Genomic DNA, 57,671 nt, shown 5'->3' with positions numbered 1-57,671 from the left:
CCGCGCACCGGCGCGCTCTGGCAGACGCTCACGGCCCAGGCCCGCACCGCCGCCGCCCCCGTCAAGATCTGGCTCGACGGCAAGGCCAAGGTCTCCCTCGACGTCAGCGTCCCGCACATCGGCGCGCCCGCCGCCTGGGCGGCCGGCCACACCGGCCAGGACGTGCCCGTCGCCGTGCTCGACACCGGCTACGACCCCGCCCACCCGGACCTGAAGGGCCAGGTCGTCAAGACGGAGAACTTCACCGCCGAGCCCGACACGACCGACCTGAACGGCCACGGCACCCACGTCGCCTCCACGATCGCCGGCACCGGCGCCGCGTCCGGCGGGACGCGCAAGGGCGTCGCCCCCGGCGCCAAGCTCATGATCGGCAAGGTCTGCGGCCAGGACGGCTACTGCGCCGACTCCGCCATCGTCGAGGGCATGACCTGGGCGGCGCAGAACGGCGCCCGCGTCGCCAACCTCAGCCTCGGCGGCCCCGACGCCCCCGGCGTCGACCCGCTGGAGCAGGCCGTCAACACCCTCACGGCCAAGTACGGCACGCTGTTCGTGATCGCGTCGGGCAACGACGGGCCCCAGGCGCTCGGCTCGCCGAGCAGCGCCGACGCCGCGCTGTCCGTCGGCGCCTCCTACCGCGACGCCGACACGGTCGCCCAGTTCAGCAGCACCGGCCCGCGCCCCGGCGACGCGGCGGTCAAGCCCGACCTCATCGCCCCCGGCGTCGGCATCGTCGCCGCCAGGGCGGGCGCCCCGGAGGGAGCCTCGGGCGACGAGCTGTACGCGGAGATGAGCGGCACGTCCATGGCCACGCCGCACGTGGCGGGCGCGGCGGCCGTCGTGGCCGGCCTGCACCCCGACTGGACGGCCGCCCGCATCAAGGCGGCGCTCATGGCCGCCACCGCCCCCGGCGAGGAGCTGGGCGCCTACATCCAGGGCTCCGGCCGGGTGGACGTCGCCCGCGCCGTCGGCCAGCGCATCACCACCGAGCCCGCCTCCCTCACCATGGGGGACGTCGAGCTGCCCGACACCGCGCCCAAGGAGCGCACGCTCACCTACCGCAACGACGGCGACGCCGCCGTCCGGCTGGAGCTGAGCGTCGTCGCCAAGGACGGGCATGGTGAGAGCGCCGCCCCGTTCACCCTCGGCGCCGGCGCGGTGGAGGTGCCCGCGCACGGCACCGCCGACGTCAAGGTGACCGCGAAGCCCGGCGCGACCGGCCTGTTCAGCGGCACGGTCATCGCCAAGGGCGGCGACGTCACCGTACGGACCGGCATCGGCATGCGGGTCGAGCCGGAGAAGAAGGCGCTCGGCCTGCGCTTCACCGGCAGCGACGGGCGGCCCGCGCAGACCGCGTTCGCCGGCGTGATCGACATCGAGGCGGGCGAGCAGACCAACTACGACATCTCCGGCGGCAGCCTCGACCTGCGGCTGCTCAAGGGCCGCCGCTACACCGTCGTCACCCTGCTGGCCGACCACGACGGCACCATCGTGATGGCGGCAGAGCCGGAGTTCACCCTCGACGGCGACCGCACGGTCACCGCCGACGCCCGCCGCGCCAAGCCGGTGAACGTGCGTACGGAGGAGCCGACCGCGCGCCTGGCGATCGGCATGCTGGGCCTGCTCCAGCTCGTCGAGGGCGCGCAGCCGCTCGGCGTGGACGTGGACCTGGCCGGCCGGTGGGGCGCCGATCGCGTCGAAGGCGTCAAGGCCATCCCGACGACCCGCACGGCCAGCAAGAAGTTCGCCTACTACCGCTGGACCCAGTGGGCCAGGCCGCAGGCCGACGGCAGCTACCACGCCAGCCCGTACTTCTACCACCTGATGAAGGCCGAGCCGCGCATCCCCGCCGACCCCGGCTACCGCCCGCGCCGCCGCGACCTGGCCGAGGTCACCTCCACCTACGCCGCCCAGCGGGACGGCAAGACCGGCGAGCACATGGCGCTGCCCGTCCTGTACGGGACGGAGCTGGCCTGGATGCCGTACGTCCACGTGGCGCACGTGCCGCTGCCGTTCACGAGGACCGAGTACTACACGCCCGGCGACACCGGCTGGTACCCGTCCTTCGCCCAGTACAAGCTGCCGCCGGACGGGTTCGACGACCTCGACCAGTTCTTCTTCGGCCGCACCACCGTCTACCGGGCCGGCCAGAAGAGCACCGAGCGCTGGAACGGCGCCGTCCTCGGGGCCGCGCTCGACCCCGGCGGCGACCACAACTGGCGCGAGGAGAACATGATGCAGTTCGCGACCTCGCTGTTCGACGACGGCAGGCCCGACCGCTACTCCGTCGGCTCCTACACCGCCCCGCGGGCCGCGCTGTACCGCGACGGCAAGGAGGTCCACAGCACCTCCGACTACCTGCCGGGCTGGATCGACGTGCCCGCCGACCGGAAGGAGAGCGAGTACCGCCTCACCATGACGGCCGGGCGCGACCCGGCCATGACGGCGCTGTCCACCCGGGTCAGCGCGGAGTGGCGGTTCCGGTCGAAGACGCCGGCGGCGGGGGAGCGGCAGGTGCTGCCGCTGCTGGCCGTCAAGATCGACCCTGAGCTGGACGCGCGCAACCAGGCGGCGTGCAGCGCCAGGCCGGCTCGCCCGACCTGCCGCTGCGCACGCTCACCGTCGACATCTCCTACGACGACGGCCGCACCTGGCTGCCCACGCTGGTGCACCCGTCGGGCAAGGACACCTGGGCCGCCGAGACCTGGCACCCGTCCGGGGCGCGTGGCAGGTTCGCCTCGCTGCGGGTCAAGGCCGCCGACGCCGGGGGCAACGCCTTCACCGAGACCGTCACGCGGGCGTACCTGATCAAGTGATCCCGCCGGAAGGCCCCACGGGACGGCGGGGCCTTCCGCGTCCGGTCAGGTGGCGCGTTCGAGCACGACGACCGGGATCTCCCGGTCGGTCTTCTTCTGGTACTCGTCGTAGTCCGGCCACGTGCGGGCCATGACCCGCCACATCTCGGGCTTCTCCTCCGGCGTGGCCGTGCGGGCGCGGGCCTTGAACCTGTCGCCCTTCACCTGCACCTCCACTTCCGGGCTGGCCTGGAGGTTCTTGAACCAGCCCGGATGGTCGGGGTCGCCGCCCTTGGACGCCACCACGAGGTAGTCGTCGCCGAACCGCTGGTAGATGAGCGGGGTGGTGAAGGGCCGGCCGGACTTCCGCCCCTTGGTGGTCAGCAGGAGGACGGTGGTGTTGTTCCAGTCGTGTCCCTCCGCGCCGTCGGTCTCCCGGTAGCGCCGGACATGTTCTTCGCCGTAGAGCATGCAGGCGCACTACCCATCCCGGCCGTGACCTCACCGTTACTCGACGCGCTCTGGACGAGAAGTTAACGTGGTTGGCACGCGCATGTCTGTAAGCGCTTTCACCCGGCGGCGGGTGTAAGCGCTTACAGGAGGAGATGAGCACCATGGACGTGACCATCTACGAAGTGGCCAGGCGGGCGGGCGTGTCGATCGCCACCGTGTCCAGGACGCTGCGCGGCACCGGCCCCGTCGCCGCCAAGACGCGGGAGAAGGTGCTCAAGGCCGTCGAGGAGCTCAACTTCACGCCCAGCCGCCTCGGCGTCAGCCTCGCCGAGGGCCGCCACGCCGCCAACGGCGTCGTCTTCCCCGACCTGGCCGGCCCGTACTACGCCGAGGTGCTGCTCGGCTACGAGGAGGTCGCCTCCGAGCTGGGCCGCTCGGTGATCATCCTGTCCACGAAGGGCCGCACCCGGGTCGGCGACCTCATCAAGGACCTGGCCGGCCGGGTCGACGGCATGCTGATCTTCGGCCACACCGTGCCGGAGCCGCTGGTCGCCGAGCTCGTCCGGCTCGGCGTGCGGCTGGTGTTCGTCTCCCGCGACCCGCTGCCCGGCGCCGACACGCTGCGCAGCGAGAACACCGCCTCGGCCCGCGCCCTGGCCGCCCACCTCGCCGATCACGGCTACGAGCGCTTCGCCTTCCTCGGCGCCCCGCTGACCAGCCACGACGACGTGGACGAGCGCTGGCGCGGCGTGCGGTCCGTGCTCGGCGGCGCCATCGAGGCCGTCGACACCGGCCACTACACCGTGGAGTGCGGCCACGAGGCCGCCACGAAGCTGCTCAAGGGCCGCGACCGGCCCCGGGCGATCGTCTGCTCCGACGACGAGGTGGCGCTGGGGGCGCTGCTCGCCGCCGAGGAGCTCGGCCTCGACGTGCCCGGCGACGTGGCCGTGACCGGCTGGGACGACATCATGGCCGCCCGCCACGCCCGCCCGGCGCTGACCACCGTCCGGCAGCCCATGCGCGAGCTCGGCGCCCGCGCCGCCCGCGCGCTCGACGAGCTGATCACCGGTGTCCGCGACACCCCGAGCCACCACACCCTGGCCACCGCGCCGGTCATCCGCGCGAGCTGCGGCCACCACCCCCAGGAGGTAAGGACATGACCACCACCACCCGGCGCGCCGCCGCGGGCGCGCTGGCGATCGCGATGCTGGCCGCCGGCTGCGGGCGCGGCACCGGCACGGCGCAGGAACGGGCACGGGACGTCACGACCGCCAACGCCACCGGGGAGGTCACGGTCTGGGCGATGGGCGAGGAGGGCAAGGCGCTCGGCGCGTTCGTCAAGGGCTTCGAGAGCGCCCACCCGGGCGTCAAGGTCACCGTGACGGCCATCGGCTGGGACGTCGCCCACGACAAGATCACCTCAGCCATCGCGGGCGGCGCCACCCCCGACGTGAGCATGATCGGCTCCACCTGGTCGGGCGAGCTGGCCAAGACCGGCGCCCTGGAGCCCACGCCCGGCAACCTGGTCGACAAGGCGGCGTTCTTCCCCGGCGCCTGGCAGACCGTGGACATCAACGGCACCGCGTACGGCGTGCCCTGGTACGTCGAGACCCGCGTCCTGTACTACCGCACCGACCAGGCACGGCGGGCCGGCGTGAAACCGCCGCGCACGTGGGAGGAGTTCACCGCGTTCGTCCGCGCGCTCAAGGACAAGGGCGGCGCCCGCCGCGGCTTCAACCAGAGCTACCAGCTCGGCGCCTCCTGGCAGGAGGTGCTGCCGCTGATCTGGCAGGCCGGCGGCGAGATCGTCAAGGACGGGAAGTACACCTTCGACACCCCCGAGGCGGTCACCGCGCTCAAGCAGTACGCGTCGCTGTTCCAGCAGAAGCTGGCCCCCACCGACACCCCCGCGAACGCCTTCCCGCAGACGTTCATCAAGGGCGAGGTCGGCGCCTTCTACTCCGGCCCGTGGATGATCGGCGTGCTCAACGACGACGGCGGCCCCGGCTTCGCCGGCAAGTTCGGCGTCGCCCCCTACCCCAAGGGCCCGGTCTCGGCGACGAGCTTCGTCGGCGGCGCGGACCTGGCGGTCTTCAAGAAGGCCAGGAACCGCGACGCCGCCTGGGCGCTCATCAAGTGGCTGAGCGAGCCGAAGGTGCAGGCCCAGTGGTACACCACGGTCAAGGCGCTGCCGGCCGTGCAGGCCGCCTGGCAGGAGCCGGAGCTGAAGGCCGACGAGCAGCTCGCGGTCTTCGGCGAGCAGCTCAAGGACGCCAGGACACCGCCGCCGTTCCCCACCTGGGAGCAGGTGGCCAGGGTGCTGGAGGCGGAGCTGGAGAAGCTGGCGCGCGGCCGCTCCACCCCCGAGCGGACCGCCAAGGCGATCCAGGTGCAGGCCGACACCATCGGCACCGGCCTGTAGCGCGCCATGGCCGTGCTGACGAGACAGGCGCCGCCCGCGCCCGCGCCCGTCAAGGTCAGGGGCGTCCTGCGCCGGTCGGGCCTCGGCTGGGTCTTCATCGCGCCGTTCGTGGTGCTGTTCGCGGTGTTCTACCTCGGGCCGCTGCTGGTCGGCATCGGCATGAGCTTCACCGACCTGCGCAGCACCGACGTGGCCGACCCGCTCGCCGTGGACGTGGTCGGCGTCGAGAACTACCTGCGCCTCATGAACGACGGCGCCATGCGCAGGGCCGCGCTCAACACCGTCGTGTTCGTGCTCACGGCGCTGCCGCTGACCATCGGGCTCGGCCTGGCCGCCGCCGTGCTGCTCAACTCCGGCATCGCCCGCCTGCCCGCCGCGTTCTTCCGGCTCGGCTACTACCTGCCGAACGTCACCAGCATCATCGGCGTCGCCGTGGCCTGGAAGTTCCTGCTGGAGCCCGAGGCCGGGCTGGTCAACCGGCTGCTCGGCCTGGTGGGCGTCGAGGGCCCCAACTGGCTGGACGACGAGGCCACCGCGCTGCCCTCGATCATCGTGATGACGGCCTGGCGCAGCTTCGGCTTCGACATGGTCGTGCTGCTGGCCGCGCTCCAGAGCATCCCGAAGGAGCTGTACGAGGCCGCGGCGGTGGACGGCGCCGGCCGCTGGGCCCGCTTCCACGCCGTCACTCTGCCCTCGCTGCGGCCCGTCCTGCTGTTCTGCACCGTCTACAGCTCGGTCGGCTTCATGCAGTTCCTGGAGGAGCCGCTGGTCATGACGAGGGGCGGGCCGCTGAACGCCACCCTGTCGGCCTCGCTGGCCATCTTCGGCCAGTTCGGCGTCGGCAACTACGGCTACGCCGGGGCCGCCTCGACCGTGCTGTTCACGGTGATCGTGGCGCTGGCCGTCCTGCAGCTCAGGCTGGGGAGGAGACGATGACCAGAACCACCCGCCGCCAGCGCCTCGTCGTCCACCTCGGCCTGTCGCTGGGCCTGGTGCTGGTCGCCGGGCCGTTCCTGTGGACGGCGCTCAGCTCGCTCAAGCCGGAGCGGGAGATCCGGCGCGACCCGCCGACGTTCTGGCCCGAGACGTGGACGCTCGGCAACTTCGCCGAGCTGTTCGGCCGGGTGGACCTCGGCACCGCGTTCGCCAACAGCATGATCATCGCGCTCGTGCTGGTCGCCACCAACCTGCTGTTCTGCTCCATGACCGGATACGCCTTCGCCAAGCTCTCCTTCCGCGGCAAGAACCTCGCCTTCGGCCTCGTGCTCGTGCAGCTCGCCATCCCCGCGATCGTCGTGATGATGCCGCAGTTCGTGCTGATCGCCCGGCTCGGGATGGTCAACACGTTCATCGGGATCATCCTGCCGACCCTGGTGACGCCGCTCGGCGTGTTCATGATGCGGCAGTTCATCGCCGACCTGCCGGACGAGCTGATCGACGCGGCCCGCGTGGACGGCGCCAGGGAGTTCCGCGTCTTCTTCACCATCATCCTGCCGCTGTGCGGGCCCGCGCTGGCCACGCTCGGGCTCATCACGTTCCTCGGCTCGTGGAACAACTTCCTCTGGCCGGCCGTCGTCGCCCAGAGCGAGGACATGTACACCCTGCCCGTCGCGCTCAACATCCTCAACGGCAACGAGGGCACCCACTACAACCTGCTGGTCGCCGGGTCGGTCGTGGTCATCGCGCCGATCCTGTTCCTGTTCGTCTTCCTGCAGCGCTTCTTCATCCAGGGCATCGCCACCACCGGCCTCAAGTAGAGGAGCACCCATGCGCGTCCTGTCCTGCCTGCTCGTGCTCTCCCTGACCACTCCCATGAACGCGGACGACACCTTATGGCGCTACGCCAAGGACACCTGGCGCTCCATGACCGCCATGGTCGAGCCCGCCACCGGCCTGCCCGCCGACAAGGTCACCGGCGACCTGAAGACCAGGGCCCGCATCACCTCGCCCACCAACATCGCCACGTACGTGTGGAGCACCCTCACCGCCCGCGACCTGCGCCTGATCACCCCACGCGACGCCACCACCAGGATCGGCAAGGTGCTCGACGCGCTGGCCCGCCTCGAACGCAACACCCCCACCGGCCAGTTCTACAACTGGTACGACCCCGCCACCCTCCAGCTCGCCCGCAGCTTCCCCGACTCCGGCGATCCCATCCACCCGTTCGCCTCCAGCGTCGACAACGGCTGGCTGGCCACCGCCCTCATGATGGTCCGCAACGCGATCCCCGCCCACGCCAAGGCCGCCAACGCCCTGCTGGCCTCCATGGACTTCACCGCCTACTACGACCCGGCCGCCCGCCCCGACGCCGGCACCGGCCTGCTGCGCGGCGGCTTCTGGCCCGAACCGCCGCCCCAGGACTGCAACCTGCCCACCGACTACGCCGGCACCGGCGTCACCGTCTACTCCACCTGCCACCACTACGGCGCCCCCGCCGAGACCCGCATCGGCCAGTACGTCGGCATCGCCCTCGGCCAGCTCCCGCCCGAGAGCTACTTCGGCCCCTACCGCACCTTCCCCGACAACGGCTGCGACTACGGCTGGCAGGAGCAACGGCCCACCGGATCCTGGAAGCGGTACATGGGGGTCAACGTCTGGGAGGGCACCTACGAATACCGCGGCCTGCGTTACGTCCCCAACTGGGGCGGCTCCATGTTCGAGGCCCTCATGCCCGACCTCGTCGTCCCCGAGGCCAGGTGGGCGCCCAGGAGCTGGGGCCGCAACCACCCGGTGTTCGTCCGCGCCCAGATCGAGCACGGCCTGAACGAGGCGAAGTACGGCTACTGGGGCTTCTCCCCGTCCAACGACCCCCACGGCGGCTACAACGTCTACGGCGTGGACCAGCTCGGCATGGACGAGCCCGGCTACCCCTCCGACCGCGAACGCACCAGCGTCGACCCCGGCTACGAGGGCTGCCGGCCCGCCAAGCCGCTGCCCCAGGCGTACGGGGACGGCGTCGTCACCCCGCACGCCAGCTTCCTCGCCCTGCCGTACGCCAGGCAGGCCGCCCTCGACAACCTCGCCAAGCTGCGCCGCGACTTCGACGCCTACGGGCCCGGCGGCTTCTACGACGCCATCGCCGTCCGCACCGGCGTCGTGTCCAAGTGGTACCTGGCGCTCGACCAGGGCATGGCCATGGCCGCGCTCGGCAACGTCCTCGCCGGCGGCGCCCTGCACCGCTACTTCGCCGGCTCCGGCGTCGAAGGCAAGCTGCGGCCGGTGCTGCGGCTCGAGGATTGGCAGGCCGGATGATCGCGACACCCACCGGCCTGCGCGCCGTCCCCGGCGCCGGGCACGTCACCCTCACCTGGGACCCCGTGCCCGGCGCCATCGGCTACCTCGTCCACCGCGACGGCGCGCCCGCCGTCCCCGCCGAGGTGGACGTGCCCGCCGTGCCCGCCTGCCGGTTCGTGGACACCGGCCACGGGTTCGCCACCTACACGGTCGCCGCCCTCTGCCCCCGCCAGGGCCCCTTCAGCGCGCCCGTCGAGGCCGCGCCGCTGCCCGCCCGCGCCGGGACCACCGTCCCCGTGCGGATGGACGCGGGCCGGGTCACCCGCGAGCTGCCGCGGCCCTGGACGCCCATGATCGGCTCCGAGCACCTGTCCCACCTGCTCAGCACCGACCGGACCGGCGGCCGGCCCATCGGCGAGGAGCTGGCCGCGGCGCTGCGCCTCGCCCGCGAGCAGCTGGGCGTCAAGGCCGTGCGCGCGCACGCCGTCCTCGGCGACGACCTCGGCGTCTACCGGCACGGCGAGCCCTACGACTTCACCCGCCTCGACGCCGTCTACGACCGCGTCGTCGCGCTCGGCCTGCGGCCCGTCGTCGAGCTCGGCTTCATGCCCCGCGACCTGGCCGCCGACCCGTCCAGGACCGTCTTCCAGTACGAGGCGATCATCTCGCCGCCCAAGGACTTCGAGGCGTGGGGCGACCTCGTCCGCGCCCTCGTCGAGCACCTCGCCGCCCGCTACGGCCTGCGCGACCTGATCGACCGCTGGGCCTTCGAGGTCTGGAACGAGCCCAACCTCGACGTCTTCTGGTCCGGCACCCGCGAGGAGTACTTCCTGCTCTACGACGTCACCGCCGCCGCCGTCCGCGACGTGCACCCCGATCTGCGCGTCGGCGGGCCCGCCTCCGCCGCCAACGGCTGGGTCGAGGACCTGCTCGCCCACGTCGCCCGGTCCGGCGCCGCGCTCGACTTCGTCTCCACCCACACCTACGGCAACGCGCCGCTCGACTGGCGTCCCGTCCTGTCCGCGTACGGGCGGGACGTGCCCATCTGGTGGACCGAATGGGGCCCCACCCCCACCCACTTCCACGGCATCGGCGACGGGCCCTTCGGGGCGGCGTTCGTGCTGCACGGCATGAAGTCCGCGGCGGGCAGGATCGACGCGCTGTCGCACTGGGTGGTGTCCGACCACTTCGAGGAGCTGGGCCGGCCGCCCCGGCTCTTCCACGGCGGCTTCGGCCTGCTCACCGTCGGCAACCTGCGCAAACCCCGCTTCCACGCCCTCTCGCTGGCCCAGCGGCTGGGGGAGGCGGAGGTGGTCAGCGACGTGAGTGGGGACCTCGCCGGAGTTGAGGCATGGGCGGCCAAGCACGGTGACGGCCGGGTCGGCATCCTCATCTGGAACGGCACCCTCAACAGCGCCCAGGCCGCCGGGGCTCCCGAGCTGGCGCGCGTGATCGACCTCACCGTCGAAGGGCTGGACCGCGGCACGTACACGCTCACCCACCACCGCATCGACGCCACCCACACCAACGTGGAGGCGGTCTGGCAGGCGATGGGCGGCGGCGACTGGCCGACCGGCGACCAGTGGGAGACACTGCGGCGAGCCGACGGCCTCGACCGCCTCACCCCACCCACCACCGTCACGGGACCGACCCTCACCCTGACGTTCGACCTCCCCATGCCGGCCGTGTCCTTCCTGGAACTGACCCCCTGACCCCCTGATCCCTCCGCGGAACTGACCTCTCCGCGGAACCGACCCCCTGACCCCTCCGCGGAGCCGACGCCTTGACCGGTCCCGGGGGCCGACACCCTCAGTGACGGTCCTGTACGCGGGCGCACGCCGGTGAGAGCCTGAGCCTGTGCCCATGACCGAACCGGCCGCGGCGCTGGCCGCCCGCATCGCGCGGTTCGAGCAGGCCGCCGATCCCGAGCTGATCTGGGATCCGGCGGCGCTGTCCGAAGCCGAGCAGGCGATGCGGGCGTGCGCGGGCGACCGGTCCGACGCGGCCACCTGGCGGCAGATCGGCATCCTGCACCTGGCCCGCTACCGTCTCGACCCGCGCACCGCCCGGGACGCCGCCGTGGCGGGCGCCTTCTTCGCCGCCGTCGCCGTGCTCGACCCGGGCCGGCTGCCCGAGAAGCTGCGCGGCTCCCGCGTCCCGCCCGGCGACTCGGCCGGCACCTGGGCCGGGCTGCTCGAAGAGGTGCTGGGGCACGTGGACCCGGCCGCGTACCGGCACGTCGGGCTGCTCGTCCACGCCCTCGTCCGCCGCGCCGTCACACCCCCCGACCCGGACGTCTGCGAACGGCTGACCCGGCTGCTCCTCCAGGAATCCATGCGCTCCACCGACCCTTCTTGGGCACCCGGCGCCCTCGCCCCCGTCGGCAACGCACTGGTGCGCCTGCACACCGCGACAGGCGAACGCGGCACGGCCCTCGACGCGGTACACGTCCTGCTCCGAGCCGCCCTCGGCGACCCGGCCCACACGGGCGACCTGGCAGCAGCCCTCGCCGCCGCGTCCCCCGGCGACGAGGACCTGATACGGGCCTACCTGTCGGCCGCGGAGACCCCACCAGCGAGCCACGAAAGATCACAGGCACTCCTGACCCTCGTGGACCTCACCCAGACCCGGGCCGCCACCACGTACGCGGACGACGACCTTCTGGCGTTCATCAGGGCCGGCCAGTGTGCCCTGGACTTCTGGCACGAGCAGTGGGCCCACCCGGGCGTCGTGGCACCGTACGCGTCCGGCCTCATCGACTGGTACGTCGTGACGGGCGACGACCGCTCACTCGACGCCGCCACCGAAATGCTCGAAGCCCTGCACGTGGCCCCCGACGAGACCACTCGCGGCCTCGCCACCGACCCCGCCGTCCGCCTCGGCCTGCTCGCCGACCGCCGCTGGCACCGCTACCTCACCACCGGCGCCCTCGCGGACCTCGACGACGCCATACAAGCCCTCCACCAGGCCACCCGCCCCACCCTCACCCTCACCCGAGACCACCCACCCTCCACCACCCACCCGGCCCGAACGGGGTCCGCGCCCGACCTGGCCGGGGACGCTTCCGCCGGTCCCCCCGATCGCGCCAGCCTCCTGACCACCCTGGCCCACGCCCTGCTCAGGAGAGCCGTCATCACCGGCGGCGACCCCGCCGAACCCATCGCCGCCGCCCGCACCGCCCTGGCCGCCCACGACCCCGAACACCCGGGCCGACCCGGCACACTCCTGCTGCTCGCCAGGGCACTACGGCTCGCCCTCACCCCGGAGACGACCGACGAGGCCGTCACCGCGTTACGCGAGGCCCTGACATCCGACCAGCCCCCCAGCTTCCGCATCGAGGCATACGGCCTGATGTCGGAACTCCTGTGCCGCCGCGCAAGCGAACTGACGCACACCGACCAGCGCACGGAGGACCTGCGCACGGAGGACCTGCGCACGGAGGACCTGCGCGAGGCCGTCCTGGCCGCCCGCCAGGCAGTCGAGCTGGCCCTCAAGTCCGCCCCACCCCAGACGGCACCCGCCCAACGAAAGCTGTGCGAAGCACTACTGACCCGCTACGCCGCACAACACGACCCCCGCGACCTGACCGAGGCCCTGACCCTGGCCGGGGACGGCGACGCGGCCCTGCTGTCCGCCCTCGACCCCCCGCCCACCGTGGACGAGCACCTGTCCCGGGCCGCGACCGCCCTGGCACTGCGCCTGCCGGACGAGCAGACGACCCTCAACCTGCTGGAACTCGCCGAACGCGGCACGGAGAACCCCGCCGAGTCCCTCCTGGAGGCAGCGCGACGACTGGCCACCTCGGGCCGCCCCCGCACCGCCGTTCGGGTCCTGGACCGCGCGGTACGCGCCTTCGAGTCATCAGGCTCCTTGCCCAGAGCCGCCTTCGCCCTGTCCACCCAGGCAGCCATCCACGAAGACCTCGCCACCACCCCCGCCTCCACCACCCCCGCCGCCCTGGACGAGTACCAGCGTGCCCTCTCCGCCTACGAACGCGCGGCCACCCTGTACCGCTCCCTCGCCGACACCCGCTCGGAGGCGCTCCAGCTCGGCAACATGGCCCGCATCCACCTCCACACCGGCAACCCGGAAGGAGCCGTCGAGCTGTACCTGCGTGCCGCCGCCCAGTGCGAGGCCGCCGGACTGCCGGCCGAGGAGGCAGCCCAGCAGGTGCACGCGGCCGAGGCGTACCTGGCACTGAACGACCCACAGGCCGCCGTCACGTGCGCGTCCAGGGCCCGGGAGCTGTACCGGGCCGCAGGCGACAGGCGGGCCGCCGCGCTGGCCCTCGTACCGGCAGCCAAGGCCGCCATCGACGAGGACGACCTCACCGCGGCGAACGAACGCATGGCCGCGTGCGCCATCGAGCTGGAGGCGGCGGGGGAGTGGGAGGAGGCGTGCCGGGCGCTCGACCAGCACGCCGTCACGCTGGCCACCCGAGGCCATCACGGCCACGCGGCCGCCTGCGAGACCAGGCTCGTCGAGATCGTCCGGCGAAGGGGCCGGCGCCGTGAGCCCGCCGACGAGTGGTACCGCATAGGCCAGCGCCGCCGCACCCGTGGCGACACCGACGGGGCGAGGATGGCGTTCGAGCTGGCCGGCCGCGAATACGAGTCGCTGGGCCACCACGACGGTGCCGCGTCGGTGCGCTACAACCTGGGCGTGCTGGCGTACACGGAGGGTGAGCCGGAGCGCGCGCTGGAGGCGTTCGCGGCGGCGGCGGAGGCGTTCGCGGGCCTGCGGGCACCGTCCAAGGAGGCGATGGCGCTGGTCATGGGCGCCTCCTGCCTGACCGCGCTGGACCGCGCCGACGACGCCCTGGCCGACCTGGACCGCGCCTCCGACCTGGCCGCCGCGGAAGGCGACCTAGACGCCCTCTTCACGGCCACCCTCGGCCGCGCCGCGGCCCACGTCCGGCTGGGCGAGCCCCGGCAGGCCCGGGACCGGCTCTCCTCCGCCCTCGGCCTCGCCGCCGCCGACCCCCTGAAGCAAGCCGTCACCCACGACCGCCTCGCCGCCCTCGCCGCCCGCGAAGGAGACGTCCGCACGCAGGTGACCGCCCTGGAATCGGCACTGACCTGCTTCCGCACGAGCGGCCACGCCCACCTGACAGCCCTCGCCGCGATCAAACTGGGCCTCGCCCTGGAGTCCAGCGGAGAACTCCGCCAAGCCCGCGCCCACCTGGAGTCCGGCCTCTCCACCCTCACCCCACCCCCCGCCCCCACTCCGATCACCACCCCGCCCTCGACTCCGGCCCCCGCCGTCGCCTCGGACCTCCGCCGTCCTGAGGCGCCGTTCGAGGTCGTCGCCGCCATGGCGGACGGCCTGGACGCCGAGACCCTGTCCCGTCTGGCCGCCATCCAGCTCACGCTCGGCGACCTCACCCACGGGCGCGCCACCCTCGCCCAGGCGGTCACCACCCTCCGCGCCGGGGGACGCCAGGCCGGCGCGGCTCTGGAGCGCCTGGAACTCCGGCTACGCCTGGAGCAGGCCGAAGCTTCCGGCGACCTCCCCACCGCCCGGGCGCTGGCCGAGGAATCCCTCGCCCCGGACCCGGCCGGTCCCCTCGGCCAGGAGCCCGAAGGCTCGCGGCCGCTCGAGCCGCAGTCCCTCGGCTCGGTGTCCGGAAGCCCGCAGTCCCTCGCCCCGCAGCCCCTCAACCCGGAGGTGGGGAGCCGGCAGACCGCCGACCCCCAGTCCCTTGAGCCTTCCGGCCCCGATGCCCAAGAGCGGTCCTACCTCCTGGGGAAGCTTTCCCGCTACTGTCGCGAACTCGGCGACCTGACCGCCGCCCACCACTACGCCACACGCGGGTGTGAGCTCCAAGACGAGCGCGTCGCCGAGCATCTGGGCAATCTCGGCGCGGCGACCACCGCCATGGGACGGGCCGAGGAAGCGGCCGGGCACCTGACCGAGGCGGTGGAGCTGGCCCGTGACGCGGACTCCGCGCTGCCCGCCCCACTCGTCCAGTCCCTCGCCCTGCTGGGAGCCGCCCTGACGGACCTCGGCCGCTGCGAGGAGGCCGCGCGGGCGTACGAGGAGGGGCTGGCCCTCGTCGAGGCTCCGGTCTGGCGGGCGCTCCGGGTTCCGCTCCTGTCCGGCCGCGCCGACCTCCACCTCAAGCTGGGCGAGCTGAACGAGGCCGCCGCCCGCTTCCGCAAGGCCATCGCGCTCGGCGAGGAGCTGGGCCCGCGCACCGGCCTCGCCCCCGCCTACGCCGGCCTCAGCCTGGTCCACGAGCTACGCGGCGAGCCCGCCACAGCCATCCCCCTGGCCGAACGCGCCCTGGAGCTCGAACGCGCCAACGGCCACGGTCGCGGCACCGTCCTGGCCCTGCTGTCCCTCGCCCGCCTCGGAGCCCCGCAACGGCTGGAGGAAGCCCTCGCCCTGGCCCAGCACATCGGCTTCCCAGCGGCAGAGGCCATCGCCCTGCGCCACCTCGCCTCCCTCGACCTCCCCGCACCCGCCACGCCCGCCCCCGGCGTCACCGACCGCACTGCGCCCGACCTCGCCACGCCCGCCCCTGCCACGCCTCACCCGGGCGCGCCCGACCTCGCCCTCGCGACCATCTCCTACGAACGAGCCCGCCGGCGCCTCACCAGAGCCATCGACCTGCTGTCCGACCTGGGCCACGATCAGGAGCTCGCCACCGCCTACCACCACCGCTCGATCGCCGAGGAAGGGCTGGGCGACCTGCCCGCCGCCCTCGCCGACGCGGAACGCGCCTGCGCCCTGGGCCGCGAGGCCGCTCGCGACCGCGCCATCCGGCTGGCGGTACGCCTGAACCTGGCCATGACGGCCTGGGCCCACGCCGAACAGGCCAAACTCGCCGCCCTGACCCCCGAGCCCCCCGCCCAGCGACCTTCACCCGCGCCCCAGCGAAGGCACCGCAGCGAGCTCGCCGACGGTGACATGCCTGAGCACCGTAGCGGGCCCGCCGATCGTGACAAGCCCGAGCATCGCAGCGAGCCTGCTCACGGTGACAAGCCCGAGGACCTCACCCTGGCCGCCCACGTCACGGACCTCGATGACCTCGTGGAGGCCGAGCGGCGCGCCCTGGAGACGGTCCGGACCCTTCTGATGATCGCCCGTAACACCCCTGACCCCGACCGAGCCGCGTCCATCATCCGCCGGGCCCGTGCCGCCCAAACGGACCTGGAGGCCCTCTGGCATCGCCTGGAGCCGCACGCCGCCGCCCTCGTGGCCCTGCGCAGGCGCAAGCCACCCACCAGGGCGCAGCTCGACGCCCTGGTCAGCGTCCCCGACGACCGCTCCGACGACCGCTTCGACGACCGTGCCGCACGAGGGGCGCGGGCGCTGATCGGGTTTCACCTGGGAGAGGGCACCGCGCCGGGCGAAGGCACGGTGACGGTGCTGGCGCATCGCACCGGCTGGCCCGAGCCGCGTGCCTTCCCCACCCTCGTCGAGCGCGTCCTCCTGGAGGAGTTCCGCCGCACGTTGCACGGCCGCAGGCCCGGCCTGCTCGACATCGAGGCCCGCCGCCATCGCGCGGACGTGTGGCGCCGCCTGGCCGACCTGCTCCTCTCCGAAGTGCTGGATGTCTTGGGCAACGGCATCGAGCTGCTGCACCTGATCCCGCACCCGGCACTTCGCGGGCTGCCCCTCCACGCCCTGTCCCCGTCAGGGCACCTGCTGATCGAGCGGTTCCCAGTGGCCTACGCCCCCTTCGCCACCGCCCTGGCCCACGCCATCCACCGCCCGGCCAGGCCGGGTGTGGGCTCGCTGGTGCTCGGCCACACGACCGATCCGGCCGCGCGCCCTGCGGTGGAGGCCGAGGCCCGCGAGGCGGCCACCCTGCTCAGCGGCGGCACCACAGACACCGCAGGCACCATAGGCAGCACAGGCGGCGCCGCACTTCACCTGGCGCACGAGGCCACCTCAGCCCGGCTTCAGGGCTTCTGGGACGTGCTCCACCTGGCCTGCCCGGCCGTGTACGACCACGCCGACCCGTTCGCCTCCGGACTGCGCCTGGCCGACGGCCTGCTCACGGCCCGCCGCCTCATGACCATGAACGTGACCGCGAACCTGGCCCTCATCACCGCCCAAGACCCCGCCCCGACGCCCCCCGAAGCGTCCTCCGACGGCATGGCCGCGCTCTCGTACGCGCTGCTGCACGCGGGCGTCCGCGCCGCCCTGCTCACCCTCTGGCCGGTCTCGCCCGAGATCACCCGGGCCCTCGTCCACGACCTGCACACCCGCCTCAGCGCAGGCGCCACCCCGGCGACCGCCTTGCGTGCCGCCGTGCTCGCCCTGCGCGACCTCTACGGCTCCGCCGAGCCGGACCTGTGGGCCTCGTACGTCCCGATCGGCCTCCTGGAAGGGCCGGGCCGGGGCTAGAGGTAGGACCTGGTCGCGCTCACCAGCTCGGCCGCCGCATCACGCGTGTCCACGTAGAGGGCGTTCTCGGGGGTGCGCTCGCGTACGTCCTGGTCGCGGATGGCGAACACGGCGGGCGCCACCCCCACGTCGCCGTACCGTGACGTGATGGCGGCCCCGATCGCCCGCCGCACGTCGCCGACCACCTCGCGCGTCGTGTGCCCGGCGCCGGAGGCGGCGAGGTAGCCGAGCATGCCGGCGAAGCGCAGCTCGCCCTCGGCCGGAGGGAGCTGCTCGGGCAGCACGGGACGGTCGAGCCAGAACACCTTGCCCGCAAGGAACGCCTCGTAGCCGGGCTCGTCGCGGCCGAGCACGCGGGTCGTCTCGGCGAGCAACTCCCCGAACTCGGCCAGCTCCGCCTCCGGCGGCAGGTCCGTGGTGACGAACAAGGGCACGATCAGCGAGTCGAGCATGTGACTATCCCTCCGTGAGGAGCCTCATCGTAGGATGCCGCACCGACAATCCCCGCGCGGCGACTCACGCGCGACCGGTGTGATCGCGGAAAAGGGCGATCCCAAAAAGGGCGATCACGAAAAGGGCGATCACGAAAAGGGCGGTCGCGAAAAGGGCGGTCGCGAGAAGTATGATCGCGAAAATGCCGAAAGCTCTCCTGATCACAGGCACGGTGGGGTCGGGCAAGACGTCCGTGGCGGACGCCGTGGGCGACCTGCTGGCCGGACGCCAGGTGCCGAACGCGGTCATCGACGTCGACTGGCTCCGCCGAGCCTGGCCGTCGCCCCCGTCCGACCCGTTCCACGGCGAGCTGACCCTGCGCAACCTCCGCCCGGTGGCGGCGAACTACCGGGAGGCGGGCGCCGAGCGGCTGGTGCTGGCGGGTGTCGTCGAGAGCCGGGCCGAGCGCGACGCGTACGAGGAGGCGCTCGGCGTTCCTCTGAGAGTGTGCCGGCTGCAGGTGGAGCTGCCGGAGGTGCGGCGCCGGCTGGAGGCCCGCCACGCGTTCGACCCCGAGGGGCTGGACTGGCATCTGAAGAGGTCGGGGGAGCTGGCGTCGATCCTGGAGGTGGCGCGGGTGGAGGACTTCGTCGTGGACGGCTCCGACGGCCTTCCGTCGCAGGTCGCGACCCGCGTCCTCAAAAACTGGACGAGCTAACGCTCGGTCCACTCGCCTTCGATCGCGGAGTGCACGATCGAGTCGCGCCACCCGTTCGGCGTGTGCAGGTGGTGCCGGATGCGGCCCTCCTCGACCATCCCGGCCGTCAGCATGGCGAGCTGGGCGGGCAGGTTGGCGGGGGAGCGGGCGCCCCAGATGCGGTGCAGCCCGAGCTGCTTGAACCCGAACGACAGCAGCAGGCGTACGAGGTCGGTGCCGATGCCGCGCCCCCACTGGTCGGGGTGTAACCCGAACCCGATCTCGGCGCTGTGCGGCAGGTCGGCCTCGATGCGGAGCCTGGCCACCCCGATCACGTCGCGGCGGCCGGCGTCGACGACGGCCAGGACGTAGAGGCGGCGCGGCTCGGCGGCGGCGGCCTCCATGGCCTCCTCGACGAGGCCGGTGACCTCCTGGAGGCTGCGCGGGGCGAAGGGGGCGTGCTGGACGGCGGCGGGGTGGCTGTAGATGGTGTGCAGGGCGGTCACGTCGGCCTCCGTGACGTCACGGAGGCCGAGTCGCTCGCCATTGCAGACCACACGGCGCATGCGGAGAAGGTAACGCGAGTCCGGTGATCTTTACAAGCCCTTGTCAAGTGGCGAGTTGACTGCCGTAAGCTCGGGCGACAAGTTCGGCGACGGCGCTGTGCGCGCCGAGCGGCTGGGCGTGGCCGGCGTTGATCGCGGCGGCGGCCTGCTCGACGATGCCGGCGGGCGCCTCGTGGCCGATCAGGCAGGGTGCGATGGCCAGCCGTTCGGCGCCCGCGGCGCGCAGCCGCTGGGCGGCGATGGGCACGCCTGGCTCGCTGTCCAGCGACGCGGCGACGACCGGCAGCGTGAGCCGGGAGGCGAGCAGCACCGCGGTGGCCTGAAGCGCGTGCACCGCGCGCTCGCCGCCGACGGTGGCGAGGATGACGGCGTCCACGGGGCTGGAGACGTTCAGCAGGCGGACGCGGTCGGCCCTGGCCAGGCCGCGCTCGGCCAGCCGGATGTGCAGGGCCTCGGCCAGCAGCGGGTGCGGCCCGAGCGCCTCGGTCACGACGGCGCCGGAGCCGGCGGCCGCGACGGCCTTGCCGATCTCCGCCATGACGGCGGGATCTTCCCACGTGAGCAGGGGGACGACGACGGCGTCGCGGCCGGCGGGCAGGGAGTCTGCCAGGTCGGTGACGCTCGTCAGACGCACCTCGATCTGCGGGTTGTCGACGCGTACCACAGCGGCGATCTCCTCGGCCACGCCGGCGGTGCCGCCGGGGGTGGCGAGCACGAGCACGGGGGCGTCGGGCGGCAAGGACGTGGGCACGGGACGGCGGTGGCGACCGCCGCCCGGCCGAGGGGAACGTTCACGTACAGGCAGGCTCACAGGCGCGCAGTTTATGCCGTTTCGCGGCTGCTTGTTCTGGGAATCGATGGCGATTCCGTCACGAACCCCTACCTGGCCCCTACCTGGCCTCTACCTGGCCGGTATGACCACCGACTGGGGGTTGCCGGGGGCGTACACGGTGATGCCCTGCGGCAGTGACCTCAGCTTCTCGATCTCCGCGCAGGCGGGGCATTTGTCGTAGCCGTCCTGTCGGGCCCGGTTCGCCTCCGCCTCGGCCTTGGCCTGCGCCACCTTCGCCTCGGCCTCCGAGACCGCGGCGGCGGCCGACAGCGAGCGGTCCACGGCCTTCTGCACGTCGGCGGGCAACGTCACCTTCGCCAGCGTGAACCGCAGGCCGGTCAGGAAGCTGCCGCCGAGCGTGGCGGGCAGGTCCCGGGCCAGCGAGGCGTTCACCGCGTCCTGCACCTTGGCGATGTTGGCGTTGCTGTCCTGCGGCTTGAGCGCGGAGCTCTCCAGCAGCGAGCAGGAGGGCACCAGCTCCGCGCAGCGCATGGCGCCGATCTGGCCGCGCAGCGCGTTGTCGATCACGGGGCGGACGGCCTGGCCGAAGAACGCGGCCCAGCCCTCGTCGCCGTCCCACGGGTAGAGCGCGGTGTCGGCCTGGGTGCGGAAGGTGCGGGTGCCGTACCGGTCGTCGAACGTCTTCAGCGTCTCGTGGTCCAGGTTGAGCGTGAAGTAGAGGGTGCCCTCGATGCCCAGGTTCACGCCGTCGCTGCTGGGCACCGTCACCACGTCCACGCCGAGGTTCGTGGCGCGCTTGGCGTCGGCGGTGATCGTGTAGAAGCGCTGCTGCGCCGGATAGAGGTGGACGGAGGACCACATACCGGTCCACGTCAGGCCCGAACCGGGATCGATCACCTGGCGGACCTTGTTGTCGTCGAGCGGCCCGCCGTCGCGTACGACGGCCACCTCGCCGCCGCCCGTGCTCTCCATGCCCCCGACGACCCCGATGACCAGCGGGATCGCGAGGAGCGCGGCGATGACGGCCAGTGCTGTTCTCATGCGGACCCTTTCCGCGCGGGCGGCGGTGGCAGCCGCCGCCCGCGCCTTTCGCGGCGTTCCCTCGCGCCGGGCAGGGCTCAGGCGAACGGCCCCACCTGCGGCGCCTTGGACCTGGGCGGCTCGGCCAGGTCGAGGTCCCTGGTCTCCGGCGCGATGGCCAGGCCCAGGGCGGTGACCGCCAGCGCGACCACGACGTAGATCGACACGGCGAGCGTGGACTGGAACGACTCGAAGAGCTGCAGCGCGATGACCGGCGCCAGCGCGCCGCCGACGATGCCGGCGACCTGGTAGCCCATCGAGGCGCCGCTGTAGCGCAGCCGCGTGCTGAACAGCTCGGCGATGAACGCGGCCTGCGGCCCGTACATGGCGGCGTGGGTGACCAGCGCCACCACGGCGGCCAGCGCGATCAGCGGGAACGACTTGGTGTCGAGCAGCGGGAAGAACGCGAACACCCACACCGCCGCGCCGACCACGCCGACGAGGTAGACGGGGCGCCGCCCGTACCGGTCGGACAGCGCGCCGGCCAGGGGGATCAGCGCGAGCTGCAGCGCCGAGCCGATGAGCACGGCGTTCAGCGCGTACGAGCGCGGCAGCCCCAGCTCGCCGGTGATGTAGACGATGATGTACGCGGTGAAGGTGTAGAAGGCGACGTCCACCCCGATGCGGGCGGTGAAGGCCGACAGCAGGGCCCGCGGATGCGTGCGCAGCACCTCCACCAGCGGCATCTTCGCCTTGGCGCCCTGCTGCTCGACCTCGGCGAACAGCGGCGACTCGGTGATCCGCAGCCGCACCCAGAGGCCCACGAACACCAGCGCCCCGGACAGCAGGAACGGTATCCGCCAGCCCCACGACAGGAACGCCGCGTCGGACATGGTGACGTTCATGATCGTCAGCAGGCCGGTGGCGAGCACGTAGCCGGCGGGCACGCCGACCTGCGGCCAGCTCGCGTTGAAGCCGCGCCGGCGCCCGTCGCCGTGCTCCAGCGACATGATCACCGCGCCGCCCCACTCGCCGCCGAGCCCGAGCCCCTGCACGAACCGCAGCAGCGCGAGCAGGATCGGGGCCAGCACGCCCACGGCGGCGTAGCCGGGCAGCACGCCGATGAGGAACGTCGAGACGCCCATCACCAGCAGCGTCACGACCAGCACGGTCTTGCGGCCCACCCGGTCGCCGAAGTGCCCGAACACCACGCCGCCGAGCGGCCTGGCCACGAACGCCACGGCGTTGGTGGTCAGCGAGGCCAGGGTCGCGCTGAACGGGTCGAGTGACGGGAAGAACAGCTTGGGGAAGACCAGGGTCGCCGCGGTGGTGTAGAGGAAGAAGTCGTACCACTCCAGCGAGGTGCCGATCAGGCTGGCGAGGATCACCCGCCGCGTCTGTTGCGTGGGGCCTGACATCCGATCGCTCCTTGAGTTTCGAGGGGGGCTGTTATCAACGTAAGGATCGTTGAACAATTCGACAAGAGGTTTGCTCCATGATTCGCTGTCAAATGTGGATAACGTGGTCGCTGATCTCTCCCAGGACCGCCCCCGACTGGGACGCAGCAGCACCGCCGAGCGGGTGGCCGACATCCTGCGCGACCGCATCAGCGAAGGCTTCTTCCAGCCCGGCCAGCGGCTGTCGGAGGAGTCCATCTCCGAGGCGCTCGGCGTGTCCCGCAACACGCTGCGCGAGGCGTTCCGGCTGCTCGGGCACGAGCGGCTGCTCGACCACCGGCTCAACCGCGGGGTGTTCGTGCGGCTGCCGTCCGTCGAGGACGTCCTCGACCTCTACCGCGTACGGCGGGTGCTGGAAGGCGCGGCCGTGCGGCGCAAGCCGTCCGAAGAGGCGCTGGCCGTGATCAAGGAGGCGGTGGCCGACGCCCGGCGGGCCGCCGCCGGCGACGACTGGCAGGCCGTCGGCACCGCCAACATCCGCTTCCACCAGGCGCTCGTCTCCCTCAACGAGAGCCCCAGGATCGACGAGACCATGCGCCAGCTCCTCGCCGAGCTGCGCCTCGTCTTCCACGTCATGGAGAACCCGCGGGCCTTCCACGAGCCGTTCCTCGAACGCAACCGCATCCTGGTCGGGCTCATCGAGTCGGGGCGGCCCGAGGAGGCCGCCGCCTACCTCGACGACTACCTCGACCACGCCGAGCGGCTGCTCATCCACGCCTACGAGCCGAACCGCTAACGTAAGCCCATGGAGCGGATCTTCACCCTCGACGAGGCCCGCGCGCTGCTCCCCGCCGTCATGCGGGACGCCGCGGAGCTCATCGCGGCCCGCGCCGACCTGGCCGAGATCGACTTCGAGCGGCGCACCGGCGGCCGGTCCGAGCTGGGCGGCCTGCCCGAGCTGAAAGGGCTGCAGGCCAGGATCGAGGAGATCCTCAGCGGGTGGAGCGAGCAGGGCATCGAGGTCAAGGGCATCGCGCCGGTGCTCGTCGACTTCCCCTCGCTGCTCGACGGCGCCTCCGTGCGGCTGTGCTGGATCGAGGGGGAGCGGGAGCTGGGCTGGTACCACCGCACCGAGCTCGGCTTCGCCGGCCGCCGTCCGCTCTGAAGCCGCGAGTCCGAGTTGTGACCAACCCGCCCCGCCTCGTCCGGGTCAAAGGAGGTGAGCGGAAAGGACCACAGCCATGAGGCACTCCTCAATGATCGCCGCGCTGCTCGCGCCCGCGGTCATCGGCACTCTCGGGCTCACCACCCCGGCGTACGCGCGCGCCGCGCCACCGGCCGCCCGGGTCGCCTGGATCAAGAGCTGCTACGACAAGAAACGCCAGGACACCGACCCCTGCGGCGCCTGGCGGCTGCGCCTGCGCGACGGCGGCCAGGCCACCGTGCCCGGCGCCGCCACCCGCGGCGTGACCGGCAAGGGGCGCGAGGCGCACCTCGCGAGCACGTTCGCCGTCAGCGGCGACGGCCGCGTCCTGCTCTACGAACGCGCCCGCGACCACCGGCTGGTCGTCCGGCCCGTCAGTGGCGGCCCCGCCAAGGTGCTGCCCGAGGACGCCCGGCCCAAGGGGATCGGTAGCGACGAGATGGCCGTCAGGCTGTCGCCGTCGGGCGAGCGCGTGCTGATCGACTACTACGACGCCGACGACCGCCTGCCGTCCAAGGTCATCACCGTCGCCACGGGCGAGACCGTCACGGTGCCGGCCGCGTACGGGGTGCTCGGCCTCAGCGCCGACGGGGACGAGGTGCTGGCGACACGGCTGGCGAGCGACAACACCACCACCCTGTACGCCCTGCGCCCCGGCGGCGGCGCCACCAGGCGCACACCGCCCCAGGTCGTCGCGAACGCCGGCGCCTGGGCCCTGGCCGCGGACGGCACCACGGTGGCCGCGCTCGTCCAGGGCGACGCGGAGCGGAAGGAACCGGCGCGGATCCGCACCTACGACCTGGCGACAGGGGAGTTGTCCGAGGGCGTGGACGTGCCGGCCGGCCCGCACTTCGAGCCGTCGAGCGCCTGGTGGGACGGCGACCTGCTCAGGGCCACCTACACCAGGACCGCGAGCACGGGGAACTCGGCGGTGGTACGGGTGCTCACCGTCGATCCCGGCACCGGCCGGATCGAGCACGACGACCAGTACAAGATCGGCGAGAACTACGCGTTCGCCGCGGCGGGGGAGTGACCGGCATGCGCACCAGGATCCTCACGGCTCTGGCCGTCGCCTCGGCCCTCGCCTGGCCGGCGCCCGCGCACGCGGCGCACGACGACTCCATCCGGTACGCCTCCATCAAGGCGTGCCCCGTCAAGGGCGGCGGCCAGCGTGCCTGCGGCGACTGGCGGCTCGTCATGCACGACGGCCGCCGCGCCACGCTGCCCGACGCGCAGGGCGTCGCCAAGGAGGCCGACGGCACCTCCAACCGCTACACCCCCGCCCCCATCGCGGTCAGCGGGAACGGGCGGCACGTCGCGTACTTCACCAAGCAGGGCCGCCTCGCCGTGCGCACGCTCGGCGGCGGCGTCCAGCGGCTCGCCGCCGGCGCGCTGCCCAAGGTGGCGCAGTACGAGGTGACGCTGCTGCTGTCCGACGACGGCGCCCGCCTCGCCGCGGTCGTCGGCGGCGAGAAACCGGCCGGGACGCGCGTCTTCGACACGCGGACCGGCGACCTGCTCGGCACCCTGCCCGCCGAGCTGACCGTGCTCGGCTTCAGCGGCGACGGCGGCGAAGTCCTCACCACGACCACCGGCGCCGAGAACGTCACCGAGCTGGTCGTCTACAGCGACACCGGCGAGGAGCTGCGGCGGGCCACCCCGCCCCAGGTCATCGTCTCCAACGTGCCGCAGGCCCTGGCCGGCGACGGCCGCACCGTCGCGAGCCTGGTGACCGGCTCCAAGGCCGAGTTGGTGACGTACGACGCGGACGGCGACCAGATCGCCGGCCGCAAGCGCGTCAAGCTGCCCGCCGGCGACCTCCAGATGCTCGACTGGACCGCCGGCGACCAGGTCACCGCCCACCTGACCAGCGACGCCTCCGGCACCACCCGGATGACGATCGTGCAGATCGACACGGAGACGGGTGCCGTGCGGGTCAGGGACCGGTACACGGTGCTACCCGACTCGTTCGTCTTCGCGGCCTGCGGCGGCTGACTCGGCATCGGCCGCGCCCCGCGTACCCGGCCAGGCACCACCCCAGCACCCGGCCAGGCCGCCGCGTCCGGTCGAGCAGCACCCCGAGCAGCGGCCCCCCGACGGCGGCCGACACGGTCAGCCCCGCCAGCACCGACGACGCCAGCAGGGGCGACCCGGTGATGGCCAGCCCCGTGACGAGCAGGGCGGGCCCGGACATCTCATCCCCGGTGCGGGCCACCACCGCTCCGGCCATGTAACGGGCTAACACGAGCATGACGTTACAGGAGGGCGGTGTGGCCCGCGCGTTAGCAGGGCGCCCTGGAGGGAATGAGTACCCGCGCCAGGCCCCTGAGCTGGGCAATCGCCTGCACGGGGAAGGGTCGGCCTGCGCGAACTGCGTGCGCGCAGGCCGACCGGCACTCTGCGAGCGGCCCTGTGGATTGGCGCCGGCCCTCCCCGCGGTGCTGCCGATCAGCGCCGACCCTTCAGACGCTGCTGGTGATCACCGCGAACCTGGCGCCGAACGGATCGGCCAGGAACGCCATCCGCCCCACCCCTTCCGTGGTCATCGCCGGAGCCTGCGTCGCCGCGCCCAGCCGCTGCGCCTGCGCCACCGTGCCGTCGCAGTCGGGCACCTCGAAGTACGGCAGCCAGTGCGGCTGGTCACCCGCCTGGAGCTGGGCGATGCCGGCCGCCGCCGACGACTCGTCGCCCTCCGCGGGCGAGATCACCGGGTACGACACGTCGCCCATCGGAAGATCCTCGATGCGCCACCCGAACACCGACCGGTAGAAGGCACGGATGCCGACGGGATCCGGCACGTACAGCTCGACCCACCCCAGCGAGCCCGCGTCGGTGACCAGCCCGAGGCCCTTCGTCGCGCCGGGCTGCCAGACCGCGAACGACGCCCCGGCCGGGTCCGCGAACACGGCCATCCGCCCCTGCCCCTCGATGTCGTACGGGGCGGCCACGACCGTGCCGCCCGCCTGCTCGATCGCCTTCGCGACGGAGTCGGCGTCGAGCACCTGGAAGTACGTGAGCCAGGACGCGGCGCCCCCGGCCGGCGTCTGCGGCCTGATGCCGGCGACCGTCCGGCCGTCGACCTGGCAGAAACGGTAGTGCCGGTGCTCGGGCCCCAGCGAGACGGAGCCCCACCCGAACAGCCGGGTGTAGAACGACGTCGACGCCTCCAGGTCGGGCGTGCTGACGTCGACCCAGCAGGGGGATCCCGGAAGGTAGTGCGTGGTGAGCATGGCCTGCTCCTTCGCGTGACGAAGCGGTGGGTGGCCTCTTCACCTCCGGTGCGGGCCGAGGGGCGACGCCACTCATATCCGGTGCCCACCAGACTGGCACGACCTGTCGATCGAAAAAGTCGCTTCCCGCAAATCGAATGCGTGTTTGAAGTATCGCATACACTCGACACCATGACAGCCGCGTTCCAAGCATCTTTGCTCGCCCTCGACGAGGAGCTCGGCCTCGGGCCGCTCGGCGGCACCGTCCGCCGCACCCACCTCGCCCACGGCGCCTGGATCGACCTGCGGCCTGGCTGGCTCACCGGCGCCGACACCCTGTTCGAGCGGCTCGCCGAGCGCGTGCCGTGGCGGGCCGAGCGGCGCCGCATGTACGACAAGGTCGTCGACGTGCCCCGCCTCCTGAAGTTCTACGACGAGGGCGAGCCGCTGCCCGACCCGCTCCTCGACGACGCCCGGCGCGCCCTCGACGCCCACTACGGCGAGGAGCTGGGCGAGCCGTTCCGCACGGCCGGCCTCTGCTTCTACCGCGACGGCCGCGACAGCGTGGCCTGGCACGGCGACACGATCGGACGCGGCAGCGCCGAAGACACCATGGTCGCCATCATCTCGGTCGGCAGCCCCCGCTCCCTCCTGCTCCGCCCCCGCGGAGGCGGCCCCTCACTCCGCCACGACCTGGGGCACGGGGATCTGATCGTGATGGGCGGCAGCTGCCAGCGCACCTGGGAACACGCCATCCCCAAGACCAGCCGCCCGTCGGGCCCCCGCATCAGCATCCAGTTCCGCCCCCACGACGTCCGCTAACCCCACCACCACCCCTCTTTCGCACCGCACCGCCGCGCCGCTCGCCCGTCGCCCTGCTCGCCCATCGCGCTGGTCGTGCCGCGCCCACGCGGTGCTGCTCGCCGGTCGCGCTGTCGCATCGCCCTCGCACGTCCACGGCGCCGGGCCCGCTCGTGCCTCGCTGTCGCCGTCCCAGCCGCTCGTCGCCCAAGCGTGGGGCTGACCGGGCCGATCCCGTCCTGGAGGGGCGGCCGCACGGCCCGTCCTGGGCCGTTCAGGTCGGGCGTGCGGGCTCCATGCCGTGAGAGGTTACTTGAGGGTGAGCCGGGCGAGGCGGCCCTGGTCGCCGGAAGCCCAGCAGGAGAGGTCGGGGGTGCAGGCGATCGTGTCGAAGGAGCCGGTGTCGAAGGTGGTCCAAGTGCGGCCGCCCGAGTACGTCACGTCGCTGCCGGACGGGCCGACGGCGACGGCGGCGTGGGGAAGATGGGGGAGCCAGGCGACGCCTGAGCGGTAGGCGGGCGGAGGAGCGGAGGAGGGGCGCCACGTGGTGCCGCCGTCGCGGGTGGTGGCGCCGGCGTTGGAGGACTGCTGGTCGGGGCGGTAGTCGCCGCCGACGGCGATCCCGTGGTGGGGGTCGCGGAAGGCGAGGCCGAAAACGCCGCGGGCCGGGTCGCCGGCGGGGATGGGCGTGTCGGTGACGGTCCACGTGCGGCCGCGGTCTCGGGAGTGGAAGACGCGGGATCGTTCGGCCCCGCCGGTGGCCAGCCAGGCGTCACGGCCGCCGGACGTCACCAGGCACTGGCCGCTCGCCGCGAACCCGGCCTCGCCCGGCAGGGCCGGCGGCATGCCGTCCGGTGGCAGCACCTGCCAGGTCCGTCCGCCGTCGTCCGTGGACAGGATGCGGAAGCGGCCGTCCACCGGGTCGCTCATCGCCAGCCCGTGGCGGCGGTCGAAGAAGGCCACGCAGTCGTAGAAGGCACGCGGCTCGTCGTTCCTGAACGTCTCCGCCCAGGTGCGGCCCCCGTCCTCGGTGCGGTAGACGCGGGAGTCGGTGCCCTCGCCGATGGACAGGGCCACGGCCCGGTACGCGTCGAACGCCTCGATGTCGCGGAACTGGAGCGCGGCCGTGTCGGGCGGGGAGACGTTCTGCCAGGTACGTCCCGCGTCGGTGGTCCTCAGCACGGTTCCGCCGGAGCCCGAGGCCCAGACCACGTTCCGGCTGACGGGGGACAGGCCGCGCAGGCGGGCCGTCACTCCCGTCTCCTTGAGGTCCCATCCGAGCTGCGGTGTTCCGGCGTGGGCGGGGAGCGGGGCGGCGGTGAGCACGAGGGCCGCTGACAGCGCACCTAACGCGATTCGAAGCTTCATGTCGGGCAAACTAGCCCAAGGGATCACCACGGTCCATGCCATGCCCTGGCGAGGGGGACGGGGTGGTCAAGGGAGTTCCACGGGCCGGGCCGGGATGGGCGCTCCACGGTGGCGGGGCTCCGGTGTGCTGGTGGCAGTCAGGCGGACTGGCGGGCGGAGCCCCATGAGAGCAGGGCCTCGGCCGTGCTGAAGCGGCGGCTGGAGACGGACTCGTCCAGGAGGATGCCGACCAGCATCCGCCCGTCCGACTCGCCGGCGAACGCCAGGCAGTACCCGGCGGCCCGCGTGAAGCCGGTCTTCAGGCCGATCGCCCCGGGCGTGCCGAGCAGGCGGTTGGTGTTGCGCCAGGAGTAGGAGCGGTGCTCGCGGGTGGCGTCCAGGTGGTGCCGCTGGGTGCCGGCCACTTCCTTGATGAGCGGTACGCGCAGCGCCTTGGCGGCGAGGACCGCCTGGTCCCGGGCGGTGGAGTAGCCGTCGCCGCCGGGAGTGGGCAGGCCGTCGGCGTTGACGTAGTGGGTGTCGTTCATGCCGAGGGCGCGCGCGGTGGCGTTCATCCTGGCGACGAAGCCGCGCACGCCCGGCCCGTACGCGCGGGCGAGCGCGTGGGCGGCGTCGGCGCCAGAGGGCAGCATCAGGCCGTACAGCAGCTCGCCGACCGTGAGGCGGTCGCCGGGGCGCAGGTCGGCGGTGGTGCCGCCGCCGTCCTCCGCGTACGCCACGTCGTCGGCCGAGATCCGCACCACGTCCGTGGGCCTGGCGGTCTGGAGGACGACGTACGCGGTCATGGTCTTGGTGAGGCTGGCGATCGGCATCCGTTCGGTGCCGTCCTTGTCGAGCAGGGTCTCGCCCGACGAGGCGTCCAGCAAATAGGCGGCCCGGCCGTGAACGGCGGGCGCGTCGGGGGCGGCGGCCGGGGCGGTGGTGACGCCGGCATGCGCGGGCGCGGTCAGCCCTGTGACCAGGGCAAGTGCGCCTGCCATGGCGGCCAGAAAAGCCTTCCGAATACGCATACGGGACAGAATGCCGCCCGACTTGGCATGCTCTTGACGAAAAGCATGAAATATCGTGCCAAAAGCCCTTACGGGGGCGAGGGAATCGGCAAGCGTAAATCTTTTCCGGAAGCGTCAGACGATCCGGCCCACGCCGCCCACCACCCGCAGGTCGATCCGGCGGCCCGAGTCGTCGTCAGGGCGCCACTCGTGCACGTCCACGAGCCCCGGCTCGATCAGCTCCGTGCCCTTGAACAGCGACTCGATCTCCGCGACGGCCCGCAGCCGCAGCGGCACGGGCGCGTTCGCGTTCACCGCCCTGATCCGCTCCAGCGTCGCCTCGCTCACCCCCTCGAACGTCGCGTGCGACAGCACCAGCAGGCTCCCCGGCACCATCCGCTCGCGGAAGGCGGCGACCACGCGGTGCGGGTCCTCCTCCTCGGAGACGAAGTGCAGCACCGCGATGAGCACCAGCGCCACCGGGCGCGACCAGTCCACGATCCCGCCGAGGTCGGCCATGACGCGCTCGGGCTCGCGTACGTCCCCGGGCACGATGTGCACGCCGCCGCCCTCTACCAGGGCCCGGCTGTGGGAGAGCACGACGGGGTCGTTGTCGACGCCGACCACGACCGCGTCCGGGTTGACCCGGGCCGCCACCTCGGCGACGTTCGGGGCGGTGGGGATGCCGGTGCCGATGTCCACGATCTGGTCCACCTGCCCGGCGCAGTGGCGTACGGACCGCCACATGAACCGCCGGTTGGCCCAGGCCAGCTCGCCTCCCTCGGGGAACACCTGCATGACCTGGTCGGCGTAGGCCCGGTCGGCGGCGAAGTTGTCCTTGCCGCCCAGGATGTAGTCGTAGATCCGGGCGGGGGAGGGCTTGGAGGTGTCGAACTCGGTCGTCACGGCGACTCCGTTACGGCGCGAAAGGGGATGCGTGGATCACCGAGCCTAGCCAGGAGCCCCAAGATCCGCGAGAGCTTCCGGTGACCGTCAACGGCCGGGCCCGAAGGTGACCTTCAGCGGCCGGGCCAGAAGTCGTCGGCGATGCGTTCGCCCGCCGCCAGCTCCGCGAACAGGTCCTCCCACAGCGGCATCACGTGCTCCGGCGCGTACGCCCGGGACGTCCGCCGCGCCGCCCGCCCCATGCGCACCCGCAGGTCCCGGTCGGCGATGATCCGGTTGAGCGCGGCGGCCAGCGCGTCCACGTCTCTGGGCGGCACCAGCACCCCGTCCACCCCGTCGGTCAGAACGTCCTTGGGCCCGGTCGGGCAGTCGAAGGCGACGACGGGCAGCGCGTGCGTCATCGCCTCGATCATCACCATGGGCAGGCCCTCGAAGCGGGAGCTGAGCGCGTACACGGAGGCGGCGGTCAGCTCCTTGTCCAGCCGGTCGGTCCGTCCGGGCAGCGACACGTGCCCGCCCAGCCCGTACTGCTCGACAAGCCCGGCGAGCTGCCCCTTGCGCGGCCCCGTACCGAAGATGCGCAGCCGCCACTCCGGATGCTCGGGCACGACCTGCGCGAACGCCTGGATCAGCAGGTCGAACCCCTTCTGCGGCACCAGCCGCCCGGCGGCGATCACGACGGGGTTCACCTGCCGGGACGGCTCCTGCTCGGCCTTGTGCACGGCGTTCGGGATCTGCACGATCGGGGTGCCGGGCAGCAGCCGCTGGTACTCCAGGCGGTTCGTGCGGGTCAGCACGGTGATCGCGTCGAAGCGGCCGTAGTGGCGGGCGATCTCCCTGCGGATGGTGTCGGGGTAGGCCGACAGGTTCATGTGCTCCTGGGCGACGCGGATGACCGTCTTGGGGGTACGGCGGGCGGAGATCAGGTTCAGCGCGGGCCGGGTGGTGACCAGGATGCCGTCCCGCAGGCCCGACACGTACTCCATGGCCGCCCATTCGACCCGCTCGGTGAAGTAGTCGGCGGCGAACTCGCCGCGCGGCACGACCTTCCCGCGCACCCGGCGCCACGCCTTGCGCGCGATCGAGTCCGGCTGCCGGCCGCCGCGCTGGTCGACCAGCGTGGTCAGGGTGATCCGGGGGTCCAGGACGAACTGGGGGTGCTCGCGCCGCCGTACCAGGCTGACCAGCTCGACGTCGTGGCCGGCGGCGGCCATCGCGTTCGCCTGGTTGACCACCGTGCGGATGGTGCCGCCCATGCCGTAGGCGTGCAGCATGAGGTAGCGGATCTTCACGGCGTGCGGCCTGGACGGCGGTCGTGACCGGCGGTGGTGCCCGGACGGCCGCGCGGGCCGGCGGGAACGGGATCGCAGGGCCAGTTCATGCCGAGGCAGACTACCTCGCGTTCCTGGCAGTTCCCTGGCAACGACCGGCCGGGCGCACCACCCCCACCACATGATCAACAACGGTAGCCTTACAGGGGACGAGGTGAGGGGTGGCGGCATGGACGGTGTACGGCCGGCGGACGAGGTGGTGCTCGGCATGGTGGCCGAGCACCTGAGCGCAGCCATGGGACAACCCTGGCAGGTCCGCGACGGCCTGGCCAAAGGCCCCGGCACGCTCGCCGTCCGGCTAGGCCCCGACCACACCGGCAGCCCCGCCCACCTCGACCTCGACTTCGTGCTGAACGTCGACCGCCCGCACGACACCACGATCTCCGACTGCGTGACCGGCTACGGCGCCACCATCGAGGAGTCCCTCGACCGGGCGATCACGATGTGGCTCGGCACGACCGGCGTCGCCCTGCTGGAGCTCCTCGTCCAGGACGGCTCGCGCGCCGCCCACTTCGCCCCCGACGACCCCGACGGCTTCCCCGGCTGGCACGCCGTCCACGGCGGCATCGTCGGCTGGGGCACCGGCGACGAGCACGACGCGGTGCAGGGGTGGGCGGTGCAGCACGTCCTGCTGCCGCACCTGGCGCCCGCGCTCAAGGGCACCCTCGAACGCGAGCACCTGGTGGGGGTCAAGGCGTTCTTCGGCGGCGGCGACGGCACCGAGACGGCCGAGATCCGCGTCAACGGCGCCCGGCACGAGGCGGGCTCGCGGGCGCTGGCGGCGCTCAGCTGGCCTCGCCCGGCCACCGGCCTGTCGTACGCCCGCACGTTCGTCCTGCTCGTCCACCAGGACTGACGCGCGCGGCGGTCACTGGCCGGCCAGCCCGGTGTGGGCCACGCCCCGCACGATCTGCCGCTGGAACATCACGAACACGACGAGCAGCGGCAGCCCGGCCAGCACCACCGACGCCATGATCTGCGCGTACCGCAGGCCGAACGTCCCCTGCACCACGTTCGCCAGCCCGACCGGCAGCGTCATCGTGTTCGGGTCGGTCGAGACGAGGAACGGCCACAGGAAGTTGTTCCAGGTCGTGATGAACGTGAAGATCGACACGGCGGCCAGCACCGGGCGCGACAAGGGCAGCACGATGGTGAAGAAGACCCGCCACCGCCCGGCGCCGTCCACGAAGGCGGCCTGCTCCAGCTCCGGCGGCACGTCCTGGAAGAACTTCACCAGGATGTAGACGATCAGCGGCGCCGCCACCTGCGGCAGGATGATCGCCCACCACGTGTCCACCAGCCCGAGCGCGACCATCTCCGCGAACAGCGGCGCGATCAGTACCTGCGGCGGCACCATGATCCCGGCCAGGATCAGCGCCAGCAGCGCCCGCTGGCCCCTGAACTGGGTGCGCGCGAACCCGTACGCCGCCATCGCCGAGAACAGCACGGTCAGGAACGTGACGATGACGGCCGTGACGGTCGAGTTGATCGCCCACTTGACGATGCCTCCGGTCCCGAGCACCAGCGCGTACGCGTCGAAGGTGATCTCGCTGCCGAACCACTGCAGCGGGATCTTGGTGGTCTCGGTCTCGGGCTTCACCGAGGTGGCCACCGCCCACAGGATCGGGGCGAGCCAGACGGCCGCCAGCGCCAGGGCGATCACCAGCAGGACGACCTGGCCCCAGCTGAACCGCTTGGTCATGACGCGACCTCCTCGCGCTTGCGGAACAGCCGGAGCTGCGCCAGGGAGACGATGACGATCAGGGCGAACAGGATGTACGACACGGCCGAGGCGTAACCGGTGCGGTAGCCGGTGAAGCCGACGTCGTAGGCGTACTCGATGATCGGGCGGGTGGCGTCCTGCGGGCCGCCGCCGGTCATCAGGTAGATCTGGTCGAACACCTTCAGCGAGGCCACCAGTTGCAGCACCACGATCAGCGCCGTGGTGCGGCCCAGCAGCGGCAGGGTGATGGAGCGCAGCTTGTCCCAGGCGGTGGCGCCGTCGATGGCGGCGGCCTCGTACAGGTGCTGCGGGATCGACTGCAGGGCGGCCAGGTAGAGCAGGAAGTTGAAGCCGACCGTCCACCAGACGGTGGTCAGCACCATCGACCACATCGCCACGGACGGGTCGCCCAGCCACAGCACGTCGGTGCCGAGCGTGCCGTTGATCAGGCCGTAGCCGGCCGGGTAGATCATCTGCAGCCACAGGATCGACACGACCGCCGACGGCAGCAGGAACGGGCCGAAGAACGACAGCCGCCACAGCCACTGCATGAACCGCAGGTTGTGCACCAGCAGCGCGAACACCAGCCCGAGGAACACCAGCGGCACCGTGCTCAGCACCGTGAAGACCAGCGTGTTCCACAGCGAGCGCCACATGCGCGGGTCGCCGAACGCCTCAAGGTAGTTGCCGAAGCCGACGAAGTGGTTGTTGCCGCCGGCGATGTTCACGCTCGACAGGCTCATCTGGAAGCCGAGCAGGGTCGGCCAGACCAGGAAGGCCACGTAGATCAGCAGGAACGGCGCCACGAACACCATCCCGTGCTGCGTCCAGCCGCGCCGGACCTTGGGCGTGGCGACGGGGGCGGCGGTCGCGGGCGCCGCGACGGTCGTTGTCATGCGCGCTCCTCGTCAGGGAAGGGGTTCGGGGCGGCGAGCAGGCGGGACAGCGCGGCCTTGGCGGCGGCCAGGCCCTCCTCGGGCGTGCGGGTGCCGCCGATGATCGGCGAGAACGCCTCACCGAACTCGATCCACATCCGCGAGGCCGAGCCGGCGAACCACACCTGCGGGTCGAGCGCCACCTCGGTGATCACCGAGCGGTACTCGGACTGCGGCTGCAACGCGAGGTACTCGGGCTCCTCCAGCGCGGGCAGGTACGCGGGCACGTGCCCGGCCACCGCCCAGTCGGCGCTGTTCTTGACGAGGTAGGCGATGAACCGGTACGTGGCCCGCTCCACCTCCGGGTCCCGGTTGCGCTGGTGGGGCAGCACGAAGGAGTGGCAGTCGGCCTGCGCCGCGCCGGTGCCGAACACGTTGGGGAAGCGGGTCATGCTGAAGGGCGTCTTGCGTTCCTTCAGCCCGGTGGTCTCCCAGTCGCCGTTCCACAGGAACGCCGCCTGGCCGTTGGTGAAGTTGGCGACGGAGGCGCCGTAGTCGGTGCGCCAGTCGCACAGCCCTTCCTGGCCGAGCCGCCGCATCAGCCGCAGCGCCTCCAGCGCCTTGGCGTCGTCGATGGTGATCCTGGTGCCGTCGTCCGACAGCAGCGTGCCGCCGCTCTGCGCGTACAGGGTCTGCCACACCCGCCACGGGCCGACGGTGCCGAGGCCGAGCGCGTCGAAGGCGAGCGGCGGCTTGCCGCCCATGGCGTCCTTGGCCTTGGTGAGCTGGGCGATGAGCTCGTCCACGCCCTTGGTGGGGACGAGCTTGCCGTCGGGGCCGAGCAGCCCGGCCTTCCGGCAGATGTCGGTGTTGTAGTAGAGCACCATCGGGTGGGCGTCGAACGGGATGGCGTACAGCACGCCGTCGAGGTGCGCCCGCTCCCAGATGGGCGGGCTGAAGTCGGCGGCCTTGAGGCCGACCTCCTCCAGCAGCTTGACGTTGATCGGGTCGAGGATGCGGCCCGCGCCGATGCCGGCCAGCCGGGCTAGGTGGAAGGTGGCCAGGTCGGGGGAGCGCCCGCCGGAGCCGGCCATGGCGATCTTGGTGTAGTACGGCTCGCCCCAGGCGAGCACGTTCTCCTCGACGAAGACGTCGGGGGTGTCCTTGGCGAACGCCTGGACCATCTTGTTCATGATGATGCCGTCGCTGGCGCCGAGGAAGTGCCAGTACCGCACGCGGGTCTGGGACGAGCCGAAGCCCACGGGGATCGCGCACCCCGTGGCGGCGGCGCCGAGCAGGGCGAGGCTGCCGCCGAGAAGGTGCCGGCGGGTGATGTCGGGGGGACCGTGCACTGGGGCCTCTTCCTTCACCAAGCCCTTTCGCTTGGCCATGTTCTCGCTAACATCCGGAGGTTCAGGACAGCCGTGAATGGGCCTCTCGCAAGCGGTGCGGAGGCAGGCGTGGGCGGGCGTCCGGGTCGCGGGGACCGCCGCGTGGACCCCGATGTTTCTGTGGGGTTACCCGAGTGTTAGCGGTAACAAGCAGCCTGTCAAGGGCCGTCCCGCAACCGGTTGCGGCGACCCCTGCCCTCTTGACCCCGTCCGGTGATAACGCTAACAATCGGGACCACGTAACGCCCGAGAAACAGGGAGTCGCCCCCGTGCACCAGGCCAAGCTCACCCTCGACCCCGCCTTCAAGGTCGCCCCCGTCAGCAGGCGCACCTTCGGCACGTTCGTCGAGCACCTCGGGCGCTGCGTCTACACCGGCATCTACGAGCCCGGCCACCCCACCGCCGACGCGGACGGCTTCCGCCGCGACGTCCTCGACCTCACCAGAGAGCTCGGCGTCTCCACCGTCCGCTACCCCGGCGGCAACTTCGTCTCCGGCTACCGCTGGGAGGACGGCATCGGCCCCGTCGCCGGCCGCCCCCGCCGCCTCGACCTGGCCTGGCACAGCACCGAGACGAACGAGGTCGGCGTCGACGAGTTCGTCCGCTGGTGCCGCAAGGCCGGCGTCGAGCCCATGATGGCCGTCAACCTCGGCACCCGCGGCATCGCCGAAGCCCTCGACCTGCTCGAATACGCCAACCACCCCTCCGGCACCACGCTGTCCGACCTGCGGATCGCCAACGGCGCCAAGGAACCGCACGACATCAGGATGTGGTGCCTGGGCAACGAGATGGACGGCCCCTGGCAGACCGGCCACAAGACCGCCCGCGAGTACGGCCGCCTCGTCGCCGAGACCGCCCGCGCCATGCGCATGGTGGACCCGAAGCTGGAGCTCGTCGCGTGCGGCAGCTCCAGCTCCAGCATGCCCACGTTCGGCTCGTGGGAGGCCGAGGTGCTGGAGGAGACCTACGACCTGGTCGACTACATCTCCTGCCACGCCTACTACGAGGAGAAGGACGGCGACCTCGGCAGCTTCCTGGCCAGCTCCACCGACATGGAGTACTTCATCTCCTCCGTCATCGCCACCGCCGACCACGTCGGGGCCCGGCTCAAGTCCCGCAAGAAGATCAACATCTCGTTCGACGAGTGGAACGTCTGGTACATCTCCCGCTTCCAGGACGCCGGCACCCCCCAGGACTGGCCGGTCGCGCCCCCGCTCCTGGAGGACCACTACCACCTCGCCGACGCCGTCACCTTCGGCGGGCTGCTGATCACGCTGCTGCGCAACAGCGACCGCGTCACCGCCGCGTCCCTCGCCCAGCTCGTCAACGTCATCGCGCCCATCATGACCGAGCCCGGCGGGCGGGCCTGGCGCCAGACCACCTTCCACCCGTTCGCTCAAGCCTCCCGGCACGCCGCCGGCGACGTGCTGCGCGTCGAACCCGACTCACCCCTGTACGAGACGAAGGTGTACGGCGAGGTGCCCCTGCTGCACGCCGTCGCCACCCACTCGGCCACCTCAGGCACGACCCTGTTCGCCGTCAACCGGTCGGCCGACGAGCCGCTGTCGCTGGAGATCGACGCCCGGGCGCTCGGCGGCGTCCGCATCGTCGAGGCCACCACCCTGACCGACCCGGACGTCTACGCCCGCAACACGGCCGACGACCCCACCCGGATCACGCCGCGCCCGAACCCGGACGTGGAACCCGACCCGCTCCGCGTCCTGCTCCCCCCGGTGTCGTGGAACGTGATCCGCCTGGGCTGACCCCCGCCTCTGGCCCGCCGCGCCCTCGGGGTGGGGGAGCGGCGAAGGCCGGGTCCGTGCCGCATGCGCACCGAAGGCAGGGCCGGTGGCACGTGCGATGGCGCGCGGCGAAGCGAGCGCCACGGCCGCGACGCGCGTGATGTGCCGAAGAGGGGCCCGGTGGAGGTGGGACATGACCCCGGACGGCGACCTCAGGGGCGGAGGCTCAGGGGGCGGTGCCGGTGCTTTCGCGGACGACGAGCTCCGGCTCGACCAGCCGCCGCGGCTCCGGCTCGGCCCCCGCCATGCGGTCCAGCAGCATGTGGAAGGCGTGCCGCCCGACCTCGCCGAAGTCCTGGCGGACGGTCGTCAACGGCGGCCAGAAGTACGCGGACTCCGGGATGTCGTCGAAGCCCGTCACGCTCACGTCCTCGGGGACCCGCCGCCCCGCCTCCCGCAGCGCGCGCAGGACGCCGAGCGCCATCTGGTCGTTGGCCACGAACACGGCGGTGACCTCGGGGTCGGCGGCGAGGTCGCGGCCGAGCCGGTAGCCGGAGCGGGCGCTCCAGTCGCCGCGCAGCACGTCGGGCACGGGCCGCCCGGCCGCCTCCAGCACGCCCCGCCACCCCTCGATGCGGCCGTTGGCGTCGAGCCAGTCGGCGGGCCCCGCCACGTGCCACACGGTGCGGTGGCCGAGGCTGAGCAGGTGGCGGGTGACGCGGGCGGCGCCGGCCCGCTGGTCGACCTTGGCGACGGGGACGGGGATGTCGTCGCCGGCGTCCACCGCGACGACGGGCATCTCGGGCGGCAGGTGCCGTAGCCCGTCGGCGGCCGACTCGTGGGGCGCGACGATGATCACGCCGTCGACCGCCTGGGTGCGCAGCCGCTGCACGCCCTCCTCCATCGACCGGCGGTTGAGCGAGCTGAGGCTGGCGATGCTGACGTTGTAGCCGGCGTGCCGGGCGGCCTGCTCGATGCAGTAGAGGGTGGAGGCGGGGCCGTACAGGGTGGTGTCGATGCTGACGACGCCGAGCACGCCGGAGCGGCCGGTGACGAGCTGGCGGGCGGCCTGGTTGGGCCGGTAGTCGAGCTCGCGGACGGCGGCCAGCACGCGGGCCCTGGTCTCGGCGCGTACGAGGTCGGGCGTGTTGAGCACGCGCGAGACGGTCATGGTGGACACGCCGGCGAGCACGGCGACGTCCATGAGCACCGCAGGTCTGCCCGGTTTGGATCGCACCGCGGCTCACCCCCTCAGCGGTAACGCTAACAGGCGGAAGCGGCGAACGCGCGACCATTAAAGGCGGGTCGCGCCCCGGACGCGCACCCCAAACGGACGCGCGCCCAAGGCGGGTGCGAGGGAGGGTGCGAGGGAGGGTGAACGCGCGCAGGCTGGGTGCCGATCAAGACGTACGCACACCGGGGCAAACCCCCGCCAAGGTGAACGCGCGCCAGAGCGGGGCAAACGCGCGCCAGAGCGGGGCAAACGCCCGCCAAAGGGGACGCTGCGGTCGCCGGGCGCGAAAAAGCCCCAGGCTCGTAAGAGCTGGGGCTGATCGCGAGATGGTGGACGATACTGGGATTGAACCAGTGACCTCTTCCGTGTCAGGGAAGCGCTCTCCCGCTGAGCTAATCGTCCTTGGAGGTGGCGACGGGATTTGAACCCGTGTGGACGGCTTTGCAGGCCGCTGCCTCGCCTCTCGGCCACGCCACCGAGTCAAACCCTCTCCGAGCGGAAGACGGGATTCGAACCCGCGACCCTCACCTTGGCAAGGTGATGCTCTACCACTGAGCCACTTCCGCGCCGCATTTGCGTTGCTGCGTGGTTAACAATAGCGCGTTTCTGGACCGGATGCTTACTCGTGGGCTCTACCGGGGCTCCTTGCGGAGCTGGCGGGCGATGCTGCGTTCGGTGGCGGGGAGGCTGAGGAAGATCTCCAGGATCCTCGTGAGGCGGTGCACCTCGATGCGGTGGAAGGCGGGGCCCTCGGAGCGGGCGAGCAGGAGGGACAGGGCCAGCGGCGGGAGCGGGGCGTGGATGAGGTGCGGGCCGTCGTGCTGGGTGAGGGCCGCGGGGCGGGCGGGCACCTCGCCGGGCAGGACGAGGTCGTGCGGGGCGCGCCAGCTCGCGTAGACGACGCGGCCCTCGGCGGCGGTGGCCGCCCAGTCGGCGCTGAACAGGACGGGCAGCGAGTCGATGAGCGTGGTCAGCGCCCGGTCGCCGGCCGTGGTGATGTACTTGAGTATCTCCAGCTCCGGGTACGTGCCCGGTGCCTCGCGCGTGGTCCAGACGCCTTCGACCGTCACGCCCTCGACGCTCTCCAGGCTCTTGCGCAGCGCCTGCCTGGGCGTGCTGTCGGGGCAGAAGACGGTGATGTCGTCGACGGCCCGGCCCGCGCCGCGGTCGAGGACCGTCACCTGCGTGATGTCGGCGCCCGCCGCGCCGAGCACCTTGGTGACCTGCGCCAGGGAGCCCGGCCGATCGGGCAGTGCCACGCGTACGCGAAGAAGCATCCATTCCCCCTCAACCCGTAGATGCCGATCACAGACTATCCGCGAATACCGGTTGCGGCCTGACCTGCGCTACAACTGGCGGAGTGAAGATTGGGCCGATTGAGGTGTGGCCGCCGGTGGTGCTGGCGCCGATGGCGGGCATCACGAACGCCCCGTTCCGGGTGCTCTGCCGCGAGCAGGGCGCCGGGCTGTTCGTGTGCGAGATGATCACGACCAGGGGCCTCGTCGAGCGCAATCCGAAGACGATGCGGATGATCAGGTTCGACGAGTCGGAGCGTCCGAGGAGCATCCAGCTCTACGGGGTGGACCCGGTCACGGTCGGCCGGGCGGCGAGGATGATCGCCGAGGAGGATCTCGCCGACCACATCGACCTCAACTTCGGCTGCCCGGTGCCCAAGGTGACCAGGCGCGGGGGCGGGTCGGCGCTGCCGTACAAGCGGAACCTGCTGCGCCGCATCCTGCGCGAGGCGGTCGCGAACGCCGGGCCGCTGCCCGTGACGATGAAGATGCGCAAGGGCATCGACGACGACCACCTGACCTATCTCGACGCCGGCCGGATCGCCGTCGAGGAGGGGGTCGCGGCGATCGCGCTGCACGCCCGCACCGCCAAGCAGCACTACGGCGGCGTGGCCGACTGGGAGGCCATCGCCCGGCTGAAGGAGGCCGTGCCCGAGATCCCCGTGCTGGGCAACGGCGACATCTGGAGCGCCGACGACGCGCTGCGGATGGTGGCGCGCACCGGCTGCGACGGGGTGGTGGTCGGGCGCGGGTGCCTGGGGCGGCCGTGGTTGTTCAAGGATCTGGAGAACGCCTTCAACGGCAGCCCCGAGCGGGCCCGGCCGACCCTCGGCGAGGTGGCCGAGGCGATGGCCAGGCACGCCGAGGGGCTGACCGCGTGCTTCGACATCGAGCGTTACGCCGTGGCCGACTTCCGCAAGCACGTCGGCTGGTACCTGAAGGGGTTCACGGTCGGCAGTGAGCTGCGGCGGGAGCTGGCCACGGCCGAGTCGCTCGACGGGCTGCGGGCCGGGCTCGCCAAGCTGGAGCACGACCAGCCGTGGCCGCCCAACACCGACACGCCGCGGGGCAAGTCGGGTGAGCGGTCCAAGGTGCTGCTTCCCGACGGGTGGCTGGACGACCCGTGGGACTGCCCCATACCGGACGGAGACGCCGAGTCCGACATCTCCGGCGGGTGAGTGCGGGCGTCTCCTAGTGCGGGCCCGTGATCTCCGTGCCGCAGGGGCCGCCGCCCACCGCAGGTTCGAGCCGCACGGGCTCGCCCGACATGGTGAGCGTGGGGTAGTACTCGGCGATGCGCTCGGCCGAGCGGCCCACGTAGTGGCAGATGAAGCTGCGGCGGAAGCGGTCGGAGGTGCTGTTCGGCTCCGAGCCGTGCACGAGGCTGCCGTTGAAGAAGAGCACGTCGCCCGGGTTCATGTCCACGGGGACCTTCTCCAGGCCGGGCGGCGGCGGCACGTACTCGCGGGTGAACGAGACGCCCTCGTCGGCCTCCTCCGGGCAGAACAGGTCCATGAGGTGGGTGCCGGGGACGACCTCCAGGCCGCCGTTGGCGCGGTCCACCCGGTCGAGCGCCACCCAGGCGGCCACGCAGGTGCCGGGCTCGACGCGGAGGTAGAAGTTGTCCTGGTGCAGCGCCTGGCCCCTGGCGCCCGGCGGCTTGAAGTAGAACATGCTCTGGGCTGCTATCGGCTCCTCGCCCAGGAGGTCGCGGAGTATCGCCCCGATGCGCTGGTCGAGCAGGTAGCGCAGGGCGACGTCGTTCACCTGGTGGGGGTGCATGATGCGGGGGTAGTCGCGCAGGATGTCGTACGGCTGCCCGGGCTCCTGCGGCTGCGGCGTGAAGTGGCCGGGGATTGGGCCCCGGGCGTGCAGCGCCATGAACTCGTCGCGCAGCTCGGCCACCTCTTCGGGGGCGAGGAGACCGGGCACGAGCACGTACCCCTGATCGTGGAAGTCGTTGAGCCTCATGTCTCCAACGCTAAGGAGCGCTTTCGTGCGACGGTATGCCTGTGACCGCTGAGGACCTGTCTGTTCCTGCTGCCGAGCTGATGATCGTGGGCCACTACGACAAGGAGGCCGGCTACGGGACGCGGCGTGCCGGGGGCTCGCCGAGCTGGCTGCTGATGTGGACGGAGGCGGGGGAGGGGCTCGTCGAGCAGGGCGGGGCCGCGTTCCGGGTGGGGGCGGGGGACCTGGCGGTGCTGGGATCGGGGGTGGCCCAGCGTTACCGGGTACGGCCGGAGGCGGGGCGGTGGCGGTTCTGGTGGGTGCACTTCCAGCCGAGGGCGTCGTGGGCGGCGTGGCTGGCGCCGTTCGCGAAGGGCGGCGGGTCCCACCTGGTGGCGGGCGTGCCGGGGGCGGTGCACGAGCGGATCGCGCAGGCGTTCCTGCGGGCGGTGCGGGACGCGCGCTGGACCCCGCACGCACCGCAGGAGGGCGGGCCGATGGAGGCGGCGCGGGTGCCGGCGGTGGTGGTCGGCGGGGCGGCGCGGGAGCTGGTGATGGGAGCGGTGGAGGAGGTGCTGGTGCTGGCCACCGCGACCGCCGGGCGTGAAGGCCGGGGTGAGGGCCAGGGCGAGGGCCGGCGGGAGGAGGGGGACGAGCGGGTCCGCCGGGCTCTGGCGCTCATCGCTGCGGAGCCGGGCGCGCCGCACTCGGTCGCCACGCTCGCCCGCGCCGTCGCGCTCTCGCCCTCCCGCTTCGCCCACCTGTTCGCGGCGGTGACCGGGCAGACGCCGATGCGGGCGGTGCGCCGGGCGCGGGTGCGGCACGCGGCGAGCCTGCTGGAGGTGACGGATCTGGACGTCGGGCAGGTGGCGGCGGCCTCGGGGTTCGTCAGCCCGTTCCACTTCAGCCGGGCCTTCAGGAAGGAGTACGGCCTGCCGCCCCGCGACTACCGCGCCCGTCTGCGGGTGACCGCCGGCGAGCCGGTGCCGCCGGTCAGCGGGTGACGGGGAGCGGGCCCCTGTCGGGGGTGAAGAGCTGCTCGTCCAGGTGCTCGACGGCGTAGTCGATGGCGCCGACGACCACGCACTCGTCGCCCAGCGTGGAGGCGCGCACCTCCGGCAGCCGCATGCAGCGCCGCTCCAGCCGTTCGCGGAGCCGGTCGAGCAGCACGTCGGCGGAGCGGGAGAAGCCGCCGCCGAGCACCACCATCTGCGGGTCCATGATGAGCACCATCGCGGCGGCGCCCACGGCGAGGTCGTCGACGTAGCGCTCGACCGCCTCGATCGCGACCGGGTCGCCGTCGCGGGCGGCGGCGAGCGTGTAGCCGGCCGCGTCATGGGGCGGCGTGCCCTCGGGGACGCACGCGCACGTGTTGAGGTGCTCGGGCGCGTCGAACCAGCGGGCTTCGGGCAGCATGGAGATCTCGCCGGCGGCGGCGCCGAAGCCGCGGTGCACCTTGCCGCCGATGATGAGGCCGGCGCCCATGCGCCTGCCGACGTGCAGGAACACCACGTCGCGCGCGCCCTTGGCGACGCCGCGCCTGGTCTCGGCCATGGCCGCCAGGCGGCTGTCGTTCTCGATGAGCACCTGGCAGGGGAACACCTCGCGCAGCGCGCCGGCGAGGTCGAGGTCGCGCCAGGCGGGGACGGCGGCGGAGTAGATGACGCGGCCCTCGACGTCGATGGTGCCGACGGTGCCGACCGAGATCAGCCACACCTGCTCGACGCTCGTCCGGCTGAGCGCCAGGCAGCCGGAGACGGCCCGTTCGATGGCGGCCAGCCGCTCGGCGAGCGGGGCGCCGGGCAGGACCGGCTGCCGGGTCTCGGCGAGGATGCGGCCGTCGAGGTCGGACAGGGCGGCGCGGATGTTGTGACCCCCTATGTCGACGCCCACCAGGTGGCCGCTGTCGGCGCGGAAGCGGTAGCGGCGGGCGGGCCGGCCCATGGTGCCCTGGCTGGGCGGGACCTCCTCCACCCAGCCCAGCGCCATGAGCTCGTCGGTGACCTCTTTCATGGACGGCCGGGACAGGCCCGTGCGCTCGGCCAGCGCCGACAGGGTGAGCGGCCCGGATCCGCGCAGCTCGCGGATGGCGGTCAGCGAGTTGAGCTGGCGCAGCCGGGACAGGTCGCCGCCGCGTAGGTCCGCCATCGCCGTCCTTAATGTAGGTGTCCTCTGTAACAAGACATTATGCCAGCGGCAGGCGGGCGGCCAGTCGCCGCCGCGAGAGTCAGCAGAGCGTAAAAAATCGGGCGTTGACCCCTCAAGAGTCCCGGTGCTACTAATGAAGCGCTCCTTCGTAAGTCAGGACAGGAAATGAGGGACTGATGCCGTTCTCGGACGTCGGCGAGGTCAGGTGCCACCCCCACGAGGCGCGGGTGTTCGAGCATGGCTGGCAGTCCTGGAGCCCTTCGGGCCGCTACCGCTGGACCGACGCCCCGCCCCGGCCGGCCACCGAGACGATCCAGGTGCTCGCCTACCGCCCCGAGACGCCCGTCCCCGACGGCGTCTTCCAGGGCGAGGGGCTGCTGGCGATCGAGCCGGGCGACGGCTCCGTCGAGCTGTGGTCCGCGCCGGACCCGCTCACGGTGCCCTCGATCCGGGTCAGGGAGGACAAGGGCCGCCTGGTCGTCTCCGCCGACGGCCCCGTGCGCCACCATCGCTCGGAGCACGGGCTCGGGCGGGCGTTGCGCGACTGGGCCGACAGCATGGCCGGCAGCACGGCCGGCAGCACGACCGGCAGCACGGCCGGCAGTACGGTCGGGCCGCGCGCCTTCCCCGCCGTCCCGCCCATGTGGTGCACCTGGTACGGCTACTGGGGCAAGGTCACCGACGCCGACGTGATCGAGAACCTGGAGCTGTCGCACAAGCACGGCCTGGGCGCCGACATGTTCCTCATCGACGACGGCTACGAGGCCGAGATCGGCGACTGGCTGGAGATCAGGCCCGAGTTCGGCTCGCTGGCGCGGGCCGTGGACGCCGTGACCGGCGCCGGGCACCGGGCGGGCATCTGGACCGCGCCGTTCCTGGTCGGGCACCGCAGCCGGATCTTCCGCGAGCACCCCGACTGGCTGGTCGGCGGCGCGTACGCGGGCCACATGTGGGACCAGGACCTGGCCGTGCTCGACGTCACCCACCCGGAGGCGGCCGAGCACCTGGTGCACGTCTTCCGGACCCTCGCCGCGATGGGCATCAGCCACTTCAAGCTCGACTTCATCTATGCCGGGGCGCTGGCGGGCCGGCGGCACGAGGACATGGACCCGATCGCCGCGTACCGGCTGGGCCTGGAGCTCATCCGGCGGGGCGCCGGCCCCGGCGCCACGCTGCACGGCTGCGGCGCGCCGATGCTGCCCAGCATCGGCCTGGTCGACATCATGCGGGTCAGCCCCGACATCGCCCCCACCCTGTATCCCAAGTCCGGCGACATCAGCCAGCCCTCCCAGCTCGGCGCCCGGCTCACCGGCGCGGCCCGCGAGTTCCTGCACGCCCGCTGGTGGGTCAACGACCCCGACTGCATCATGGCGCGGCCCGAGGTGGAGGCCCGCGAGGAGTGGGCGGCGCACATCGAGGGCACCGGCGGGCTGCGCGGGTCGAGCGACCCGATCGCGGCGCTCGACGCGTGGGGCCTGGAGACGACCAGGCGGCTCATGGTGCCGACGGCGACGGAGCCGTCATGACCAGCCACACCGCGAAGGCTCGCGCCCTGGTACGAGAGCCGGCCCGTCCGGCCAGGCGCGGGGGCGGGTTGCACGCCTACCTGTTCGTCGCGCCGAGCCTGTTCGGCGTCGTGGCGTTCCTGCTGCTGCCCATGGTCATCGTGCTGGTGCTGAGCCTGTTCGACTGGGAGCTGCTGTCGGCCCCCGAGTTCGTCGGCCTGGAGAACTACCGGCGCCTGGCCTCCGACGGGGAGACGTGGCACTCGCTGTGGGTCACCGTCGCGTACGTGCTGCTGTGCATCCCGCTGCAGACCGTGCTCGCGCTGGGCCTGGCGGTGCTGCTCGACCGGCGGATCAAGGGCGTGCGGTTCTACCGCTCGCTGTTCGTGGTGCCGTGGATGGCCACGCCGATCGTCCTCGCCCTCGTCTGGAACTGGATCTTCGACCCGCGTGACGGCGCGATCAACCGCGCGCTGGAGCTGGTCGGCGTCACGGGCCCGGACTGGCTGTCCGACCCGAGCTGGGCGCTGCCCGCCGTCGCGCTGGTCAGCGTCTGGCAGCACACGGGCTACAACATGCTGTTCTTCCTGGCGGGGCTGCAGGGCATCCCGAAGGAGCTGCACGACGCGGCCGCCATCGACGGCGCCACCCCGGCGCAGCGCTTCTGGAGGGTGACGCTGCCGCTGCTCAACCCCACGATGTTCTTCGTCACGGTGACGAACCTCATCGGCGCGTTCCAGGTGTTCGACACCGTGTACGCGATGACGAACGGCGGCCCGGGCCACAGCACGGAGGTGCTCAACTTCCGCATCTTCGAGACCGCGTTCAAGCAGTTCGACTTCGGCTACGCCGCCACCCTCTCCACGCTCCTCTTCCTGATCATCTTCCTGGTCACGGTGGCGCAGGTCAGGTTCTTCGGCAAGCGCACCACCTACGACCTGAGCTGAGGCGTCCATGACCAAGCGCATCCTGCTGTACGCCGCGCTCGCCGTGGGCGCGTTCGTCTCCGTCTTCCCCTACCTGCTGGTGCTGCTGACCGCGTTCAAGACGCAGGCGCAGCTCACCTCCACCGCGCCGTGGCTGCCGGGCTGGCCGCCGACCGGCCGCAACGTCGCCGACATGCTCGCCGGCGACTTCCCCCGCTTCGTGCTCAACACCGCCGTGATGACCGCGCTGCTGACGGCGGGGCAGCTCGTGTTCACCACGTTCGCCGCCTACGCCTTCGCGCGGCTGCGCTTCCGCGGCAGGGACGTGCTGTTCTGGCTGTTCGTGGCCACCATGATGGTGCCGAGCGCGGTCACGATGATCCCGTTGTTCCTGATCATGCGCGAGTTGGACCTGGTCAACACGTGGTGGGGCCTGCTCGCCCCGTACGTGCTCGGCACCCCCTACGGCATCTTCCTCATGCGGCAGTTCTTCAAGGGCCTGCCCGCCGGGCTGGAGGAGGCCGCCAGGATCGACGGGGCGGGGCCGCTGACGATCCTCCTGCGCGTCATGCTGCCGCTGTGCCGCCCGGCCCTCGGCACCCTGGCCATCATCACGGTGATCTCGTCGTGGAACAGCTTCCTGTGGCCGCTGATCATCACCAGCGGCGACGACACCAAGGTCATCACCGTGGCCATCGCCACGCTCAAGGACGGCATCGGGGTGGACTACCACCTCATGATGGCCGGCAGCCTGATCGCGCTGGTGCCCATGGTGGCCGTCTTCGTCTTCTTCCAGAAGTACATCGTCAGGTCGGTGGTCCTCACCGGCCTCAAGTAAATGAGGTCAGCGGATGATGAAGAACCCCCCGATTCGCTGCGCGCTGCTCACCGCCGCCCTGCTCGCCCTGACCGCCTGCGGTTCAGGTGGCGGCGGCGGCGCGGAGAAGGTCACGCTGACGTACCGGCTCTGGGACGACCAGCAGAAGGCCGGCTACGAGAAGGTGATGGCGGCCTTCGAGAAGGCCAACCCGGGCATCGACGTGGAGATCGAGCTGCTCCCGTACGACCAGTACTGGACGAAGCTCACCGCGGACGCGGTGGCGGGCACGGCGCCGGACGTGTTCTGGATGACGCCCACCCAGTTCCCCGAGTACGTGACCAAGGGCGTGCTGGCGCCCGTGCAGGTGGACACCGCGAAGTACCACCAGACCGTGGTGGGCTCGTTCACCTATGAGGGCAAGCTGTACGGCGTCCCGAAGGACTGGGGCATCGTCGGCCTGCTCTACAACAAGGACCTGTTCAAGCAGGCCGGCGTGGAGATGCCGGACAAGCTGACCTGGGCCGCCGACGGCAGCGGCACGCTGCTCGACACGGCGCGCAAGCTCACCGTGGACGAGGCCGGCAAGCACCCCGACGAGCCCGGGTTCGACGCGGCCAAGGTCAAGACGTACGGCTTCGCCTCGTGGAACCACTACCAGACCCAGTGGATGAACTGGGTCGCCTCCAACGGCGGCAAGCTGGTCGACAAGCCGTTCGGCAAGTACACCTTCAACGACCCGGCCTCCGTGCAGGCCCTGCAGTTCGGCGTGGACCTGGTTAACAAGCACCACGTGTCGCCGCCCGCCACGCAGACGAACCCGCCGACCGGCAAGGTCACCGACATGTTCAAGGCAGGCAAGATCGCGATGTTCCCCGCCAACAACGCGCTGCTGCCGTTCGTGGCCCCCGAGTCGTCGTTCGAGGTGGGGGTGGCCATGATGCCGGAGGGCCCGGCGGGCCGCGCGGTCAACCTCAACGGCCTGGCCGAGGCCGTCTACGCCAAGAGCGACCACCCCGAGGAGGCCATGAAGCTGGCGCAGTACCTCGGCACGCAGGAGCCGCAGAAGATGATGGCCGACGGCGGCTACGTCTTCCCCGCGCTCAACGGCCTGTCGCAGGGCTACGTGGACTACTGGAAGGCGAAGAACGTCGACGTGACGCCGTTCGCCGAGGAGGCGGAGGGGACGACCTTCCCGCTGCCGATCACCACGGGTTTCACCGGCTTCGAGACGAAGCTTAACCAGATCTTCAACGAGATGTATCTCGGTGAACTCTCTCCGAAAGCAGCCGCGGACCAGGCTGTCGCCGAAGGCAACGCCACCGTCAAGTAAGGACCCCCATGATCACCCGGCGTTCACTGTTCGCCGGGGGCGCCAGCCTGGGCCTGTCCGCCGCACTGGGGGCCACCCCCGTGCGCGCGGCGGCCCGGCGCGCCCCTCTGTCCGACCCCTTCCAGCTCGGCGTCGCCTCGGGTGAGCCCACGCACGACGGCGTGGTGCTCTGGACCCGCCTCGCCATGGACCCGATCGCGCTCGACGGCTTCGGCGGCATGCCGGAGCGGCCCGTCCCCGTCCAGTGGCAGCTCGCCAAGGACGAGAACTTCCGGCACGTCGTCCGGCGCGGCACGGAGGTGGCCGGCCGCGACGCGGCCCACAGCGTGCACGTCGAGCTGGAGGGCCTGGAGCCCGGCGCGGAGTACTTCTACCGGTTCAAGGCCGAGGGCGAGATCAGCCCCGTCGGCCGCACCCTCACCGCGCCCGCCCCCGGCACCCGGAGCAGGGCGCTGAACCTGTCGTTCACCTCCTGCGCCGACTACCAGACCGGCTGGTTCACCCCGTACCGCAGGATGGCCGAGGACCAGCCCGACCTGATCGCCTTCCTCGGCGACTACATCTACGAGTACGGCGACTACAAGTACCCCGTCCGCGACCAGGCCGGCGGCGAGTGCCTGGACCTGGCCGGCTACCGCCTGCGCCACGCCCAGCACAAGGCCGACCCGGAGTCGCAGCTCGCGCACGCCATCGCCCCCTGGGTCGTGGTCTGGGACGACCACGACATCGAGAACGCCTGGGCCGGGGACGTGCCCGAGCAGCCCGACCCGCCGTTCCTCGCCCGCCGGGCCGCGGCGTTCCAGGCGTACTACGAGAACATGCCGCTGCGCCGCGCGCAGAAGCCGGACGGGGCGGCGCTCAAGCTGTACCGCAGCATCCGCTGGGGCACGGTCGCCAACCTGCACCTGCTCGACACCCGCCAGTACCGCGACCTGTACGCCTGCACCGGCAAGAGCGGCACGGTCGGCCCCGACTGCGTGCAGCGCTTCGAGCCCAACCGCACCATGCTCGGCCAGGAGCAGGAGGCGTGGCTGGACGACCGGCTCAAGCGCTCCCGCGCCACCTGGGACCTGCTCGGCCAGCAGGTCTTCTTCATGGAGATGGACTGGACCAACGGCGAGGGCAAGGGCTACTCCAACGAGGGCTGGGACGGCTACGTCGCCTCCCGCGACCGCCTGACCGCCGCCATCGACACCTACAAGCGCAACGCGGTGGTGCTCACCGGCGACGTGCACTCCCACTGGGCGGGCGAGGTCAAGCGCGACTACCGCGACCCCGAGTCGAAGCCGGTCGCCGTCGAGCTGGTCACCACGTCGGTCACCAGCGCGGGCAACGGCCTGGACGAGTACCCCAACACGCAGATCCTGCTGGATGAGAACCCGCACGTGAAGTTCTTCAACGGCCGCCGCGGCTACGTGCGCACCCGGATCACCGACCAGGAGATGAAGGTCGACTTCCGCTCGCTGTCGCGCGTCACCGAGCCGTACGCGCCCGCCTACACCTCCGGCTCCTTCGTCATCGAGCCCGGCAGCCCCACGCTCAACCCCGCCTGACAGGACCCCCATGCGCACGATCAAGGCCGCCGCCGCGGCGGCCCTCCTCAGCCTGCCCTTCTTACCCCTGCCCAGCGCCGCCGAGGCGGCCACCACCCCGCCGATGGGCTGGAGCAGCCGCTCGCTCGGCTGCTCGGTCTCCGAGCAGTCGGTACGCCAGGCCGCCGACGCCCTCGCCCCCCTCGCCCCGCTCGGCTACCGCTACGTCATCATCGACGACTGCTGGCTGGCCGCGCAGCGCGCGGGCGGCGCCCTGGCCCCCGACGCCGCCCGCTTCCCCGGCGGCATCGCCGCGCTGGCCGGCTACGTGCACGGCAAGGGGCTGAAGCTCGGCCTCAGCCTCTCGGCCGGCACGAAGGCGTGCTCCGGCGGCGGGCCCGGCTCGTACAAGAGCGAGGCCGCCGACGCCGCCCAGGTCAGGGCGTGGGGCGTGGACTACGTCAAGTACGACTGGTGCTCCATCCCCACGGCCGACTTCCCCGGCAAGAACGTGCAGCAGATCGCCCAGGCCCTCTACCCGCCCATGCGGCAGGCGCTCGGCCCCGACGTCGTCTTCGCCATGAACAACGAGGACGGCAGCACCGTGCCGTGGCTGTGGGGCAAGGACGCCGGCGCCACCACCTGGCGCACCAACGTCTACAACCGGCCCATCGCCGACTCCTACGCGACCATGGTCGATCTCTGGGAGACCAACCAGCTCAGGGCCGAGTACGCCGGCCGGGGCAGCTGGGCCGACCCCGACCTGATCCAGGCCGGGCGCGGCGGCATGACCGAGACGGAGTACCGCACCCAGTTCACGCTGTGGGCGATGGGCGCGGCCCCGCTGATCCTCCAGGCCGCCCCGGCGCAGGCGCCCGCCTCGGTCGTCGCCAACCCCAAGGTGATCGCCGTGGACCAGGACCCGCTGGGCGCGCACGGCACGCTCGTCGAATCCGACGGCTGGTACCACGTGCTGGCCAAGCCGCTGGCGGGCGGCGACCGGGCCGTCGCGCTGTTCAACGAGAGCGACCGCGCGGCCGTCGTCTCCACCCGGCTCGGCGGCCGGCACCGGGTCGAGGACCTGTGGAGCGGCGCCGTCACCTCCACGACGGACGAGCTGGCCGCGCAGGTGCCCGCGCACGCCGCGCTGCTCTACCGGGTGAGCGAGAGCCGGGAGCAGGCGCCGCCCGTCGTGACGTTCGAGGCCGACCCGCCGCGCTTCCTCGGCGACGACCGCCCCTCCACGCTGGAGCCCGGCGTCACCGGCGAGCTCGTCACCCGGGTCACCAACACCGGGGCCACCGCCCGGCTGCGCGACGTCGAGGTGACGGCCCAGGCGCCCGAGGGCTGGCGGGTCGAGGCCCGCACCCCGGCCCGCACGTCCCGGCTGGACGGCGGCGAGAGCTTCACCGTCACGTGGGCCGTCACCGCGCCGGCACCGGGCACGTACGAGGTGACCTTCCGCTACGGCGACCGGACCGCGACCGCCGTCGTCCTCGTGGCCAAGGCCCCCGGATCAGGCCGCACGTACCTGAGCGACCTGGCCTGGACCCGCGCCACGAACTACTTCGGCCCCGTGGAGAAGGACACCAGCAACGGCGAGCGGGCGGCGGGCGACGGCCGGCCCCTCACGATCGAGGGCGTCACCTACGCCAAGGGCCTGGGTACGCACGCCCCCGCCGACATCGAGTTCTACGCCGGCGGGCGGTGCACGGCGGTCGAATTCCAGGCCGGGATCGACGACGAGGTCGGCGCGGCCGGGTCGGCCGGGTTCGAGGTCTGGGCCGACGGGGGCCGGGTCGCGTACTCCGGCCTGCTCACCGGCGCCATGCCGGCGCGCAAGGTGACCGCGCCCATCGAGGGTGCCCGATTCGTCCGGCTGGTCGCGACCAACGGCGGCGACAACGCCACCTCCGACCACGCCGACTTCGCCGACGCCACCATCACCTGCAAGTAAGGAGCCTTCATGATCGTTCCCAAGCCCGTCAGGCAGGAGCCCCGGCCGGGCACGTTCGTCCTCGACGAGCGGACCTCGATCGTCGCCGATCCCGCGCTGAGCGAGGTGGCGGCCTGGCTGCGCGGCGAGCTGGCCCCCGTCGCCGGCGGCGAGCTCCTCCCGGGGCCGGGCTCGGGCACGATCAGGCTCACGACCGGCGATCTGCCGCCCGAGGCGTACCGGCTGACGGTCGGGCAGGACGTCGAGATCGTCGCGGGCGGGCCCGCCGGGGCCTTCCACGGCGCGCAGACGCTCCGGCAGCTCCTGCCGCCCGCCGCCTTCAGGAAGGCCCCGGCGGGGCCGCTGACGGTGGCGGGCACGTACGTCGAGGACGAGCCGCGCTTCGCCTGGCGCGGCTGCCTGCTCGACGTCGCCCGGCACTTCCTGACCAAGCACGAGGTGCTGCGCTTCGTCGACCTGATGGCGCTGCACAAGCTGAACGTGCTGCACCTGCACCTCACCGACGACCAGGGCTGGCGCGTCGAGATCCGGCGCCACCCCCGGCTGACCGAGGTCGGCGCCTGGCGCAAGGAGAGCCAGGTCGGCTGGAACGGCGCCATGGACGGCCGCCCGCACGGCGGCTACTACACCCAGGACGACCTCAGGGAGATCGTCGCCTACGCGGCCCGGCGGCACATCACGGTCGTCCCCGAGATCGACCTGCCGGGGCACACGCAGGCCGCCATCGCCGCCTATCCCGAGCTGGGCAACCTGGACACCCCGCTGGAGGTGGGCACGACCTGGGGCATCGGCGTGAACGTGCTCAACGTCGAGGACTCCACGATCAAGTTCTTCCAGGACGTGCTGGACGAGGTGCTGGAGCTGTTCCCGAGCCCGTACATCGTGCTGGGCGGCGACGAGGTGCGCAAGGACCAGTGGCGCGACAGCCCGGCGGCGCAGCGGCGCATCGCCGAGCTGGGGCTGCGCGACGAGGAGGAGCTGCAGAGCTGGTTCATCCGCCAGTTCGACGGCTACCTGGCGGCGCGCGGCCGGCGGCTGGTCGGCTGGGACGAGATCCTGGAGGGCGGCCTGGCGCCCGGCGCGGTCGTCGCCTCGTGGCGCAGCGAGCTGGGCGCCGTGGCGGCGGCCAGGAGCGGCCACGACGTCATCAACTGCGCCAACACCTCCCTCTACTTCGACTACCGGCAGGGGCCGGGGGAGGACGAGCCGGTGCCGTTCGGGACGGTGCTGACCGTGGAGGACGTCTACGCCTTCGAGCCGATCCCGGCCGAGCTGCGCGGCGACCCGGCCGCCGCGCGGGTGCTCGGCGCGCAGTGCGGCGTCTGGACCGAGCTGATCGACTCGGGCCGGCGCGTCGACTACATGGCCTTCCCCCGCCTGGCCGCCTTCGCCGAGACGGTGTGGAGCTCCGCCGAGCGCGACCTGCCCGGCTTCCTCGACCGCCTCTCGGAGCACCTGCGGCGGCTGGACGCGATCGGCGTCGAGTACCGCCGCGCGGACGGCCCGCTGCCCTGGCAGACCAGGCCGGGGGTGCCGGGCCGCCCGGAGACGGACGAGCAGTGGCAGGCCAAGCTCGACGCCTGGACCAGCAACCTGCGCTAGACCGCGCTAGATCTCGACCGGCCCGCCGCTGCGCCAGTAGACGTTGCCCTCGCGTGACAGCAGGTCCTCGTCCACGAGGTAGCGGCGCAGCGCCGCGTAGTCGTCGTGGAAGGCCCGCAGCGCCACGTTGACGTCCTTCTCCTCGTAGCGCACGCCGGGCTCGAAGACCCGCGAGATGTAGCGCAGCACGACGAGCCGCTTGTCGCGGCGCATCGCCGTCGTGGTCAGCCGCCCGTTGACGAGGAACGTGCGCAGCACGCGCTCCTCCGGGCTCAGCGCCTGCGCGGGCTCCGCGTGCGCCCGCAGCAGGTCGCGGAAGCGCTCCGGCGTGGCCCGCCAGGCGCCGCTCTCGTCGCGGGCCGCCAGGCCGCCGTTCTCCAGCTTCCGCAGCGCCTTGGGCGACAGGTCATCGGTGGCGCCGAGCACGAGGGAGGCGAAGGTCTTCAACGTGTCGTCGTGGTAGAGCAGGCCCAGGACGCGTCTGATCTCTTCGTCGTTCACTCATACCATTTTGACCCATGATCACAGCACTGGTGCTGGCGGCCGCGGTCGCCATCCCGAACAACGTCCTCCTGTACGAGAAGGAAGCCGCCAAGAAGGACGACAACCCCGAGACGAGCTGGGCGATCTCCGGCAAGAAGAGCGCCCCGCTGGTCGTGAACCCGTGCCAGAAGGCGAAGCTCGGCCAGGCCGGGCGCACCCAGGCCAGGACGCTCACCTACACGGCCGTGCCCGACTACTCCAAGTCGGAGCAGGTCGTGCTCTACGCCTCGGCGGCGGCCGCCGGCAAGGCGCTGCGCGACCTGGAGGCCGCCGTGCGCTCCTGCGGCAGCGCCGCCTACCGCTACTCGGCCACCGCCGCCGCCCTCGGCGACCAGGGGCTGATGGTGACCGGGCAGGCGTACCAGGGCAGGAAGCCCGCCGTCGGCGGCGAGCGGGCCGTCGTGACCCGCCGCGCGAACGCCCTGATCCTCTACACGGTCGCGGGGGAGTGGGGCAAGCCCGCCAAGGCCGACTTCAAGCGCCAGACCAGCGACACCAAGCGGATGCTCGGCAGGATCTGCACCATCGCCGACTGCTGAACGCGGGGAATGTCTCGATCTTGCGACATTGTCATGACACGACCCCGACAGTTTCTGGACGAAACTGAATCGACAGGCCTGTGCCGGGACGCCCTTGCCAGTCCGTTCCGGCACACGGCTTGTTCCTTCTAGAGCCGGTTGAGCCCCTGCACGTGCAGCACGGCCCGGCCCTCCTCGTCGGAGGCGGCCAGATCCACCTGGGCGTCGATGCCCCAGTCACCGTCTCCGGCCGGATCCTTGATCGTCTGCCGCACCTTCCACAGGCCGCTCTCCTCCTCGATGCGCAGCAGCGCCGGCCCGCGCGCGTCGGCGTCGGTGAGGATCTCCTCGTGGTCGGCGTAGTACGCGTCGAGCGCCGCCCCCCAGTCGACGTCGGGGGCGAGCTCCTCCAGCTCGTCCTCCTTCTCCAGCGCGCACAGCTCCACCAGCCGGAACATCGCGTTGCGCACCAGCACCCGGAAGGCCCGCACGTTCGCCGTGACGGGGCGCACCTTGACGTCGAGCTGCTCCTGCTGCTCCAGCGCCGCCTCCGGGTTGGTCAGCTTCTCCCACTCGTCGATCAGCGAGGAGTCGACCTGGCGCACCAGCTCGCCCAGCCACTCGATGAGGTCGACCAGGTCGTCGGTCTTGAGGTGCTCCGGCACCGTGCGCGACAGCGTGCGGTAGGCGTCGGCCAGGTAGCGCAGCACCGTGCCCTCGGAGCGGGCCAGCTCGTAGAACTGGATGTACTCGCTGAACGTCATCGCCCGCTCGAACATGTCGCGCACCACCGACTTCGGGCTGACCGTGTAGTCGCCCACCCACGGGTGGCCGCGCCGGTAGGTCTCGTAAGCCCCGAGCAGCAGGTCTTCGAGCGGCATCGGGTACATGACCTCGGCGAGCTGCTCCATGCGCTCTTCGTACTCGATGCCGTCGGCCTTCATCTGCGCGACGGCCTCGCCCCTGGCCTTCTTCAGCTGCGCCGACAGGATCTGGCGCGGGTCGTCGAGGATCGACTCCACGATCGAGACCATGTCGAGCGCGTACGACGGCGACTCGCGGTCGAGCAGGTCGAAGGCCGCCAGCGCGAACGTGGACAGCGCCTGGTTGAGCGCGAAGTCCTCCTGCAGCTCGATCGTCAGCCGGGCCCTGCGACCCTGCTCGTCGGGCTCGCTGAACTGCTCGACGATGCCGCCCGCCAGCAGCGACCGGTAGATGGCGATGGCCTGGCTGATGTGCCGGCGCTGCCACTTGCGGTCTTCGTGGTTGTCGGTCAGCAGGTGCTTCATCGCCTGGAAGCAGTCGCCCGGACGGTTGATGACCGCCAGCAGCATCGCGTTGCTGACCTTGAACCGGGAGTTGAGCGGCTCGGGCTCGGCCTCCTGCAGCTTGACGAAGGTGTCCTCGCTCCAGCCGACGAAGCCCTCCGGCGGCTTCTTGCGGGCGTAGCCGCGCCGCCGCTTGGGGTCGTCGCCGATCTTCGCCAGGGCCTTGGCGTTCTCGATGTCGTGCTCGGGGGCCTGGCAGGCGACGTAGCCGATCGTGTCGAAGCCCGCGCGGCCCGCCCGGCCGGCGATCTGGTGGAACTCGCGGGCCCGCAGCCGCCGCACCTTGTTGCCGTCGTACTTCGACAGCGCCGTGAACAGCACCGTGCGGATCGGCACGTTGACGCCCACGCCCAGCGTGTCGGTGCCGCAGATGACCTTCAGCAGGCCCGCCTGCGCCAGCCGCTCCACCAGGCGGCGGTACTTCGGCAGCATGCCCGCGTGGTGCACGCCGATGCCGTGCCGCACCAGCCGCGACAGCGCCCGCCCGAACCGCGTGGTGAACCGGAACCCGCCGATCATGGTGGCGATGGCCTCTTTCTCGGCCTTGGTCGCCATGTTGATCGACATCAGCGCCTGCGCCCGCTCCATCGCCGCCGCCTGCGTGAAGTGCACGACGTAGACCGGCGCCTGGCCGGTGGACAGCATCTCCTCCAGCGTCTCGTGCAGCGGTGTCATCCGGTAGGAGTACACCAGCGGCACCGGCCGCTCGGCGTGCTTGACCACGGCGGTCTCGCGGCCGGTGCGCCGGGTCAGGTCGTCCTTGAACATCGTGACGTCGCCGAGCGTCGCCGACATCAGGATGAACTGCACCTTCGGCAGCTCCAGCAGCGGCACCTGCCACGCCCAGCCGCGGTCGGGCTCGGCGTAGAAGTGGAACTCGTCCATCACCACCTGGCCGATGTCGGCCGCCGCGCCGTCGCGCAGCGCCACGTTCGCCAGGATCTCCGCCGTGCAGCAGATGATCGGCGCCCCCGGGTTGACGCTCGCGTCGCCGGTCATCATGCCGACGTTCTCGGTGCCGAAGACGGCGCACAGGTCGAAGAACTTCTCCGACACCAGCGCCTTGATCGGGGCCGTGTAGAAGGTGCGCTGGTCACGCGTCAGCGCCGTGAAGTGCGCGCCGGCCGCCACCAGCGACTTGCCGGAGCCGGTGGGGGTGGCCAGGATCAGGTTGTTGCCGGAGACGACCTCGATGAGGGCCTCCTCCTGCGCGGGATAGAGGGTGAGCCCCCGCTCGGCGTTCCAGGCGACGAACGCGTCGAAGATGGCGTCGGGATCAG

Annotated in this window: 46 protein-coding genes and 3 tRNA genes (2 of these 49 cut by a window edge); 26 read left to right on the top strand and 23 right to left on the bottom strand. The window is 72.1% G+C overall.

Annotated elements, in window-relative coordinates:
* Nucleotides 1-2,805, top strand: the 3' portion of a protein-coding gene (locus HCN51_RS39185) for a S8 family serine peptidase (RefSeq protein WP_168017088.1). 477 nt of this gene lie to the left of the window's left edge; only the last 2,805 of its 3,282 coding nucleotides appear in the window; its start codon lies off the left edge, out of view; it ends in the stop codon at nt 2,803-2,805.
* A 53-nt stretch (nt 2,806-2,858) separates the two neighbouring features.
* Here HCN51_RS39185 and HCN51_RS39180 read toward each other — a convergent pair whose 3' ends face one another.
* The gene (locus HCN51_RS39180; protein ID WP_168017086.1) at nt 2,859-3,263 is read right to left on the bottom strand and encodes a nitroreductase family deazaflavin-dependent oxidoreductase; all 405 of its coding nucleotides are present in this window, start codon (nt 3,261-3,263) and stop codon (nt 2,859-2,861) included.
* 143 nt (nt 3,264-3,406) lie between these two features.
* Between HCN51_RS39180 and HCN51_RS39175 the strand changes: the two genes are divergently transcribed.
* The 7 genes from HCN51_RS39175 (at nt 3,407) to HCN51_RS39145 (ending at nt 17,259) form a co-directional block, all read left to right on the top strand.
* A complete protein-coding gene (locus tag HCN51_RS39175; protein ID WP_206068390.1) occupies nt 3,407-4,405 on the top strand; it encodes a LacI family DNA-binding transcriptional regulator in 999 nt (332 codons plus the stop codon).
* Nucleotides 4,402-5,667, top strand: coding sequence for a sugar ABC transporter substrate-binding protein (locus HCN51_RS39170; protein ID WP_168017084.1), 1,266 nt, complete (start codon nt 4,402-4,404; stop codon nt 5,665-5,667). Before HCN51_RS39175 ends, HCN51_RS39170 begins: the two co-directional genes overlap by 4 nt.
* A gap of 6 nt (nt 5,668-5,673) precedes the next feature.
* Complete coding sequence (locus HCN51_RS39165; RefSeq protein WP_168017082.1) at nt 5,674-6,603, top strand: carbohydrate ABC transporter permease; 930 nt, start codon at nt 5,674-5,676, stop codon at nt 6,601-6,603.
* The gene (locus tag HCN51_RS39160) at nt 6,600-7,424 is read left to right on the top strand and encodes a carbohydrate ABC transporter permease (protein ID WP_080036798.1); all 825 of its coding nucleotides are present in this window, start codon (nt 6,600-6,602) and stop codon (nt 7,422-7,424) included. Before HCN51_RS39165 ends, HCN51_RS39160 begins: the two co-directional genes overlap by 4 nt.
* A gap of 10 nt (nt 7,425-7,434) precedes the next feature.
* Nucleotides 7,435-8,919 (top strand): glucoamylase family protein, encoded by a 1,485-nt coding sequence (locus HCN51_RS39155; protein WP_206068389.1) that lies wholly within the window; start codon nt 7,435-7,437, stop codon nt 8,917-8,919.
* A complete protein-coding gene (locus HCN51_RS39150) occupies nt 8,916-10,613 on the top strand; it encodes a GH39 family glycosyl hydrolase (protein ID WP_168017080.1) in 1,698 nt (565 codons plus the stop codon). The genes HCN51_RS39155 and HCN51_RS39150 overlap by 4 nt, the downstream gene beginning before the upstream one ends.
* Before the next feature lie 151 nt (nt 10,614-10,764).
* Nucleotides 10,765-17,259, top strand: a complete 6,495-nt coding sequence (locus HCN51_RS39145) for a CHAT domain-containing protein (RefSeq protein ID WP_168017078.1) — start codon at nt 10,765-10,767, stop codon at nt 17,257-17,259.
* On the opposite strand, the gene HCN51_RS39140 is transcribed toward HCN51_RS39145, so the two are convergent.
* A complete protein-coding gene (locus HCN51_RS39140; protein ID WP_168017076.1) occupies nt 17,256-17,711 on the bottom strand; it encodes a hypothetical protein in 456 nt (151 codons plus the stop codon). The two genes, HCN51_RS39145 and HCN51_RS39140, sit on opposite strands and share 4 nt — an antisense overlap.
* Nucleotides 17,712-17,893: 182 nt before the next feature.
* On the opposite strand from HCN51_RS39140, the gene HCN51_RS39135 reads away from it, so the two are divergent.
* Nucleotides 17,894-18,409, top strand: a complete 516-nt coding sequence (locus tag HCN51_RS39135; protein WP_168017074.1) for a P-loop nucleotide/nucleoside kinase family protein — start codon at nt 17,894-17,896, stop codon at nt 18,407-18,409.
* Here the strand turns inward: HCN51_RS39135 and HCN51_RS39130 are convergent.
* From HCN51_RS39130 to HCN51_RS39115, 4 genes are all read right to left on the bottom strand, one after another.
* A complete protein-coding gene (locus tag HCN51_RS39130; protein ID WP_080036803.1) occupies nt 18,406-18,954 on the bottom strand; it encodes a GNAT family N-acetyltransferase in 549 nt (182 codons plus the stop codon). The genes HCN51_RS39135 and HCN51_RS39130 overlap by 4 nt on opposite strands.
* A gap of 43 nt (nt 18,955-18,997) precedes the next feature.
* A complete protein-coding gene (locus HCN51_RS39125) occupies nt 18,998-19,705 on the bottom strand; it encodes a sirohydrochlorin chelatase (protein WP_346433953.1) in 708 nt (235 codons plus the stop codon).
* Nucleotides 19,706-19,855: 150 nt separating this feature from the next.
* A complete protein-coding gene (locus tag HCN51_RS39120) occupies nt 19,856-20,788 on the bottom strand; it encodes an SPFH domain-containing protein (protein ID WP_168017072.1) in 933 nt (310 codons plus the stop codon).
* A gap of 77 nt (nt 20,789-20,865) precedes the next feature.
* Complete coding sequence (locus HCN51_RS39115) at nt 20,866-22,185, bottom strand: MFS transporter (protein WP_168017070.1); 1,320 nt, start codon at nt 22,183-22,185, stop codon at nt 20,866-20,868.
* Nucleotides 22,186-22,288: 103 nt separating this feature from the next.
* Between HCN51_RS39115 and HCN51_RS39110 the strand changes: the two genes are divergently transcribed.
* From HCN51_RS39110 to HCN51_RS39095, 4 genes are all read left to right on the top strand, one after another.
* Complete coding sequence (locus HCN51_RS39110) at nt 22,289-22,960, top strand: GntR family transcriptional regulator (protein ID WP_346433952.1); 672 nt, start codon at nt 22,289-22,291, stop codon at nt 22,958-22,960.
* A gap of 9 nt (nt 22,961-22,969) precedes the next feature.
* Nucleotides 22,970-23,329 carry a DUF2203 domain-containing protein gene (locus tag HCN51_RS39105; protein WP_168017066.1) on the top strand — a complete coding sequence of 120 codons (360 nt, stop codon included), beginning with the start codon at nt 22,970-22,972 and terminating at the stop codon, nt 23,327-23,329.
* A gap of 76 nt (nt 23,330-23,405) precedes the next feature.
* Nucleotides 23,406-24,401 (top strand): hypothetical protein, encoded by a 996-nt coding sequence (locus tag HCN51_RS39100; protein ID WP_168017064.1) that lies wholly within the window; start codon nt 23,406-23,408, stop codon nt 24,399-24,401.
* Between the two features lie 5 nt (nt 24,402-24,406).
* Nucleotides 24,407-25,363, top strand: coding sequence for a hypothetical protein (locus HCN51_RS39095; protein ID WP_168017062.1), 957 nt, complete (start codon nt 24,407-24,409; stop codon nt 25,361-25,363).
* A gap of 467 nt (nt 25,364-25,830) precedes the next feature.
* Here HCN51_RS39095 and HCN51_RS39090 read toward each other — a convergent pair whose 3' ends face one another.
* The gene (locus tag HCN51_RS39090) at nt 25,831-26,598 is read right to left on the bottom strand and encodes a VOC family protein (protein ID WP_168017060.1); all 768 of its coding nucleotides are present in this window, start codon (nt 26,596-26,598) and stop codon (nt 25,831-25,833) included.
* 171 nt (nt 26,599-26,769) lie between these two features.
* On the opposite strand from HCN51_RS39090, the gene HCN51_RS39085 reads away from it, so the two are divergent.
* On the top strand, nt 26,770-27,399 hold the full coding sequence (locus HCN51_RS39085) for an alpha-ketoglutarate-dependent dioxygenase AlkB (RefSeq protein WP_168017058.1): 630 nt from the start codon (nt 26,770-26,772) through the stop codon (nt 27,397-27,399).
* A gap of 288 nt (nt 27,400-27,687) precedes the next feature.
* Here the strand turns inward: HCN51_RS39085 and HCN51_RS39080 are convergent, their stop codons facing one another.
* The 4 genes from HCN51_RS39080 to HCN51_RS39065 all read right to left on the bottom strand — a co-directional run bounded on the left by HCN51_RS39080 (nt 27,688) and on the right by HCN51_RS39065 (nt 31,933).
* Nucleotides 27,688-28,746 carry a WD40/YVTN/BNR-like repeat-containing protein gene (locus HCN51_RS39080; RefSeq protein WP_168017056.1) on the bottom strand — a complete coding sequence of 353 codons (1,059 nt, stop codon included), beginning with the start codon at nt 28,744-28,746 and terminating at the stop codon, nt 27,688-27,690.
* Between the two features lie 137 nt (nt 28,747-28,883).
* The gene (locus HCN51_RS39075) at nt 28,884-29,726 is read right to left on the bottom strand and encodes a D-alanyl-D-alanine carboxypeptidase family protein (protein ID WP_240973713.1); all 843 of its coding nucleotides are present in this window, start codon (nt 29,724-29,726) and stop codon (nt 28,884-28,886) included.
* A gap of 144 nt (nt 29,727-29,870) precedes the next feature.
* On the bottom strand, nt 29,871-30,641 hold the full coding sequence (locus HCN51_RS39070) for an SAM-dependent methyltransferase (protein ID WP_168017052.1): 771 nt from the start codon (nt 30,639-30,641) through the stop codon (nt 29,871-29,873).
* Between the two features lie 113 nt (nt 30,642-30,754).
* The gene (locus HCN51_RS39065; protein ID WP_168017050.1) at nt 30,755-31,933 is read right to left on the bottom strand and encodes a glycosyltransferase; all 1,179 of its coding nucleotides are present in this window, start codon (nt 31,931-31,933) and stop codon (nt 30,755-30,757) included.
* Between the two features lie 208 nt (nt 31,934-32,141).
* Here HCN51_RS39065 and HCN51_RS39060 point away from each other — a divergent pair, with 208 nt between their 5' ends.
* The gene (locus tag HCN51_RS39060) at nt 32,142-32,828 is read left to right on the top strand and encodes a DUF6348 family protein (protein ID WP_168017048.1); all 687 of its coding nucleotides are present in this window, start codon (nt 32,142-32,144) and stop codon (nt 32,826-32,828) included.
* Between the two features lie 12 nt (nt 32,829-32,840).
* Here the strand turns inward: HCN51_RS39060 and HCN51_RS39055 are convergent, their stop codons facing one another.
* From HCN51_RS39055 to HCN51_RS39045, 3 genes are read right to left on the bottom strand one after another with little or no spacing between them, the layout of a single operon-like run.
* Nucleotides 32,841-33,674 (bottom strand): carbohydrate ABC transporter permease, encoded by an 834-nt coding sequence (locus tag HCN51_RS39055; RefSeq protein ID WP_080036819.1) that lies wholly within the window; start codon nt 33,672-33,674, stop codon nt 32,841-32,843.
* Nucleotides 33,671-34,591 (bottom strand): carbohydrate ABC transporter permease, encoded by a 921-nt coding sequence (locus tag HCN51_RS39050; RefSeq protein ID WP_168017046.1) that lies wholly within the window; start codon nt 34,589-34,591, stop codon nt 33,671-33,673. The genes HCN51_RS39055 and HCN51_RS39050 overlap by 4 nt, the downstream gene beginning before the upstream one ends.
* Nucleotides 34,588-35,922 (bottom strand): extracellular solute-binding protein, encoded by a 1,335-nt coding sequence (locus HCN51_RS39045; protein ID WP_346433951.1) that lies wholly within the window; start codon nt 35,920-35,922, stop codon nt 34,588-34,590. Before HCN51_RS39045 ends, HCN51_RS39050 begins: the two co-directional genes overlap by 4 nt.
* A gap of 308 nt (nt 35,923-36,230) precedes the next feature.
* Here HCN51_RS39045 and arfA point away from each other — a divergent pair, with 308 nt between their 5' ends.
* Nucleotides 36,231-37,724 carry an arabinosylfuranosidase ArfA gene (gene arfA, locus HCN51_RS39040; RefSeq protein WP_168017042.1) on the top strand — a complete coding sequence of 498 codons (1,494 nt, stop codon included), beginning with the start codon at nt 36,231-36,233 and terminating at the stop codon, nt 37,722-37,724.
* A 205-nt stretch (nt 37,725-37,929) separates the two neighbouring features.
* Here the strand turns inward: arfA and HCN51_RS39035 are convergent, their stop codons facing one another.
* The 5 genes from HCN51_RS39035 to HCN51_RS39015 form a co-directional block, all read right to left on the bottom strand.
* Entirely contained in the window at nt 37,930-38,940 is a 1,011-nt protein-coding gene (locus tag HCN51_RS39035) for a LacI family DNA-binding transcriptional regulator (protein WP_346433950.1), read from the bottom strand.
* A 324-nt stretch (nt 38,941-39,264) separates the two neighbouring features.
* Nucleotides 39,265-39,339 (bottom strand) — tRNA-Val (locus HCN51_RS39030).
* A gap of 1 nt (nt 39,340) precedes the next feature.
* Nucleotides 39,341-39,414 (bottom strand) — tRNA-Cys (locus HCN51_RS39025).
* Nucleotides 39,415-39,431: 17 nt separating this feature from the next.
* A tRNA-Gly gene (locus HCN51_RS39020) sits at nt 39,432-39,503 on the bottom strand.
* A gap of 66 nt (nt 39,504-39,569) precedes the next feature.
* Nucleotides 39,570-40,214, bottom strand: coding sequence for an ACT domain-containing protein (locus HCN51_RS39015; RefSeq protein ID WP_168017040.1), 645 nt, complete (start codon nt 40,212-40,214; stop codon nt 39,570-39,572).
* Between the two features lie 83 nt (nt 40,215-40,297).
* On the opposite strand from HCN51_RS39015, the gene dusB reads away from it, so the two are divergent.
* A complete protein-coding gene (gene dusB, locus HCN51_RS39010; protein WP_346433949.1) occupies nt 40,298-41,410 on the top strand; it encodes a tRNA dihydrouridine synthase DusB in 1,113 nt (370 codons plus the stop codon).
* Nucleotides 41,411-41,423: 13 nt separating this feature from the next.
* On the opposite strand, the gene HCN51_RS39005 is transcribed toward dusB, so the two are convergent.
* Nucleotides 41,424-42,203 (bottom strand): phytanoyl-CoA dioxygenase family protein, encoded by a 780-nt coding sequence (locus tag HCN51_RS39005; RefSeq protein ID WP_168017038.1) that lies wholly within the window; start codon nt 42,201-42,203, stop codon nt 41,424-41,426.
* A 41-nt stretch (nt 42,204-42,244) separates the two neighbouring features.
* On the opposite strand from HCN51_RS39005, the gene HCN51_RS39000 reads away from it, so the two are divergent.
* Entirely contained in the window at nt 42,245-43,186 is a 942-nt protein-coding gene (locus HCN51_RS39000; protein WP_206068387.1) for a helix-turn-helix domain-containing protein, read from the top strand.
* Here the strand turns inward: HCN51_RS39000 and HCN51_RS38995 are convergent.
* Entirely contained in the window at nt 43,176-44,330 is a 1,155-nt protein-coding gene (locus tag HCN51_RS38995) for an ROK family transcriptional regulator (protein WP_168017036.1), read from the bottom strand. The genes HCN51_RS39000 and HCN51_RS38995 overlap by 11 nt on opposite strands.
* Nucleotides 44,331-44,506: 176 nt before the next feature.
* On the opposite strand from HCN51_RS38995, the gene HCN51_RS38990 reads away from it, so the two are divergent.
* Genes HCN51_RS38990 through HCN51_RS38960 form a run of 7 tightly spaced genes read left to right on the top strand, consistent with a single transcriptional unit; the run spans nt 44,507 to nt 54,002 of the window.
* Nucleotides 44,507-45,856, top strand: a complete 1,350-nt coding sequence (locus HCN51_RS38990) for a glycoside hydrolase family 36 protein (protein ID WP_168017034.1) — start codon at nt 44,507-44,509, stop codon at nt 45,854-45,856.
* Entirely contained in the window at nt 45,853-46,782 is a 930-nt protein-coding gene (locus HCN51_RS38985) for a carbohydrate ABC transporter permease (RefSeq protein ID WP_080036825.1), read from the top strand. The genes HCN51_RS38990 and HCN51_RS38985 overlap by 4 nt, the downstream gene beginning before the upstream one ends.
* A 7-nt stretch (nt 46,783-46,789) precedes the next feature.
* Nucleotides 46,790-47,599: a carbohydrate ABC transporter permease gene (locus HCN51_RS38980; protein ID WP_080036826.1), complete on the top strand. Its 810-nt coding sequence runs from the start codon at nt 46,790-46,792 to the stop codon at nt 47,597-47,599.
* Nucleotides 47,600-47,612: 13 nt separating this feature from the next.
* Nucleotides 47,613-48,911: an ABC transporter substrate-binding protein gene (locus tag HCN51_RS38975; RefSeq protein WP_168017032.1), complete on the top strand. Its 1,299-nt coding sequence runs from the start codon at nt 47,613-47,615 to the stop codon at nt 48,909-48,911.
* Between the two features lie 8 nt (nt 48,912-48,919).
* On the top strand, nt 48,920-50,464 hold the full coding sequence (locus HCN51_RS38970; RefSeq protein WP_168017030.1) for an alkaline phosphatase D family protein: 1,545 nt from the start codon (nt 48,920-48,922) through the stop codon (nt 50,462-50,464).
* Nucleotides 50,465-50,474: 10 nt separating this feature from the next.
* Nucleotides 50,475-52,400, top strand: a complete 1,926-nt coding sequence (locus HCN51_RS38965; protein ID WP_168017028.1) for an NPCBM/NEW2 domain-containing protein — start codon at nt 50,475-50,477, stop codon at nt 52,398-52,400.
* A gap of 9 nt (nt 52,401-52,409) precedes the next feature.
* Nucleotides 52,410-54,002, top strand: coding sequence for a beta-N-acetylhexosaminidase (locus HCN51_RS38960; protein WP_168017026.1), 1,593 nt, complete (start codon nt 52,410-52,412; stop codon nt 54,000-54,002).
* Nucleotides 54,003-54,008: 6 nt separating this feature from the next.
* Here the strand turns inward: HCN51_RS38960 and HCN51_RS38955 are convergent, their stop codons facing one another.
* Nucleotides 54,009-54,503: a DUF2087 domain-containing protein gene (locus HCN51_RS38955; protein WP_168017024.1), complete on the bottom strand. Its 495-nt coding sequence runs from the start codon at nt 54,501-54,503 to the stop codon at nt 54,009-54,011.
* A gap of 17 nt (nt 54,504-54,520) precedes the next feature.
* On the opposite strand from HCN51_RS38955, the gene HCN51_RS38950 reads away from it, so the two are divergent.
* Nucleotides 54,521-55,084, top strand: a complete 564-nt coding sequence (locus HCN51_RS38950; protein WP_168017023.1) for a hypothetical protein — start codon at nt 54,521-54,523, stop codon at nt 55,082-55,084.
* 128 nt (nt 55,085-55,212) lie between these two features.
* On the opposite strand, the gene HCN51_RS38945 is transcribed toward HCN51_RS38950, so the two are convergent.
* Nucleotides 55,213-57,671 carry the 3' portion of a DUF3516 domain-containing protein gene (locus HCN51_RS38945; protein WP_168017021.1) on the bottom strand. 40 nt of this gene lie beyond the right edge of the window, so only the last 2,459 of its 2,499 coding nucleotides appear in the window; its start codon lies beyond the right edge, outside the window; the stop codon is at nt 55,213-55,215.

Source organism: Nonomuraea composti (assembly GCF_012034275.1).
GTDB lineage: Bacteria > Actinomycetota > Actinomycetes > Streptosporangiales > Streptosporangiaceae > Nonomuraea > Nonomuraea composti.
Note: the sequence above shows the minus strand (reverse complement) of the source record. Positions and strands in the feature narration are given on the sequence as shown.

Coding starts and splice junctions, on each gene's coding strand:
- HCN51_RS39180 (WP_168017086.1), bottom strand. CDS start 3,263: ATGCTCTACGGCGAAGAACATGTCCGGCGCTACCGGGAGACCGACGGC.
- HCN51_RS39175 (WP_206068390.1), top strand. CDS start 3,407: ATGGACGTGACCATCTACGAAGTGGCCAGGCGGGCGGGCGTGTCGATC.
- HCN51_RS39170 (WP_168017084.1), top strand. CDS start 4,402: ATGACCACCACCACCCGGCGCGCCGCCGCGGGCGCGCTGGCGATCGCG.
- HCN51_RS39165 (WP_168017082.1), top strand. CDS start 5,674: ATGGCCGTGCTGACGAGACAGGCGCCGCCCGCGCCCGCGCCCGTCAAG.
- HCN51_RS39160 (WP_080036798.1), top strand. CDS start 6,600: ATGACCAGAACCACCCGCCGCCAGCGCCTCGTCGTCCACCTCGGCCTG.
- HCN51_RS39155 (WP_206068389.1), top strand. CDS start 7,435: ATGCGCGTCCTGTCCTGCCTGCTCGTGCTCTCCCTGACCACTCCCATG.
- HCN51_RS39150 (WP_168017080.1), top strand. CDS start 8,916: ATGATCGCGACACCCACCGGCCTGCGCGCCGTCCCCGGCGCCGGGCAC.
- HCN51_RS39145 (WP_168017078.1), top strand. CDS start 10,765: ATGACCGAACCGGCCGCGGCGCTGGCCGCCCGCATCGCGCGGTTCGAG.
- HCN51_RS39140 (WP_168017076.1), bottom strand. CDS start 17,711: ATGCTCGACTCGCTGATCGTGCCCTTGTTCGTCACCACGGACCTGCCG.
- HCN51_RS39135 (WP_168017074.1), top strand. CDS start 17,894: ATGCCGAAAGCTCTCCTGATCACAGGCACGGTGGGGTCGGGCAAGACG.
- HCN51_RS39130 (WP_080036803.1), bottom strand. CDS start 18,954: ATGCGCCGTGTGGTCTGCAATGGCGAGCGACTCGGCCTCCGTGACGTC.
- HCN51_RS39120 (WP_168017072.1), bottom strand. CDS start 20,788: ATGAGAACAGCACTGGCCGTCATCGCCGCGCTCCTCGCGATCCCGCTG.
- HCN51_RS39115 (WP_168017070.1), bottom strand. CDS start 22,185: ATGTCAGGCCCCACGCAACAGACGCGGCGGGTGATCCTCGCCAGCCTG.
- HCN51_RS39105 (WP_168017066.1), top strand. CDS start 22,970: ATGGAGCGGATCTTCACCCTCGACGAGGCCCGCGCGCTGCTCCCCGCC.
- HCN51_RS39100 (WP_168017064.1), top strand. CDS start 23,406: ATGAGGCACTCCTCAATGATCGCCGCGCTGCTCGCGCCCGCGGTCATC.
- HCN51_RS39095 (WP_168017062.1), top strand. CDS start 24,407: ATGCGCACCAGGATCCTCACGGCTCTGGCCGTCGCCTCGGCCCTCGCC.
- HCN51_RS39090 (WP_168017060.1), bottom strand. CDS start 26,598: ATGCTCACCACGCACTACCTTCCGGGATCCCCCTGCTGGGTCGACGTC.
- HCN51_RS39085 (WP_168017058.1), top strand. CDS start 26,770: ATGACAGCCGCGTTCCAAGCATCTTTGCTCGCCCTCGACGAGGAGCTC.
- HCN51_RS39080 (WP_168017056.1), bottom strand. CDS start 28,746: ATGAAGCTTCGAATCGCGTTAGGTGCGCTGTCAGCGGCCCTCGTGCTC.
- HCN51_RS39075 (WP_240973713.1), bottom strand. CDS start 29,726: ATGGCAGGCGCACTTGCCCTGGTCACAGGGCTGACCGCGCCCGCGCAT.
- HCN51_RS39060 (WP_168017048.1), top strand. CDS start 32,142: ATGGACGGTGTACGGCCGGCGGACGAGGTGGTGCTCGGCATGGTGGCC.
- HCN51_RS39055 (WP_080036819.1), bottom strand. CDS start 33,674: ATGACCAAGCGGTTCAGCTGGGGCCAGGTCGTCCTGCTGGTGATCGCC.
- HCN51_RS39050 (WP_168017046.1), bottom strand. CDS start 34,591: ATGACAACGACCGTCGCGGCGCCCGCGACCGCCGCCCCCGTCGCCACG.
- HCN51_RS39015 (WP_168017040.1), bottom strand. CDS start 40,214: ATGCTTCTTCGCGTACGCGTGGCACTGCCCGATCGGCCGGGCTCCCTG.
- HCN51_RS39005 (WP_168017038.1), bottom strand. CDS start 42,203: ATGAGGCTCAACGACTTCCACGATCAGGGGTACGTGCTCGTGCCCGGT.
- HCN51_RS38995 (WP_168017036.1), bottom strand. CDS start 44,330: ATGGCGGACCTACGCGGCGGCGACCTGTCCCGGCTGCGCCAGCTCAAC.
- HCN51_RS38990 (WP_168017034.1), top strand. CDS start 44,507: ATGCCGTTCTCGGACGTCGGCGAGGTCAGGTGCCACCCCCACGAGGCG.
- HCN51_RS38985 (WP_080036825.1), top strand. CDS start 45,853: ATGACCAGCCACACCGCGAAGGCTCGCGCCCTGGTACGAGAGCCGGCC.
- HCN51_RS38980 (WP_080036826.1), top strand. CDS start 46,790: ATGACCAAGCGCATCCTGCTGTACGCCGCGCTCGCCGTGGGCGCGTTC.
- HCN51_RS38975 (WP_168017032.1), top strand. CDS start 47,613: ATGATGAAGAACCCCCCGATTCGCTGCGCGCTGCTCACCGCCGCCCTG.
- HCN51_RS38970 (WP_168017030.1), top strand. CDS start 48,920: ATGATCACCCGGCGTTCACTGTTCGCCGGGGGCGCCAGCCTGGGCCTG.
- HCN51_RS38965 (WP_168017028.1), top strand. CDS start 50,475: ATGCGCACGATCAAGGCCGCCGCCGCGGCGGCCCTCCTCAGCCTGCCC.
- HCN51_RS38960 (WP_168017026.1), top strand. CDS start 52,410: ATGATCGTTCCCAAGCCCGTCAGGCAGGAGCCCCGGCCGGGCACGTTC.
- HCN51_RS38950 (WP_168017023.1), top strand. CDS start 54,521: ATGATCACAGCACTGGTGCTGGCGGCCGCGGTCGCCATCCCGAACAAC.